The 56126-nt window shown below is 60.5% G+C and carries 56 protein-coding genes, 1 pseudogene and 1 riboswitch (1 of these 58 running past the window's edge); of the genes and pseudogenes, 46 read left to right on the top strand and 11 right to left on the bottom strand.

All coding sequences use genetic code 11. The annotated features are described in order from the left end of the window. Window positions 1-927: the 3' portion of a hypothetical protein gene (locus I2G40_RS06170; RefSeq protein ID WP_195520881.1), read on the top strand. Its footprint begins 723 nt before the window's first position; only the last 927 of its 1650 coding nucleotides appear in the window; its start codon lies off the left edge, out of view; its stop codon occupies window positions 925-927. A 285-nt stretch (window positions 928-1212) separates the two neighbouring features. On the opposite strand, the gene I2G40_RS06165 is transcribed toward I2G40_RS06170, so the two are convergent. The 3 genes from I2G40_RS06165 to I2G40_RS06155 all read right to left on the bottom strand — a co-directional run bounded on the left by I2G40_RS06165 (window position 1213) and on the right by I2G40_RS06155 (window position 3779). Then, window positions 1213-1635, bottom strand: coding sequence for a hypothetical protein (locus tag I2G40_RS06165; protein ID WP_195544496.1), 423 nt, complete (start codon window positions 1633-1635; stop codon window positions 1213-1215). 8 nt (window positions 1636-1643) lie between these two features. Further along, a riboswitch (SAM riboswitch) is annotated at window positions 1644-1734 on the bottom strand. Between the two features lie 281 nt (window positions 1735-2015). Next, window positions 2016-3002, bottom strand: coding sequence for a hypothetical protein (locus I2G40_RS06160; protein WP_195544495.1), 987 nt, complete (start codon window positions 3000-3002; stop codon window positions 2016-2018). A 123-nt stretch (window positions 3003-3125) separates the two neighbouring features. Then, window positions 3126-3779: a helix-turn-helix transcriptional regulator gene (locus I2G40_RS06155; RefSeq protein WP_055310373.1), complete on the bottom strand. Its 654-nt coding sequence runs from the start codon at window positions 3777-3779 to the stop codon at window positions 3126-3128. Between the two features lie 277 nt (window positions 3780-4056). Here I2G40_RS06155 and dpaL point away from each other — a divergent pair, with 277 nt between their 5' ends. From dpaL to hydA, 5 genes are all read left to right on the top strand, one after another. Next, entirely contained in the window at window positions 4057-5271 is a 1215-nt protein-coding gene (gene dpaL, locus I2G40_RS06150) for a diaminopropionate ammonia-lyase (protein WP_195544494.1), read from the top strand. A 72-nt stretch (window positions 5272-5343) separates the two neighbouring features. Beyond that, window positions 5344-6729, top strand: a complete 1386-nt coding sequence (locus tag I2G40_RS06145; RefSeq protein WP_195544493.1) for a YgeY family selenium metabolism-linked hydrolase — start codon at window positions 5344-5346, stop codon at window positions 6727-6729. Window positions 6730-6930: 201 nt separating this feature from the next. Further along, window positions 6931-8133, top strand: coding sequence for a knotted carbamoyltransferase YgeW (ygeW, locus tag I2G40_RS06140; RefSeq protein WP_195544492.1), 1203 nt, complete (start codon window positions 6931-6933; stop codon window positions 8131-8133). Between the two features lie 151 nt (window positions 8134-8284). Further along, window positions 8285-8899 (top strand): nucleotidyltransferase family protein, encoded by a 615-nt coding sequence (locus tag I2G40_RS06135; RefSeq protein ID WP_195544491.1) that lies wholly within the window; start codon window positions 8285-8287, stop codon window positions 8897-8899. Window positions 8900-8908: 9 nt separating this feature from the next. Beyond that, complete coding sequence (gene hydA / locus I2G40_RS06130; protein ID WP_195544490.1) at window positions 8909-10276, top strand: dihydropyrimidinase; 1368 nt, start codon at window positions 8909-8911, stop codon at window positions 10274-10276. Window positions 10277-10385: 109 nt separating this feature from the next. On the opposite strand, the gene yqeC is transcribed toward hydA, so the two are convergent. Then, window positions 10386-11120 carry a selenium cofactor biosynthesis protein YqeC gene (gene yqeC / locus I2G40_RS06125; RefSeq protein ID WP_195544489.1) on the bottom strand — a complete coding sequence of 245 codons (735 nt, stop codon included), beginning with the start codon at window positions 11118-11120 and terminating at the stop codon, window positions 10386-10388. Between the two features lie 102 nt (window positions 11121-11222). Between yqeC and yqeB the strand changes: the two genes are divergently transcribed. From yqeB to I2G40_RS06000, 26 genes and pseudogenes are all read left to right on the top strand, one after another. Further along, window positions 11223-12017, top strand: a complete 795-nt coding sequence (gene yqeB, locus I2G40_RS06120) for a selenium-dependent molybdenum cofactor biosynthesis protein YqeB (RefSeq protein WP_195544488.1) — start codon at window positions 11223-11225, stop codon at window positions 12015-12017. Between the two features lie 9 nt (window positions 12018-12026). Next, window positions 12027-13070 (top strand): XdhC family protein, encoded by a 1044-nt coding sequence (locus tag I2G40_RS06115; RefSeq protein WP_195544487.1) that lies wholly within the window; start codon window positions 12027-12029, stop codon window positions 13068-13070. 201 nt (window positions 13071-13271) lie between these two features. Continuing rightward, window positions 13272-14585 carry a uracil-xanthine permease family protein gene (locus I2G40_RS06110; RefSeq protein WP_195544486.1) on the top strand — a complete coding sequence of 438 codons (1314 nt, stop codon included), beginning with the start codon at window positions 13272-13274 and terminating at the stop codon, window positions 14583-14585. Window positions 14586-14827: 242 nt separating this feature from the next. Further along, window positions 14828-14890: pseudogene (locus I2G40_RS09840) on the top strand (zinc-ribbon domain-containing protein); the annotation flags it as partial. A gap of 93 nt (window positions 14891-14983) precedes the next feature. Continuing rightward, window positions 14984-16027 (top strand): hypothetical protein, encoded by a 1044-nt coding sequence (locus I2G40_RS06105; RefSeq protein WP_229090681.1) that lies wholly within the window; start codon window positions 14984-14986, stop codon window positions 16025-16027. Between the two features lie 400 nt (window positions 16028-16427). Next, window positions 16428-16985 (top strand): 50S ribosomal protein L5, encoded by a 558-nt coding sequence (rplE, locus tag I2G40_RS06100; protein WP_006235260.1) that lies wholly within the window; start codon window positions 16428-16430, stop codon window positions 16983-16985. A gap of 79 nt (window positions 16986-17064) precedes the next feature. Continuing rightward, window positions 17065-17250, top strand: coding sequence for a type Z 30S ribosomal protein S14 (locus I2G40_RS06095; RefSeq protein WP_022094280.1), 186 nt, complete (start codon window positions 17065-17067; stop codon window positions 17248-17250). A gap of 119 nt (window positions 17251-17369) precedes the next feature. Further along, complete coding sequence (gene rpsH / locus I2G40_RS06090) at window positions 17370-17768, top strand: 30S ribosomal protein S8 (protein WP_006235262.1); 399 nt, start codon at window positions 17370-17372, stop codon at window positions 17766-17768. A 33-nt stretch (window positions 17769-17801) separates the two neighbouring features. Then, a complete protein-coding gene (gene rplF, locus I2G40_RS06085; RefSeq protein WP_006235263.1) occupies window positions 17802-18338 on the top strand; it encodes a 50S ribosomal protein L6 in 537 nt (178 codons plus the stop codon). 75 nt (window positions 18339-18413) lie between these two features. Next, window positions 18414-18782 carry a 50S ribosomal protein L18 gene (gene rplR, locus I2G40_RS06080; RefSeq protein ID WP_006235264.1) on the top strand — a complete coding sequence of 123 codons (369 nt, stop codon included), beginning with the start codon at window positions 18414-18416 and terminating at the stop codon, window positions 18780-18782. A gap of 14 nt (window positions 18783-18796) precedes the next feature. Beyond that, window positions 18797-19321, top strand: a complete 525-nt coding sequence (gene rpsE, locus I2G40_RS06075; protein WP_006235265.1) for a 30S ribosomal protein S5 — start codon at window positions 18797-18799, stop codon at window positions 19319-19321. Window positions 19322-19323: 2 nt separating this feature from the next. Next, window positions 19324-19506 (top strand): 50S ribosomal protein L30, encoded by a 183-nt coding sequence (gene rpmD / locus I2G40_RS06070; RefSeq protein ID WP_006235266.1) that lies wholly within the window; start codon window positions 19324-19326, stop codon window positions 19504-19506. A gap of 3 nt (window positions 19507-19509) precedes the next feature. Continuing rightward, complete coding sequence (gene rplO, locus I2G40_RS06065; protein ID WP_006235267.1) at window positions 19510-19959, top strand: 50S ribosomal protein L15; 450 nt, start codon at window positions 19510-19512, stop codon at window positions 19957-19959. Beyond that, the gene (gene secY, locus I2G40_RS06060) at window positions 19953-21239 is read left to right on the top strand and encodes a preprotein translocase subunit SecY (protein ID WP_195544484.1); all 1287 of its coding nucleotides are present in this window, start codon (window positions 19953-19955) and stop codon (window positions 21237-21239) included. Before rplO ends, secY begins: the two co-directional genes overlap by 7 nt. 18 nt (window positions 21240-21257) lie before the next feature. Beyond that, entirely contained in the window at window positions 21258-21884 is a 627-nt protein-coding gene (locus tag I2G40_RS06055) for an adenylate kinase (RefSeq protein ID WP_006235269.1), read from the top strand. After that, window positions 21881-22669, top strand: a complete 789-nt coding sequence (gene map, locus I2G40_RS06050) for a type I methionyl aminopeptidase (RefSeq protein WP_195544483.1) — start codon at window positions 21881-21883, stop codon at window positions 22667-22669. The genes I2G40_RS06055 and map overlap by 4 nt, the downstream gene beginning before the upstream one ends. 104 nt (window positions 22670-22773) lie before the next feature. After that, a complete protein-coding gene (gene infA / locus I2G40_RS06045) occupies window positions 22774-22992 on the top strand; it encodes a translation initiation factor IF-1 (protein ID WP_035137443.1) in 219 nt (72 codons plus the stop codon). 150 nt (window positions 22993-23142) lie between these two features. Then, window positions 23143-23256: a 50S ribosomal protein L36 gene (rpmJ, locus tag I2G40_RS06040; protein ID WP_195544482.1), complete on the top strand. Its 114-nt coding sequence runs from the start codon at window positions 23143-23145 to the stop codon at window positions 23254-23256. Window positions 23257-23270: 14 nt separating this feature from the next. Beyond that, window positions 23271-23645 (top strand): 30S ribosomal protein S13, encoded by a 375-nt coding sequence (gene rpsM / locus I2G40_RS06035; protein WP_022094275.1) that lies wholly within the window; start codon window positions 23271-23273, stop codon window positions 23643-23645. 14 nt (window positions 23646-23659) lie between these two features. Then, entirely contained in the window at window positions 23660-24064 is a 405-nt protein-coding gene (rpsK, locus tag I2G40_RS06030) for a 30S ribosomal protein S11 (RefSeq protein WP_006235274.1), read from the top strand. 19 nt (window positions 24065-24083) lie between these two features. After that, complete coding sequence (gene rpsD / locus I2G40_RS06025; protein WP_006235275.1) at window positions 24084-24680, top strand: 30S ribosomal protein S4; 597 nt, start codon at window positions 24084-24086, stop codon at window positions 24678-24680. Between the two features lie 32 nt (window positions 24681-24712). Further along, the gene (locus I2G40_RS06020; RefSeq protein ID WP_006235276.1) at window positions 24713-25654 is read left to right on the top strand and encodes a DNA-directed RNA polymerase subunit alpha; all 942 of its coding nucleotides are present in this window, start codon (window positions 24713-24715) and stop codon (window positions 25652-25654) included. Window positions 25655-25684: 30 nt separating this feature from the next. Continuing rightward, window positions 25685-26152: a 50S ribosomal protein L17 gene (rplQ, locus tag I2G40_RS06015; protein WP_055287451.1), complete on the top strand. Its 468-nt coding sequence runs from the start codon at window positions 25685-25687 to the stop codon at window positions 26150-26152. A gap of 92 nt (window positions 26153-26244) precedes the next feature. After that, window positions 26245-27069, top strand: a complete 825-nt coding sequence (truA, locus tag I2G40_RS06010; RefSeq protein ID WP_055287449.1) for a tRNA pseudouridine(38-40) synthase TruA — start codon at window positions 26245-26247, stop codon at window positions 27067-27069. 161 nt (window positions 27070-27230) lie between these two features. Continuing rightward, the gene (locus I2G40_RS06005; protein ID WP_195544481.1) at window positions 27231-28271 is read left to right on the top strand and encodes a glycosyltransferase family 2 protein; all 1041 of its coding nucleotides are present in this window, start codon (window positions 27231-27233) and stop codon (window positions 28269-28271) included. A 132-nt stretch (window positions 28272-28403) separates the two neighbouring features. Continuing rightward, on the top strand, window positions 28404-28841 hold the full coding sequence (locus I2G40_RS06000) for an arginine repressor (RefSeq protein WP_006235280.1): 438 nt from the start codon (window positions 28404-28406) through the stop codon (window positions 28839-28841). 189 nt (window positions 28842-29030) lie between these two features. On the opposite strand, the gene I2G40_RS05995 is transcribed toward I2G40_RS06000, so the two are convergent. Beyond that, the gene (locus I2G40_RS05995) at window positions 29031-31229 is read right to left on the bottom strand and encodes a transglycosylase domain-containing protein (protein ID WP_117746619.1); all 2199 of its coding nucleotides are present in this window, start codon (window positions 31227-31229) and stop codon (window positions 29031-29033) included. 162 nt (window positions 31230-31391) lie between these two features. Here I2G40_RS05995 and I2G40_RS05990 point away from each other — a divergent pair, with 162 nt between their 5' ends. The 4 genes from I2G40_RS05990 to I2G40_RS05975 all read left to right on the top strand — a co-directional run bounded on the left by I2G40_RS05990 (window position 31392) and on the right by I2G40_RS05975 (window position 37746). Next, window positions 31392-33350, top strand: coding sequence for a U32 family peptidase (locus I2G40_RS05990; RefSeq protein WP_195544480.1), 1959 nt, complete (start codon window positions 31392-31394; stop codon window positions 33348-33350). 96 nt (window positions 33351-33446) lie between these two features. Continuing rightward, window positions 33447-34658, top strand: a complete 1212-nt coding sequence (gene tyrS / locus I2G40_RS05985; RefSeq protein WP_195544479.1) for a tyrosine--tRNA ligase — start codon at window positions 33447-33449, stop codon at window positions 34656-34658. A 274-nt stretch (window positions 34659-34932) separates the two neighbouring features. Then, window positions 34933-36753: an adenine deaminase gene (locus I2G40_RS05980; protein WP_195544478.1), complete on the top strand. Its 1821-nt coding sequence runs from the start codon at window positions 34933-34935 to the stop codon at window positions 36751-36753. Window positions 36754-36951: 198 nt separating this feature from the next. Continuing rightward, complete coding sequence (locus tag I2G40_RS05975) at window positions 36952-37746, top strand: Cof-type HAD-IIB family hydrolase (RefSeq protein ID WP_195544477.1); 795 nt, start codon at window positions 36952-36954, stop codon at window positions 37744-37746. A 77-nt stretch (window positions 37747-37823) separates the two neighbouring features. On the opposite strand, the gene I2G40_RS05970 is transcribed toward I2G40_RS05975, so the two are convergent. From I2G40_RS05970 to I2G40_RS05945, 6 genes are all read right to left on the bottom strand, one after another. Continuing rightward, window positions 37824-38666 (bottom strand): Cof-type HAD-IIB family hydrolase, encoded by an 843-nt coding sequence (locus tag I2G40_RS05970; RefSeq protein WP_195544476.1) that lies wholly within the window; start codon window positions 38664-38666, stop codon window positions 37824-37826. A gap of 87 nt (window positions 38667-38753) precedes the next feature. Next, window positions 38754-40172 carry a citrate synthase gene (locus tag I2G40_RS05965; RefSeq protein ID WP_195544475.1) on the bottom strand — a complete coding sequence of 473 codons (1419 nt, stop codon included), beginning with the start codon at window positions 40170-40172 and terminating at the stop codon, window positions 38754-38756. A 77-nt stretch (window positions 40173-40249) separates the two neighbouring features. Next, entirely contained in the window at window positions 40250-40537 is a 288-nt protein-coding gene (locus I2G40_RS05960; RefSeq protein ID WP_006235289.1) for an ACT domain-containing protein, read from the bottom strand. A gap of 396 nt (window positions 40538-40933) precedes the next feature. After that, window positions 40934-41641: a site-specific integrase gene (locus tag I2G40_RS05955; RefSeq protein ID WP_267489501.1), complete on the bottom strand. Its 708-nt coding sequence runs from the start codon at window positions 41639-41641 to the stop codon at window positions 40934-40936. An 18-nt stretch (window positions 41642-41659) separates the two neighbouring features. Further along, window positions 41660-41911 carry a helix-turn-helix domain-containing protein gene (locus I2G40_RS05950; protein WP_006235292.1) on the bottom strand — a complete coding sequence of 84 codons (252 nt, stop codon included), beginning with the start codon at window positions 41909-41911 and terminating at the stop codon, window positions 41660-41662. A gap of 9 nt (window positions 41912-41920) precedes the next feature. Beyond that, complete coding sequence (locus tag I2G40_RS05945; RefSeq protein WP_006235293.1) at window positions 41921-42433, bottom strand: DUF2975 domain-containing protein; 513 nt, start codon at window positions 42431-42433, stop codon at window positions 41921-41923. A gap of 135 nt (window positions 42434-42568) precedes the next feature. On the opposite strand from I2G40_RS05945, the gene I2G40_RS05940 reads away from it, so the two are divergent. The 10 genes from I2G40_RS05940 to I2G40_RS05895 all read left to right on the top strand — a co-directional run bounded on the left by I2G40_RS05940 (window position 42569) and on the right by I2G40_RS05895 (window position 55943). Then, the gene (locus I2G40_RS05940) at window positions 42569-44791 is read left to right on the top strand and encodes a hypothetical protein (protein ID WP_195544473.1); all 2223 of its coding nucleotides are present in this window, start codon (window positions 42569-42571) and stop codon (window positions 44789-44791) included. 5 nt (window positions 44792-44796) lie between these two features. Beyond that, complete coding sequence (locus I2G40_RS05935; RefSeq protein ID WP_117769450.1) at window positions 44797-45537, top strand: ABC transporter ATP-binding protein; 741 nt, start codon at window positions 44797-44799, stop codon at window positions 45535-45537. Between the two features lie 279 nt (window positions 45538-45816). Next, window positions 45817-47505, top strand: coding sequence for an ABC transporter ATP-binding protein (locus tag I2G40_RS05930; RefSeq protein WP_195544472.1), 1689 nt, complete (start codon window positions 45817-45819; stop codon window positions 47503-47505). 1 nt (window position 47506) lies between these two features. Then, complete coding sequence (locus tag I2G40_RS05925) at window positions 47507-47851, top strand: hypothetical protein (protein WP_006235302.1); 345 nt, start codon at window positions 47507-47509, stop codon at window positions 47849-47851. Window positions 47852-48217: 366 nt separating this feature from the next. Next, window positions 48218-48643, top strand: a complete 426-nt coding sequence (rpmE, locus tag I2G40_RS05920) for a 50S ribosomal protein L31 (RefSeq protein ID WP_006235303.1) — start codon at window positions 48218-48220, stop codon at window positions 48641-48643. Between the two features lie 307 nt (window positions 48644-48950). Continuing rightward, window positions 48951-51758 (top strand): preprotein translocase subunit SecA, encoded by a 2808-nt coding sequence (gene secA / locus I2G40_RS05915; protein WP_195544471.1) that lies wholly within the window; start codon window positions 48951-48953, stop codon window positions 51756-51758. Next, the gene (prfB, locus tag I2G40_RS05910) at window positions 51758-52906 is read left to right on the top strand and encodes a peptide chain release factor 2 (RefSeq protein WP_195544470.1); all 1149 of its coding nucleotides are present in this window, start codon (window positions 51758-51760) and stop codon (window positions 52904-52906) included. Before secA ends, prfB begins: the two co-directional genes overlap by 1 nt. A 165-nt stretch (window positions 52907-53071) precedes the next feature. Then, on the top strand, window positions 53072-53962 hold the full coding sequence (locus I2G40_RS05905; RefSeq protein ID WP_006235307.1) for a YitT family protein: 891 nt from the start codon (window positions 53072-53074) through the stop codon (window positions 53960-53962). Window positions 53963-54169: 207 nt separating this feature from the next. Further along, window positions 54170-55000, top strand: a complete 831-nt coding sequence (locus I2G40_RS05900; RefSeq protein WP_117769458.1) for a transketolase — start codon at window positions 54170-54172, stop codon at window positions 54998-55000. Window position 55001: 1 nt separating this feature from the next. Beyond that, on the top strand, window positions 55002-55943 hold the full coding sequence (locus I2G40_RS05895) for a transketolase family protein (RefSeq protein WP_195544469.1): 942 nt from the start codon (window positions 55002-55004) through the stop codon (window positions 55941-55943). Window positions 55944-56126: the final 183 nt, after the last annotated feature.

Raw genomic sequence — 56126 nt, 5'->3', positions numbered from 1 at the left:
GGCAGGGCGATTTACGAATGCACGCCCCGTTCGAGCAATGTAAAGGCGCTTTGGAACTCCATGTATCATCCCACTCAGGAGAATCCATACCTCAACAACGCCAAGTCCGTCTATTCACTTGACGAAGCATGGGCCGAAACGAAACTCTCCCGGCAGACTGGGAACGGCTCGATTCTGCTTGCCGATGTCTTTAGCATTCTGGCAGAGTTGCCCTACACGACGAGAAGACGCGTTGCTCACATTATTCGTTGTTATTTGATTCTCATTGCCGATTCTCGTCAAACGAAGACGCCTTTGGAGCCGATCGGCGTCGATTCCATCAAGGCTTTTGTCAAGCGCGTGGGGATCTCAAACAGTTTAACCAAGGGCGTTCTCGATCAGAGGCTGGTAGATTTCCTTACCCGCTGCATTCATCCGGAAGAGGGCTGGTTCGCAAGGGGTCTCGGCTCTTCCGTGAACGAGACGAACGCTTCGGGGCGCAAATATGGCGATGTTGAATACTTGGACCTTTCAAATCGTGCACATATCGAGGCCTATGAGGCACACGGTGGCGGTCTGCGGGATGAGTACATTCAGGCGCACATTAACTCCCTGCATGAAACTGTGCGCTACCACGAGCACGAGGCGAAGTTGCGCAACGAACCCTACGACATGACCGTTAGAGTCACGTACGTTGCCCATGACGTTTCGAGACTGATTGACTTTCATGATGGATGCACAAAGGAAATCGAGGGAATTCCGTTCGAGTTTCGCTTTATGACGTACGTCGATTTGCTCAACGCTGCTGGCGGCATCGATGTCGTAATCGGAAATCTGGCGGATTTTAATGAGTTGATTCATCAGAGGATCTCTAGGCTTCCCGATGCGTATACGTTGAAGCGGCGCTATCAGGAGATTACTGGATTGGGATTATCCGAAAAGAATTAGTTGCTGGGGCCCGCGTTCCGAGCTGTGGTGGTTCGGAACGCGGGCCTCTCTGTGCTTCCATGTAGCATAAGCGCTCGGGTATCTGTGCTTATTTTGACGTGTTGGATCCATTGGAGATGGGTGCGATTTGTATTCAGCATCTCTTTACTGCTGCGCATCTAGCCGCGGCATCAATGAACTTCGCTAGCGCTTTCGGACTGTCAAAAGGCATACACAAGTGTCAGTCTTTTGACATCGCGTGGCCTGAGCGGCGGCGTGCAACGGCTGCACGCCGCCTGCGTCTGCCTACATCCCCGCAACCCCACGCGCGGCGCTCAACAGCTCGTACTCCCTCTGACTCCACTGGTGCAGCTCGGCCGCGCGTACGGCGTCGCGGCACAGATCCAGGAATACCTCGGCGCCCTCGCAGAAGCACTCGCGGGCAAAGATGCCCGACCCGCCCGCAACGCACGCGCCATCGGCAAACCGCTCCCAGCTAGACGGCTCACGCGAATCGTCTCCGGACAGTTTGATCTGCAACACATGCGGGTCGCCGGCAACGCAGAACTCTTTCTCGAGCTTTTGCACCGTGAAGCGCATCTGGTGGGAGAGGCTGCTCTTGACCATGGCCGAGGCGTAGCCGTTCTGCTTGTCCAGAAGATGCATTCGTTTTGGCTTGGCTGCCAGGTTGTGGAAGTTGCGCTCGCTGCGCACAGAGAAATTGTCCATACGGACTCCTTTCATCGATGTTGGCAGGGCCACCGTGCCTTTTGGCCGGTTGGCGTCGGGATCGTGGAGCCAACTCTCTACCCCGACTCTGGATAAAACGTGCCCGCTCCTTGCGGGCAAGAGGAAGTCTATCAACGTGTACGGACTCAACGTGTACGGACAGAAATCAAGCGCCATCCGCGAAATGACGCGCGGATGGCGTTGGTTTCCCAAGTGATTATTCGGCTTTCATCCGGAAAAGTGTCGAAATCAGCCGTGTAAAAGTACGGAAAAGTGTCGAAATAGGCACCTTAAAACTTCGGAAAAGTGTAGCTGGATGACAAAACAGCACTTAGAAGGCGGTGCTGGATGCGGGATTCCGCGGCCGCCTTCAGCCCTCGCTACTCGTCGTCTCCGTCGTTGGGGTCGCCCTTGAGGGTGTTGATGTCCAGGTACTGGTTATCGTCCTCTTTTTGCTGGGTTTCCGACTCCGCTTGGGTGGGGCCGCGGAACAGCTGGAATCCCTCAAACGCAATGACGCCGAGCAGGGCAATGACAATGGCGATAAAGGCAACCTTGACTGCCTGCGGAAATTCCGAGAAACGCAGCGCCTTTTCCTTGGCGTAATAATCGGCGAAGCGCTCTTCGCCCGTGCTTTTGGTATAAGCCGGTGCGGACGCGGCCTCCGGGTCATATTCCGGTGCGGGCGTGGCAGCGTACGAATCGTTGAGATAATCGCTCGATGCGGTGCCATAATCCTCGGTCTCGATGCGACCGTTGCCAGCATAGCCATCGGAATAATCGGAATATGCCGCACCGCCCTCATAGTCCGCGGCGCTCGTGTTGGCGGCAAAAAGCGGGTTAACTGGAACATCGAGCGCCGGCATGCCGGTAGAGGTCTCGTCCAGATCGGCTGCAGCCCAGGAATCATGGACAACCTGATGGGCAACGGGCTCATCGAGCCGTGTGACCGGAGGCTTGCGTGCCGCAGGAACGGGCAACTGCTGGGCGCTGTACATAACGGTGCTGTCGGCCGATTTGCCCTGCGTCGCTGCAGCGAGAAATGCCGCCGTCTCGGACGGGTCGCTTGCGGGGCGGGGAGCGGGTGTGGGCGCCGAAGTGGGTGCGGGCGTAGGCGCGGGCGTCGAAACGGGCGACTGCGCAGGAGTCAGCGCAGATGCGGGCTTAGGCGCAAGTGCGGGATTGGGGTTTGACGGGCGAGCCCCGCCGCCCATGAGTTCGTCGGCGGTCCACGGGCGATCATCCATCACGTCGTCAAGGCTCAGCGAAAACAGGTCGTCTTCACCCTCATCGAACATGCGGTGCACATGTCCACCAATTGCCGGAATCAATCCGCGACCGGTGCATGATGCCTTGCTCAACGCCATTCTGTTCCATCCTTTCGAAATACTAATGACATCGATTATATGGAACTTCCCAAGCGGCTCGGTCTTGGATTCGTGCTTTCCAGAACTCGCGCCCAAAAGGGGAGGGGCAATCCAGGCGAGCGCTTACTTGTCGCCGGCCGCCGCCTTGGCCTCATTGAGGTAGCTATAGAAGCTGTACTTGGAGATGCCAAAGAACTCGCAGGCGCGCTCGCTCGACTTGGAAATGAGGAAGGCACCGCGACGGTCGAGGTAGCCAATGGCACGAATGCGCTCGTCTTTGGTCATGAGTGCCGCGGGCTTGCCCACAAACTGCTCGCACTCGTGCAGCAGGTCCTCGAGCAGGTCGCCGATGTTCTTGGTAATGGGCTCGGGCTCGGTATAGCCCGTGCCGCCGGTGCCGGTAAAGGCATCGAGCGAACGCTCAAAAGCCTTCATAAGCGTAATGTCAAAGTTGATGCCCAAAATGCCGACGGGCTTGCCCTCGTCGTTGCGGATAAAGATGGTAGAGGACTTGAGCAGCTTGCCATCGGTGGTTTTGGTGAGGTATGGCTCGCGGTCGTGCACGTCGGTGGTGCCCTCGTGCATGGACTCAAACACAATATGGCTGGGGCCGTCACCCAGTTTGCGCCCGCTGACGTGGCCGTTTTCGATCACTACGATGGAGTGGTCCACGTCCTCGGTCTCCAGATCGTGGACGACGACTTCGCAGTTGGGGCCAAATTGGAGCGCCAGACCGTGTGCGAGGCGCTTGTAAAACTCAATCTGTGACGGGGTCATGGGTGCCTTCCTAAAAATTAGTTTGGGCATACTTTGCCATAAACCACACCTGTTCGCAAATAACGAAAGCGTTGCTGCGTTATGTAACCGTTCGTCGGCGAAAAGGTACCGATTACGGCAACAAACAATTTGTTAGGTTTGCCAATCAAAAAGTGTGATAGAACAGTGCTAACAAACTTTTTGTTTGGCATCCACATAAAAGTTCAGTCGCATGAATGGGAATGGGCTGAAACGCGTATGCGGGGGCCGGCAAGAGAGGACTTAAGGAGTTCACCGTATGGCCGATAAGATCCAGTGGGCGGGCAACACGATGCCCAAGAGCGATGACAAGCACTTGGGAATCATGAGCCTCGACCACGTGAAGAAGGCCCGTGCCTTCCACCAGTCGTTCCCCCAGTACACCGTCACTCCGCTTGCCCGCCTGGACGGCCAGGCCGCGCGCCTGGGCCTGTCCAACCTGTGCGTTAAGGACGAGAGCTATCGCTTTGGCCTCAACGCCTTTAAGGTCCTGGGCGGCTCGTTTGCCATGGCCAACTACATTGCCGACGAGACCGGCAAGGACGTTGCCGAGTGCACCTTCGATTACCTGACCTCCGATCAGCTTGCCAAGGACTTTGGCCAGGCCACCTTCTTTACCGCCACCGACGGCAACCATGGCCGCGGCGTGGCATGGGCTGCCAACAAGCTCGGCCAGAAGGCCGTCGTGCACATGCCCAAGGGTTCCACCAAGCCCCGCTTCGATAACATCGCCGCCGAGGGCGCCACGGTGACCATCGAAGAGGTCAACTACGACGAGTGCGTGCGCATGGCCGCCGCCGAGGCCGACGCCTGCGAGCGCGGCGTCATCGTTCAGGACACCGCCTGGGAGGGCTACGAGAAGATCCCGTCTTGGATCATGGAGGGCTACGGCACCATGGCTTCCGAGGCTGCCGAGCAGCTGCGCGAGATGGCCATCAACCGCCCGACCCACGTGTTTGTCCAGGCTGGCGTGGGTTCGCTCGCCGGCGCCGTGGTGGGCTACTTCACCAACCTGTATCCCGATAACCCGCCCACCTTCGTCGTGGCTGAGTGCGCGCCTGCCGCCTGCCTGTACAAGGGCGCTGCCGCCGGCGACGGCGACCCGCGCATCGTGGACGGCGACATGCCCTCCATCATGGCCGGCCTGTGCTGCGGCGAGCCCAACATTCTGGGCTGGGATATCCTGCGCAACCACGCCACCGCCTTCGTGTCCTGCCCCGACTGGGTCACCGCTCGCGGCATGCGCACCCTGGGCGCTCCCGAGAAGGGCGACCCGCGCGTCATCTCCGGCGAGTCCGGCGCTGTGACCACCGGCCTGGTCGAGACTCTCATGCTCGATCCCGAGTACGCCGAGCTCAAGGAGCTCATCGGCCTGGACAAGACGAGCTCCGTGCTCTGCTTCTCCACCGAAGGCGACACCGATCCGGATCAGTACCGTCGCATCGTCTGGGAGGGCGAATACCCCACTTGCTAATACTGGGTGGAGTAAATAGGTATCGCTCCGCCACCCCACAGGTAGATTCCTTCGTTTGAAAGGTTATGAACAATGGCTAAAGAACTCGATTTCGACGCTATCAAGGCTGCTGCTGAGTCTCATCGTGCTGATATGACTCGCTTCCTGCGCGCTATGATCTCGCATCCCTCTGAGTCTTGCGAGGAGGGCGAGGTTGTCGCCTGCATCAAGGCCGAGATGGAGAGCCTCGGCTATGACGAGGTCAAGGTCGACGGCCTGGGCAACGTTATGGGCTTTATGGGCGAGGGCGACAAGATCATCGCCATCGACTCCCACATCGACACCGTCGGCATCGGCAACATCGAGAACTGGGACTCCGATCCCTATGAGGGCTACGAGACCGACGAGATCATCTACGGCCGTGGTGGCTCCGACCAGGAGGGTGGCATGGCTTCTGCTACCTACGCTGCCAAGATGATGAAGGACATGGGCCTCATCCCCGAAGGCTACAAGATCATGGTCGTCGGCACCGTCCAGGAAGAGGACTGCGACGGCATGTGCTGGCAGTACATCTACAACAAGGACGGCATTAAGCCCGAGTTCGTCATTTCCACCGAGCCCACCGACGGTGGCATCTATCGCGGTCACCGCGGCCGCATGGAGATCCGCGTCGACGTTCATGGCACCTCCTGCCACGGCTCCGCTCCCGACCGCGGCGACAACGCCATTTACAAGATGGCCGACATCATCGCCGACGTCCGCGCCCTCAACAACAACGGCTGCGACGAGTCGACCGACATCAAGGGCCTCGTCAAGATGCTCGACCCCAAGTACAACCCCGAGCACTTCGAGGACGCCCGCTTCCTGGGCCGCGGCACCTGCACCGTCAGCCAGATCTTCTACACCAGCCCCAGCCGCTGCGCTGTCGCTGACTCCTGCGCCATCTCCATCGACCGTCGCATGACCGCCGGCGAGACCTGGGAGTCCTGCCTGGACGAGATCCGCAACCTGCCGGCAGCCAAGAAGTACGGCGACGACGTGAAGGTCTCCATGTACATGTACGACCGTCCGTCCTGGACCGGCGAGGTCTACGAGACCGAGGCTTACTTCCCCACGTGGATCAACAAGGAGACCGCTCCGCACGTCAAGGCCCTCGTCGACGCCCACAAGGCCATGTTCGGTGACGAGCGCATCGGCTGCGAGCCCAGCATGGACAAGCGCACCGGTCGTCCGCTGTGCGACAAGTGGACCTTCTCTACGAACTGTGTTTCCATCCAGGGCCGCTACGGCATCCCCTGCGTCGGCTTTGGCCCGGGTGCCGAGTCTCAGGCTCACGCTCCCAACGAGGTCACCTACAAGGACGACCTGGTCACCGCTGCCGCCATGTATGTGGCTGCCCTGAACCTCTACGATCCGAGCCAGGCCGATGGCGATGCCACCGTGTTCCGCGCCGGTCTGACCAACAACAAAATCGACTAGTCCCATTCCTCGATCTTGTTGAGCCGGGGACAGTTTATGCCCCCGGTGCCTCCTGTTGACTTGGGGCCCGCGGTCGTTATCTCCCATGCTTCCTCGACGGTGGCGGGTCCTCGTCATAGCGTTCTGCATGTTCTAGCCACACGCGCATGCCGGAGCGCATCTACTCATTGCGATCGTTTCACCTTTAGAAAGGACATTTCCATGGACGCCAAGTTTACCGAGCTCGTCGAGCAGCTGAACGGCCTCGACTTTAAGGGTATGTACGGCAGCGACTTCCTGCACACCTGGGACAAGACCACCGATGAGCTCAAGGCGCTCTACATCGTCGCCGACGCTCTGCGCGAGCTGCGCGAGAACAACGTTTCGTCCAAGATCTTCGATTCGGGCCTGGCCGTCTCCCTGTTCCGCGACAACTCCACCCGTACGCGCTTCTCCTTCTCTAAGGCCGCCAACCTGCTCGGCCTTGAGCTGCAGGACCTGGACGAGAAGAAGTCCCAGATCGCTCACGGCGAGACCGTCCGCGAGACCGCTACCATGATTTCCTTCATGGCCGACGTCATCGGCATCCGCGACGACATGTACATCGGCAAGGGCGACGCCTACATGGCTGAGGTCTCCGAGTCTGTCCAGCAGGCTTACGAGGACGGCGTTCTGGATCACCGTCCCACGCTCATCTCCCTGCAGTCCGACTCCGATCACCCCACGCAGTCCTCTGCCGACATGCTCTACCTTATCAACGAGTTTGGCGGCCTCGAGAACCTCAAGGGCAAGAAGGTTGCCGTCACCTGGGCCTATTCGCCCTCTTACGGCAAGCCGCTGTCCTGCCCGCAGTCGCTAATCAGCCTGCTGCCCCGCTTTGGCATGGACGTCACCCTGGCTCACCCCGAGGGCTACGACCTCATGCCCGAGGTCGTCGAGCGCGCCAAGACCTATGCCGCCGAGTCCGGCACCACCTTTAAGCAGGTCAACACCATGGCCGAGGCCTTCGAGGGCGCCGACATCGTGATCCCCAAGAGCTGGGCTCCGTTTGCCGCCATGGAGAAGCGTACCAACCTGTACGCCGAGGGCGACGACGCCGGCATCGCAGCGCTCGAGAAGGAGCTGCTCGCCCAGAACGCCACGCACCAGGATTGGTGCTCCACGACCGAGCTCATGGAGAAGACCGCCAACGGCCAGGACACCATCTTTATGCACCCGCTGCCTGCCGACATCTCCGGTGTCTCCTGCGAGCACGGCGAGGTCAACGCCGACGTCTTCGACATGCACCGTGTGGGCATGTACAAGGAGGCCAGCTACAAGCCGTACGCCATCGCAGCCATGATGTTCCTGCAGAAGGTTGCCGATCCCGCCGCTACCCTCAAGGCCCTCGACGAGCGCAACACCGCCCGTTGGTTCCAGGCCTAAAGCTGGGCTGAGGTAAACCATGTAAAGGGGGCGCTCTGCCAACCGGCGGGGTGCCCCCTTTTTGCATCGGGGGCATGCGGGATAAGCGCTTTCGATGTTGATGCCCCGCGGCGCGAGTTATGGGTACGATGGTTTCAGGGGAGGTATCGCCATGAAACTTGGTTGCGTCATTATGGCTTCGGGCGAGGGCAAGCGGTTTGGCTCTAACAAGATGCTTGCCGATATCTATGGCGAGCCGCTGATTGCCCGGACCATCGATTCGGTTCCCCGGGGCTTTGACGCTGTGGTTTCGACGCGTTGGCCCGAGGTCGCCCAGATTTGCGAGGACAAGCATTGCCCGTGCGTGCTGCACGATGGCGAGCTGCGCAGCGAAAGCGTCCGTGCGGGCCTTTCGTGGGGAGTCGAACGCAACTGGAAAGGTTGCCTCTTTTTGCCGGGCGACCAGCCGCTCGTGAGTTCGGATTCTTTTGAGGCTATGGTTCGTGCATTTGACGAGCGTGGCCGCAAGCATCCGGTGCGTCTTGCGTGCAACGGTGAGCCTTCGAGCCCGGTTCTCTTTCCGGTGGAACTGTTCGATGCACTTATGTGTCTCGAGGGCAAGGACGGCGGCGGTTCGATCCTCAAGGGCCGTATCGACGTGGTGCTGGTCGAGGCGCGTGCCTACGAGCTGTGGGACGTCGATACCGCCAAGGGACAGCAACGCATAACGGAGCATATCGCCGCCTGCTCGTATTTTGATCGCGTGGCCAACAGCATCAATCAATAAGGAGCAATTATGATCATCATCAAAAACGGCGCGCTCGTGACGCCCCAGGGGCTTCGCCGCGCCGATCTTGCCATGGATGGCGATAAGATCGTGCGGATTGCCGCGGCGATTGAGCCGGCCGAGGGCGATACCGTCGAGGATGCCACGGGCTGCTGGGTGTTTCCCGGCTTTATCGACGGCCACACGCACATGCAGTGCTGGACCGGCTTGGATTGGACGGCCGATAGCTTTGAGACCGGCACGTGCGCGGCTGCCTGCGGCGGTACGACGACCATCGTGGACTACGCGACGGCCGATCGTGGCGTGACCATGCCCGATGCCTTGGCCGAGTGGCATCGCCGCGCCGACGGAACCTGCACGGCTAACTACGCCTTTCATATGGCACTCGCCGAGTGGAACGAGCGCAACCGCGCCGATCTTTCGGCCATGCGCGAGGCGGGCGTATCGTCGTTTAAGACCTACTTTGCCTATGACCACCTGCGCCTGGACGATGCCGAGACGCTCGAGGTGCTCGAGGAGCTCAAGCATATTGGCGGCATACTGTGCGTGCATTGCGAGAACGGCACGCTGGTGAATGAGCTGCAGAAGCGCGTGTTTGAGCAGGGTATCCACGGGCCCGAGGGCCACGCGCTCAGCCGTCCGGACGTGTGCGAGGCCGAGGCAGTGAGCCGTCTGCTATATCTGGCGCACCTGGCCGGCGACGCACCGGTCAACGTGGTGCACCTTTCGACCAAGCTGGGGCTCGAGGCCATTCGTGCCGCCAAGGCGCGCGGGCAGAAGAATATCTATGTCGAGACCTGCCCTCAGTATCTGATGCTCGACGATACGTGCTATTTGGAGCAGGGCGAGGACGGCTTTGCGGGCGCCAAATATGTGATGAGCCCGCCGCTGCGCCATGCGGGCGACCGTGCGGCACTGCGCGAGGCGCTTGTGGCCGGCGAGATCGATACGATCGCGACCGACCACTGCAGCTTTAACCTGCACGGGCAAAAGGACCGCGGGCGCGACGACTTCCGCGCGATTCCCAACGGCGGACCCGGTGTGGAGCATCGTCCCGTCGCGATCGCTACGAGCTTTGAGGGACAGCTGGGTCCTGAGGATCTGTGCCGCTTGATGAGCGAGAATCCGGCGCGCGTCTTTGGCATGTATCCGCGCAAGGGATGTCTTGCTGAGGGCTCCGATGCCGACGTGTGCGTGTGGGATCCCAAGGCGCGCTGGACGATCAGCGCCGCGACGCAGCATCAGGCCGTGGACTACACGCCGCTCGAGGGCTTTGAGGCGCACGGCCGCGCCAAGGCTGTGTTTGTGAACGGCGTGCTGGCCGCGCGCGACGGCGAGCCCACCGGAGCCCAGCCCGGCCGCTACGTCCCCCGCTAGCAGCAAAGATGCTGTGTCCCCCCCTCAGTTGCGGTGAAATACGGACTGTTTGCGGCCGTCAGGCGGCCAAACAGTCCGTATTTCACCGCAACTGAGGAGATGGGGCCGGCTATTTGAGGCTGGTGGCGATGAGGGGGCGGCCGAGGGCGGCCTCAAAGCGGTCGGCCATCGTGGGGTCGCTGAGCTTATCGACTTGGTTGAGCATGATGCGGGCATTGTTGAGGTTCAGCATTCGCAGCTCGGCATTGAGCGCCATGGCGACGCGCTCTGGGGTGGCAGCGTCGGTGGGCTCGCAGCCGCAACGCTCGCAAAAGAGCTCGGGGCGGTGGACAACCTCGGCGACGGGCTTGCCCAGCCCCGAGGCGCCGACGACCCAGACAACGTCTGCCGTGGCGGCGGGAATTACCGGCTCCCAGGCGGCATGCGCCTTGAGCGGGAGTCGCTTGCTGCCATCTGCCTCGGCCAACACATGGTCATAGCGCTGCGCCAGCTCGTTGAGCGGCTCGGCGGGGGCGGAGAGCTTGCCTGTCTCCGGGTCCAAAACACCTGCCTGGCAGATGCTTCCGCGGGCAAGTCCCGCGCATGCCTCGCAGGTGCAGCCGGGAACATGCAGGGTCCCCGGCTTCCAAGGCGCGGCGTCCAGGCGACGGCTCGACCCGTCCCATGGCACGCCGGCGACGGGAAACATGTGCGTGGTGGTGCAGAGGAGCACCCTGCCGCCGGCGCGCATGAGCTCAAGGCCGAGCGTCTTCAGCAATGTCGACTTGCCGCCACTGCCGATAATTGCGGTAATGCCCGGCTCGATCTTGAGCGCGGAGGCAAGGTTTCCGCTCGTCGTTTCCATCTGTTCACCGCCGTATAATACTGTGATAATAAATAATCATCAGAGTAGCGGTCGAACCGCTTTTGCTCTGCTCAAACCGTAGCACAGGGAGGTGCCCCGGGAATGCTCGTTTATGTTCGCGGCGCCGGCGATATCGCCACGGGTGTCGCTGCTCGTTTGGTGCGCGCCGGCGTGTCGGTCGTTATGGCCGATATCGCGGTCCCCACGTGCATCCGTCGCACAATCAGTTTTTGCGAGGCCATTCGCTTGGGCGAGGTCGAGGTCGAGGGCATTCGCGCCCGCTTGGCACAGACGTCGGCCGAGGCGCTTGAGATTACCGAGGCGGGGGATGTCGCCGTGGTGGTGGACCCCCAGGCCAAGATGCTCGATGAGCTTAAACCCGCGGCTGTGGTCGACGCGATTCTGGCCAAGCGTAACTTGGGCACCACGCGCGACATGGCGCCTGCCGTTATTGCCGTGGGACCGGGCTTCACCGCGCCGGTTGACTGCGACGCCGTGGTCGAGACCATGCGCGGGCATTTCCTGGGCCGTGTCATTACCCAAGGTTCGCCCCAGCCCAACACGGGCGTGCCGGGCATTATCGCTGGCTATGGCAGGGAGCGCGTTATCCACAGCCCCGCCGCCGGCGTGTTTCGGTCCGACCGCGCAATCGGCGACATCGTGAGCGCCGGAGACGTGATTGGCTACGCGGGCGATACGCCCATGTGCACGCAGATCGATGGCTGCCTGCGCGGGCTTTTGGCGAACGGTGTGCAGGTGACTGAGGGCTTTAAATGCGCCGACGTCGACCCGCGCGGCGATGCCAGCTATATCAACTACATTTCGGACAAGGCGACGTCGGTCGGCGGCGGCGTACTCGAGGCGCTCGCCATGCTCATCGGTGTATTCCAGGGATAGGAAATTGCAATGGAAAAGCTCGATGTGGTGAATGCGGCGCTTGGCGCTCTGAAGGCTGATAAGACGTGCGAGCTGGTGGTCGTGGCCGGCACGGCAGGGTCATCGCCGCGCGGCGTGGGCGCCTGGATGGCCGTCTTTGCCGATGACAGCCAAGCGGGTACCATCGGCGGCGGCAAGATCGAGCTCTTTGCGCTGGACGAGGCGCGCGAGCTCCTGAGCGCGGGACAGTCGCGTCTGGTCCGCTACACCATGGGCGGCGAGAACTCCGATACCGGCATGATCTGCGGCGGAGCCATCTGCCTGTGCTACCTGCATCTGGATGCGACTCAGACATCGTTGTTCCAAGAAATTGCCGACGTCTTGGCCTATCGGCGCATCGGCGACTTCGTCATCGACTTTGAGCCGTTTATCGCGAGCGCACTCGAGGGCGATGTGGCCGAGTACCATGGCGAGGAATCGCGCCGCACCATTGCGGGCTGCCCCGGGCTTTCGCTGGTGGAGGAGGGGAGTAAGGTCACCTACACCAACGCCGCCTCCGAGATTCCCCCGGCGCACATCGAGACGCTCTGCCCCGAGGGCCTGACCTATATCTTTGGCTGCGGCCACGTGGGCGCCGCGACGGCGCGGGTGCTCACGGCGGCGGGCTTTGCCGTTGTAGCGTGCGACGATCGCCCCGGCACGTTGACACCCGAATGGGTGCCCGGTGTCTACGACCGTCGTCTGGTCGACTACAAGAAACTGAGCGAGCTGTGCCCCATCGGTCCGCGCGATCTGGTGGTGGTCGCTACAGCAGGTCACAAGTCCGATATCGACGTGGTGATTCAGGCCATGCGCGCCAAGCCTGCCTACCTGGGCTGCCTGGGCTCGCGCCGCAAGACGGCCTTTGTGCGCGCCCGCCTGGAGCAGGAGGGCTTTACACAGGACCAGATCGACGAGCTGCACCTGCCGATCGGTGTCGCCATCGAGGCCGAGGATCCCGAGGAGATCGCCATCTCCATCGCCGCCGAGATGATCCACCTGCGCCGCACCAAACTCGTCCCCCGCAAGCGCTAATCGCATCCCCATCAATAAGTTGCGGTGAAATAGTTCCTAGATAAGCCTGACGGGCGCTCAGTCAGGAACTATTTCACCGCAACTGCTGTTTGACCCCGGGGGATGCAGGATTGCGGGTCAAAATGCTACCTGTGCCATATGCCCTATAATGTCCGCTCGTTGAGCGGCATGGTGCCGCTGCCTAGGGTATGGGAGGCGCAAATGGCAGAGTCGGCAGCAGGGGATGCCCTGTTCGAGCGTACGGGAAAAGTATCGTTTGTGCAGGTATTGCCCCATGCATTGCAACATGTGCTGGCGGCGTTCGCGGGCATCGTCACGCCCGCCATCATCATTGCGTCGGTCTGCGGCTTTACTCCTCAAGAGGAGGCCGCCGTCATCCAGGCATCGCTGGTTCTCTCGGCGCTCGACATTTTCCTTCAACAGTTCCCCATAAAAGGTGTCGTCGGTTCGGGCCTGCCCATCGTGATGGGCGCGAGCTTTACTTTCGTGCCGGCGCTCAAGGCGGTCGGTCTCGAGCTTGGCTTTGAGGCCGTGCTGGGCGCCCAAGTAATCGGCGGCGCGCTCGTCGTGCTTTTCGGCTTGCTGTTTAGGCGCGTGAGTTTTCTGTTCCCGGCCCCGGTGCTCGGCACCGTCATCTTTGTCATTGGCCTGTCGCTGTGCCCGGTGGCAGTTGCCTCCATGGCGGGCGGGGAGGGCGCTGCCGATTTTGGCAGCGTCACCAACTGGGCCGTCGCGCTCGTGACGTTTGTCGTCACCTTTATGGCGGGCAACTATGGCAAGGGCGCCCTTAGGCTGGGCAGCATCCTGGCCGGTATCTGCGCGGGCTTTGTTTTGGCTGCGGTACTGGGCATGGTCGATTTCTCGGCCATCGCGACCGCCAGCTGGTTCGCCCCGCCGGCCCTAGGCACCCATCGCCTGGTGTTCGATCCGGCCGCGTGCGCCGTCGTGGGCGTCGTCGCCATTGTCAACGCCGTGCAGGTCATGGGCGAGTTTGCCGCTGTCTCGTCTGCTGCGCTCGATACCCCTGCGACCGATGGCCAGATCTCGGGTGGTCTGATCGCCAACGGTCTGGTCGGCATGCTCTCGGGCTTTTTGGGCGGCGTCCCCACGGCAACCTTTGGGCAGAATGTAGGCATTATCGCCGAGAACAAGGTCGTCAACCGTATGGTCTTTACGCTCGCCGCCGCCATCTTACTCATCGCGGGACTGCTGCCCAAGTGCGCGGCGGTACTCACGTCTATTCCGCAGCCGGTAATCGGCGGCGCCACGATCGGCGTGTTCGCAACCATCGGCATGAACGGCGTGGTCATGTTTGCCCGCCACGGCCTGTCTCAGCGCGATACCACGCTCATGGGTCTGTCTATCGCCTTTGGCACGGGCATTGAGAGCACGGCCGGCGCACTTGCTGGCGCTGGATTCCCCGCATGGGTCGGCACCGTCTTTGGCGGATCCTCCATTGCCGTCGCCGCGCTTGTCGCCGTCGTCCTCAACCTGGTCCTGCCTCGCCAAAAATAACGTCTCATATATGAGTTGCGGTGAAATACGGACTGTTTAAGCCTGTTAAGCCGTCAAACAGTCCCTATTTCACCGCAACTTATGTGGGGATGGCTGGATGCTGAGGCTTTACCCGGCAATGTTGCGCAACAACGTTTGACAATTCGCTCTTAGCATATGCTTAGAAGAGATTGCGCTCCGCCATGCACGTGGGCGCTCAAGCATGCCCGTCTTGAACGGGTGTCGAACGAGGGGGAGCTTGGATGTTCTGCCGAAACTGTGGGTCGAAAATCGAGGACGGAGCCCAGTTCTGCGCCGTATGCGGCGCATCCGTCGTGCCAGATGATCAAGCGCAAACGGGAGGGGCGAACCCCTCGCCCGTTGATGTCGCAACACCTACCGGGTCGCAGCAAGTCGATATGGCGGCAGAGGCGGTCGCGTCCAGCCCCAAACGTTCCAAGAAGCCGTTCATCATCGCTGCCGTCGTGGTGGCTCTGCTCGCCGTGGGTGGCGGAGCCGGTTATTACTTTGGCGTCTATGCGCCGGAGCAGGCACGCGAAGCTGCCGAGCAAGAGGCCCTCGCCGCAAAGCACGCCGTGCGGTTTACGGTCTCGGCCGAGGGGTGGGACACATCGGCTGGCGCGAGCAGGCTGCCGCTGCACATCACCGGCAAGGAGGCGCGCGGCAAGAAGGTCGACGTCGTTCGCTATGTCGACAGCACGGGAGCGGGCGTCGAGCTCCGTCGCGGCAGCTATAAGGCCGAGGTCGCAGCCTCGCCCATTGCAGCCGATGGCACCATCTATGCCGTGCCGGGCGAAAAGGTCGACGTCAAGGTTAGCAAGAAGGCGGAGGGCAAAAAGAGCATCGATGCCGGCAACGTTTCGCTCGCTCCGGTCGAGGCAACCGAGGTGACCGACGACGAGATTGCCGCCGCCAAGAAATATGCCGAGGAAGACGCGGGCGCCAGGAAGGCTGGCTTTTCCTTTGATGTCGATGCATTGGCCCAAGCGGCAACCAAGCGCCGCGATGACGCCGTAGCCGCCAAGCAAGCCGAGGAAGAAGCCAAGCGCCAGGCGGAAGAAGCAAAGCAAGCAAGAACCATCGAAACCGACGATTATACGATGGTTTTGCCAGACTGGTTCCCGATTGATGAGTTTAAAATCACCACAACTACTGGCTACCTCGACTGCTTGTTCGTAAATGTTTCTCGAGCAGGTGCCAATAATTTAGATTACTCCGCTGATTTCCGCATCATCAGCGGTACAAGTGTTGGAAATGCGATCTGTGATGGCGCTTTCGCCAAAGATCTTGGCAAGACATCAAACGGGCATGTCGTCTGGCTTCATGGCGGGTCGATACATCCGAATAAAAACATCGAAAGCGGAGTGGAAGCAGACGACGCCTTTGGCATGCCGGCGGAAGACTACGCCAACATCCTCGCCTCGTGCATCACGCTCAAGTAAGCGGCACGCTCCAGCCAAAACAATCCTCCAGGAAACGAGGGACTCCATCGAGAGTGGATAATCCACTCTCGTTTGTCGTGCGTCCGATAATCCACTCTCGTTTGTCGTGCGTCCGATAATCTACTCTCATGCGTCCGAAAATCCACTCTCGTTCCTCAACAACTATGCCCTGGCTCCCAACAGATCAATTTGTGCGGGGGAGTTGTGGAGTTGTGCAGGCAGACGAGGTTTTTCTGGAAATACGCACCCAATGCGCGTATAGTACCGATTGTTTTGTCGGCTCCTGCTGTGTCGAGTCCAAACCGCGAAATGCCATGAGCGGCGCGGATGCAGCCAGGAGGCACGAGGACAACCCATCGTGGCCACGCCCCGTGCTTAAAACCCCAAGAAGGAGTGAACAATGGCAGAAGAGAAGTATGTGCCGCGTCTGAAGACCAAGTACAACAACGAGGTCAAGCAGCAGCTTCAGGACAAGTTCCAGTACGAGAACGTCATGATGATCCCCAAGTTTGAGAAGATCGTCGTGAACATGGGTGTCGGCGAGGCCGCTACCGATTCCAAGGCCATTGACGGTGCCGTGCGCGACCTGCGCGCTATCACCGGCCAGCAGCCGATGATCACCCGTGCCCGCAAGTCCATCGCTACCTTCCGCCTGCGCGCTGGTATGCCGATCGGCTGCAAGGTTACCCTGCGCGGCGACCGTATGTGGGAGTTCTTCGATCGTCTGACCTCCGTCGCGATCCCCCGTATCCGCGACTTCCGCGGCATCTCCGCCAAGAGCTTCGACGGCCGTGGTAACTTCTCCATGGGCGTCACCGAGCAGCTCATCTTCCCCGAGATCGACTTCGACTCCGTCGATCACCAGCGTGGTATGGACATCACTTTCGTGACCACCGCCAACACCGATGAGGAGGCCAAGGCCCTTCTGGACGCCTTCGGTTTCCCGTTCAAGAAATAGGTTCACCTGCCCTATAAGCGCCGTTCCCACAAGGGGGCGGCGCTTGGGGCGAACAATACTCTATGTGAGGAGGATATAAGTGGCTAAGACATCGATGATCGTCAAGTGCAATCGCAAGCAGAAGTTCTCTACTCGTGAGTACACGCGCTGCCAGCGCTGCGGCCGTCCGCACTCTGTGTACCGCAAGTTCGGCCTGTGCCGTGTCTGCTTCCGCGAGCTTGCACTCAAGGGCGAGCTTCCCGGCGTTAAGAAGGCCAGCTGGTAAGTCACTACCAGCGTTTCAAGCATCAGTTTGGAACAGGGAAAACGCGCTAAAAAGGCTTTGCCGTTAAGGGCGGCGAAGAACCAAGAGCACGTGTTCATCAAGAACGAAGGAGAATCTGTATGAACCTTACAGACCCGATCGCAGATATGCTTACGCGCATCCGTAACGCTAACTCTGTGAACAAGGCCACGGTCTCCATGCCGAGCAGCAAGAAGCTCGTCGAGATCGCTCGTGTTCTGCACGAGGAGGGCTACATCGAGGGCTACGATGTCGAGGACACCGTTCCCCAGAAGACTCTGCACATCACGCTTAAGTATGGTCCCAAGAAGGCTAAGGTCATCAACGGCATCCGCCGCATTTCCAAGCCGGGCCTGCGTAAGTACACCGGCGTTGCCGACATGCCCCGCGTCCGCGGTGGCCTTGGTACCGCCATTATTTCCACCAGCCATGGCGTCATGACCGACCGCGATGCTCGCAAGCACAACGTCGGCGGCGAGATCATCGCTTACGTCTGGTAATTCGCTCGGTAGGTAGAAGGAAAGGAGATCACCGTGTCTCGTATCGGTAATAAGCCTGTCCAGATTCCCGCCGGAGTCGAAGTGGCAGTCAACGGCAACAACGTTGTCGTCAAGGGCCCCAAGGGCCAGCTCGAGCTCGATGTCTTTGAGAAGCTCGCTATCAACGTCGAGGACAACGTCCTCACCGTTTCCCGTCCCGACGACGAGCGTGAGACCCGTGCCCGCCACGGCCTCACCCGCGCCCTCATCCACAACATGGTTGTTGGCGTTTCCGAGGGCTTCGAGAAGAAGCTCGAGCTCGCCGGCGTCGGTTACCGCGTGCAGCAGAAGGGCAAGAACCTCGAGTTCTCCCTGGGCTTCTCGCACCCCGTGATCGTCGAGGCTCCCGAGGGCATCACCTTCGAGGTTCCCGACAACACCCACGTGAACGTCAAGGGTATCAACAAGCAGCAGGTCGGTCAGATCGCCGCTGAGATCCGCGGCCATCGTCCTCCCGAGCCTTACAAGGGCAAGGGTATCCACTACGTTGGCGAGCACATCCGCCGCAAGCTGGGTAAGGCCGCCAAGTAGTCGTAACCGACTCACTCGCATAAGACCAGCACCCCGTCAGGTGCTGGCAAGATCAACCTTTTTAGGAGTTTACGTATGAACAAGCATAAGGCGAAGCTGGAAGGCCTCAAGCGTCGTCAGCGTCGTGTTCGCGGCAAGGTCTCGGGTACCTCCGAGCGTCCGCGTCTTCGCGTGACCCGTACTAACGCCAACATCTATGCCCAGATCATCGACGACAGCAAGGGCTCCAGCCTGACGCTCGTCTCTGCCTCGACCCTCGAGGCCGAGTTCAAGGGCACCCACACCTCGAACAAGGAGGCTGCGGAGAAGGTCGGTCAGCTCGTTGGCAAGCGCGCCATCGAGGCCGGCATCACCAAGGTCGCCTTCGATCGCGGTGGCCGTATCTACCATGGCCGCGTCAAGGCCCTCGCCGACGGCGCTCGTGCCGCCGGTCTCGAGTTCTAGGAGGTATGTAGCACATGGCTCGTAATCAGAAGCAGCAGCGCGAGGCCTCCGAGTTCGAGGAGCGCGTCGTTTACATCAACCGCGTGTCGAAGACCGTCAAGGGTGGTCGTCGCATGAGCCTCGTCGCTCTCGTCGTCGTTGGCGACGGCAAGGGCAACGTCGGCGTTGGCATGGGCAAGTCCGCTGAGGTGCCCATGGCCATCTCCAAGGCATCTCTCGATGCCAAGAAGAACATGTTCCACGTGCCGGTGACCGAGCAGGGCACCATCCCGCACGAGGTTCTCGGCCACTTTGGTGCCGGCCGCATCATCATCAAGCCCGCTGTCGAGGGTACCGGCGTTATCGCCGGCGGCGCTGTGCGTCCCCTCTTTGAGCTTGCTGGCATCAAGAACGTCCTGTCCAAGTCCCTCGGTACCGACAACGGCCTCAACATCATCAAGGCTGCCGTCGAGGGCCTCAAGGAGCTCTCCAGCCCTGAGGACGTCGCGGCTCGCCGTGGCCTGACGGTCTCTGAGATGTTCGTCGGTAAGGAGAACTAAGCATGGCTGACACCATCAAGATCAAGCAGGTCCGCAGCACCAACGGTTGCAAGCAGGACCAGGTCCGTACTGTCCGTGCCCTCGGTCTCCACAGGATCCGCGAGGTTCGCGAGATTGCTGACAACGAGTCCGTCCGCGGCATGATCTTCAAGGTCAAGCACCTTGTCGAGATTGTAGAGGAGTAGCAAATGCAGCTTCACGATCTTACTCCCGCGCCCGGTTCCACCAAGAACCGCAAGCGCGTCGGCCGTGGCAATTCTTCGGGTCACGGCACCACTTCTGGCCGCGGTCAGAAGGGCCAGGGTTCCCGCTCTGGCGGCACCAAGGGTGCCGGCTTCGAGGGTGGCCAGACTCCGCTGGCCATGCGCCTGCCCAAGCTTCCGGGCTTCCGCAACCCCCGTCGTATCGAGTACACCGCTGTTAACGTTGAGCGTCTCGAGCGCAAGTTCGAGGACGGCGCTGTGATCGACGGTGCCGCTCTTAAGGCCGCTCGCATCACCAAGAGCGAGTTCGAGCCCGTCAAGGTGCTCGGCAATGGTGAGCTCACCAAGAAGTTCACGGTCAAGGTCGACAAGGTCAGCGCTTCTGCGCAGGCCAAGATCGAGGCCGCCGGCGGAAAGGTCGAGCTGCCGTGCTAAATGGTCTTAAGAATGCTTTCCGCATCAAAGAATTGCGCGAAAAGATTCTTTTTACCATAGCTATGCTCGTCGTGTACCGCATTGGTGCGCACGTTCCTGTGCCCGGCATTCCCTTCCAGGGGATGCTGGGCCTTTTCTCGACCGATAACAATTCGGTCGCCGCAGGTGCTATGGCCCTCCTGAATCTTTTCTCTGGCGGCGCGTTGAGCTATGTGTCGGTGTTTTCGCTGGGCATCATGCCTTACATCACCAGCTCGATCATCCTCCAGATGCTCCAGGCCGTCGTGCCTTCCCTGCATGAGCTTGCCCGCGAGGGCGAGGTCGGTCAGACCAAGATTACGCAGTATTCGCGTTACCTCACCCTGGCTCTGGCAATCCTCAACTCCGTGGGTTACCTCTTCCTCTTTAAGAGCTTCGGCATCAGCTTCAATGGCGCCGGCGCTCCCGAGATCATCTTCGACCTCATGATTGTCGGTACGCTCACCGCGGGCGCCATGCTGATCATGTGGATTGGTGAGCTCATCACCCAGCGCGGTATCGGCAATGGCATGTCGCTGATCATCTTCGCGAACATCATGGCCGGTCTGCCGCAGGCTATCTTCTCCAGCACCGAGGGCAATGCCGGTGGCATCATCACCATGGTGATCATCTGCGCCATCATCCTGCTGGTTATCCCGCTGATTGTTTTCCTTGAGCGCGGCCAGCGCCGCATCCCGGTCTCCTACGCTAAGCGCGTCGTGGGCCGTCGCATGATGGGTGGCCAGACCACCTACCTGCCCATCAAGGTCAACACCGCGGGTGTCGTGCCGATCATCTTCGCTTCGGCGCTGCTGTACTTCCCGGCTCAGATTGCCGTGTTCTTCCCCGGCATCGGCTGGATTCAGGCAGTTGCCTCCGCGCTTTCGACCGGTTGGCTCAACTGGGTGCTTAACGTTGTCCTCATCGTGTTCTTCGCGTACTTCTACACCTCCATGGTGTTCAACCCCGATGAAACGGCCGATAACCTTAAGAAGCAGGGCGGCTTTATTCCGGGCGTCCGTCCGGGTAGGGCTACCGCGGCCTACATCAAGAACGCGCTCAACAAGATCACGCTTCCCAGCGCTGTCTTTTTGGCGCTCATCGCCATCGTGCCTTCGATCATCTTCTCCTTCACGGGTAACCATCTGATCCAGGCATTTGGCGGCACGTCCATCCTCATCATGGTCGGCGTCGTGCTCGACACGGTCGATAAGCTCGAAGGCCAGATCAAGATGTATGATTACGATGGATTCTTTAAATAGGCTAGAGGAGGATTGCTCATGAACCTCGTATTGCTCGGAGCTCCGGGTGCCGGTAAGGGCACCGTCGCACAGGAGCTCGTCGCCGAGTTTGGCGTCGCCCACATTTCCACGGGCGACCTGCTGCGTGCTGCCGTCAAGGGTGGCACCGAGCTTGGTATTCAGGCTAAGAAGTACATGGACGCTGGCGAGCTCGTTCCCGACCAGCTCGTGATCGACCTTGTCAAGGAGCGCCTTGCCGCCGATGACGCCCAGCAGGGCTTCATCCTCGACGGCTTCCCGCGCAACACCGCCCAGGCTGTGACGCTCGATTCCGAGCTCTCCGCCATGGGTCGCGAGATCGACTGCGCCCTTCTGGTCGATGTGGCCCCCGAGGTCATTATAGATCGTCTGTCTTCGCGTCGCACCTGCCGCGCATGCGGTTACACCGGCACCGCTGCCGATGCTACCTGCCCCAAGTGTGGCGGCGAGATGTATCAGCGCGACGACGACAAGCCCGAGACCATCAAGAACCGTCTCGACGTCTACGAGAAGTCCACGAGCCCGCTCGTCGACTACTATCGTGGCCAGGGTCTGCTCAAGTCGGTCAACGGTGACCAGGCTCGCGAGACCGTGTACGGGGATGTCAAAGAGGCTCTCGGTCTATGATCAAGATTAAGTCTGCAACGCAAATCGAGCAGATGAAGAAGGCAGGAGCGCTATCTAAGATGGCGCTCCGCCACGTTGGAGCCATGGTGCGCCCCGGCGTTTCCACCTTTGAGCTCGATCAGCTCGCGGAGCAGATTATCCGCATGCATGGCGGCACCCCGGCCTTTAAGGGTTACGGCGGGTTCCCGGGGACCATTTGCGCATCGATCAACGATGCCGTGGTCCACGGTATTCCCAACCCCGACATGATCCTGCGCGATGGCGATATCATCTCCATCGATACGGGAGCCGTTGTCGACGGTTGGGTCGGCGATAACGCTTGGACGTTTTTCGTCGGCACCCCCACGCCCGAAGCCAAGACTTTGTGCGAGGTCACGCGCGATTGCCTTAAGGCAGCCATCGAGCAGGCTGTTCCCGGTAACCATATCGGGGACGTCGGTTATGCCGTTCAGTCCCTCGCCGAGTCTCACGGTTACGGTGTGCTTCGTGATTATGTAGGCCATGGCATTGGCCGCGTGATGCACGAGGACCCCAACGTTCCTAACTATGGAAAGAAGGGGAGGGGCGTTCGCCTCCAGGCCGGCATGGTCATTGCCATCGAGCCGATGGTTACGATGGGTTCCAACCATGTGAGCACGGGCTCCGACGGTTGGATTGTTACGACCAACGATCACCTGCCCGCCGCGCACTACGAGAACACCGTCGCCATTACCAATGACGGTCCGGTGATTCTCACCACGGATGCCCAAGGTGCTTGGTGCTCCCTCCAAGGCGGAGAAATGTAACAAGTTCCATTTAGTTGTGGAGCCATTACGAAGTTATTACGATGCGTGCATACGTGTTGTAGAATACTCAATCGCTGTCGTTTTCTAGAGAAAGATGATTGCTTGTGAAGAAGGAAGACGCAATTGAGCTCGAGGGTACGGTAAAGGAACCGTTGCCCAACGCCATGTTTAAGGTCGAGCTCGAGAACGGTCATTCGGTTCTGTGCAACATTTCTGGCAAGATCCGAATGAATTACATCCGTATTCTCCCCGGTGACAGGGTTGTCGTGGAGCTTTCCCCGTACGACCTGACCCGCGGCCGCATCACCTATCGCTACAAATAGCGGCACGCATACACGCACTCCATTTCCGACTGCAGGCTTAGCTCAACCTACGGTCGGATTGTGTGTGAAGACCAGCCATAGTTTTAAACGCCTGCGGCTGGGCGAGTAGATAGTAGGGAAGTAGTTTGAGCGCTACCGAAAGGAAGAACGATGAAGGTACGTCCTTCGGTCAAGAAGATGTGCGATAAGTGCAAAATCATTAGGCGCCATGGCAAGGTCTTCGTCATTTGCGAGAACCTCCGTCATAAGCAGCGTCAGGGTTAAGAGAGGAGACTACGTTGGCCCGTATTAATGGTGTCGACCTCCCGCGTGAGAAGCGCGTTGAGATCGGTCTGACCTACATTTACGGCATCGGCCGCACCACTGCGACGAAGATTTGCGTCGAGTGCAACGTTAACGTGGATACGCGCGTTAAGGACCTCACCGAGGATGAGGTTAACGCCATCCGCGATTATATCGATAAGAACCAGATCATGGTTGAGGGCGACCTCCGCCGTGAGCGCAACCAGAACGTCAAGCGCCTTATGGACATCGGCTGCAACCGCGGCCTTCGTCACCGCAAGGGCCTCCCGGTCCGCGGCCAGCGCACCCACACTAACGCTCGTACCCGCAAGGGCCCGAAGCGTCAGATCGGTGCTAAGAAGAAGAAATAAGGAGCGCTAGATAGATGGCTACTGCTAAGAAGAACGTTCGCGCTGCCCGTCTGAAGCGCGCGGACCGTAAGAACATTTCCGTGGGCCAGGCTCACATTCGTTCTACGTTCAACAACACGATCGTTTCGATCACCGATCCCCAGGGCAACGTCATTTCCTGGAAGTCGGCTGGCCAGGTGGGCTTCAAGGGCTCCCGTAAGTCCACGCCGTTCGCTGCCCAGATGGCTGCCGAGGCTGCTGCCAAGCAGGCCATGGAGCACGGTATGAAGAAGGTTTCCGTCTTCGTCAAGGGCCCCGGCTCCGGTCGTGAGACCGCCATCCGCTCCCTCCAGGCTGCTGGCCTCGAGGTCTCGAGCATCCAGGACAAGACCCCCATTCCGCACAACGGCTGCCGCCCCAAGAAGCGTCGCCGCGTGTAACTGAAAGGATCGTATCAATATGGCAATCGACAGGACTCCTGTTCTTAAGCGCTGCCGTCAGCTCGGGATCGATCCCGCTGAGCTCGGTTACAGCAGCAAGAAGGAATCTATCCGTCAGCCCAAGCGCCGTCGCAAGGAATCTGAGTACGGCATGCAGCTGCGCGAGAAGCAGAAGGTCAAGTTCATCTATGGCGTTCTGGAGAAGCAGTTCCACGGCTACTTCAACAAGGCCCGTAAGATGAACGGCGTCACCGGTGAGAACCTCATGATCATTCTTGAGTCTCGCCTCGACAACGTCGTCTTCCGTCTTGGCTTCGCCCGCACCCGCAAAGAGGCTCGTCAGTCCGTCCGTCACGGTCACTTCACTGTGAACGGCAAGCGCGTGGACATCCCGTCCTACCGCGTCAAGGCCGGCGACGTCGTCGCTGTCGGCGAGAAGTTCCGTGACCTCCTCCCCATCAAGGAGGCTCTGATTTCCTCCGAGCGCTTTGAGGTCCCTGGCTGGCTCGAGGTCGATATCGAGAAGCTGTCTGGTAACGTGCTCGCTCTGCCGACGCGTGAGCAGATCAGCGGTGATATCAACGAGCAGCTCATCGTCGAGCTCTACTCTAAGTAGTCCATCCGGGCTGCTGAGGCTGGAGGTAATACATGTCAGAATTCATTAGGCCTCAGGTTCAGGTCGAAGAGATCAACGAGACGTCTGCTCGTGTCTCCGTCGAGCCGCTCGAGCGTGGTTACGGCGATACGCTGGGTAACTCCCTTCGTCGCGTTCTTCTGTCCTCGCTCGAGGGTGCCGCCGTCGAGGCTATTCAGATCGATGGTGCGCAGCACGAGTTCATGACCATCCCTAACATGGTCGAGGATGTCACCGACATCGTCCTGAATGTCAAGGGTCTTGTCTTCAGGGCTCTCGGCACGACCGACGAGGCGACCGCCACCATCTCGGTTGACGGCCCCTGCGAGGTCACCGGTGCGGACTTCTTTATTCCGTCCGAGTTTGAGCTGGTCAACCCCGAGCAGCACATTGCTACGCTCACCGAGGGTGGCCATCTCACCATGAGCATGCGCATCGGCTATGGCCGCGGCTATGTTTCTGGCGAGGCCAACAAGCGCGACAACGATCCCATCGGTGTGATCCACGTCGACTCGCTGTACTCGCCGGTTTCCCGTTGCGCCAAGCTCGTTGAGGCTTGCCGTGTCGGTCAGCACACCGACTACGACCGCCTTGTCCTCGAGATCGAGACCAACGGCTCCATCGCCCCGCGCGACGCCGTGGTCCAGGCTGCCAATATCATCAACCAGCATATGGCCGCCTTTATGAACCTTGCCGAGACCCCCGAGGTCGAGGAGGAGGCTTCGATCTTCGCTCCCGAGGTCACCAACGACAACGCCGAGCTGGACAAGCAGATCGAGGATCTGGACCTTTCCGTCCGTTCCTACAACTGCCTTAAGCGCGCCAGCATTCACTCGGTCCGTCAGCTCGTTGAGTTCTCGGAGAACGATCTGCTCAACATCCGTAACTTCGGTGTTAAGTCGATCGAGGAAGTGAAGGACAAGCTTGAGTCCATGGGCCTGAGCCTGAAGGCTTAATGCTTCGCATATTTGAGGAGAAACTAGACCATGCGTCACAACGTTAAGAAGGGCCTGAAGCTCGGCACCGATGCGAGCCACACCAAGGCCATGAAGAAGAGCCTTGCTAAGGCCCTCTTCGAGAACGACCGCATCAAGACCACCGAGACCCGCGCTAAGGCGCTGCGTTCGGTCGTCGATCCGATCATCACTTGGGCCAAGAAGGGCGACCTGCACTCTCGTCGTCTGGCTATCGCCAAGCTCGGCGATAAGCAGCTCGTTGCCGAGATCTTCGACAAGGCTGCCCAGGGTATGTGGCAGGATCGCAACGGCGGTTATACCCGCATCATGAAGCTCGGTAACCGCAAGGGCGACAACGCTCCCATCGTTATCATGGAGCTCGTCACCGAGCCTTGCACGCCTAAGGCCAAGAAGGCTGCTCCGGCCCCCAAGAAGGCCGCTGCTCCCAAGAAGGTCGAGGCTGCCGAGGAGGCTCCTGCTGAGGAGACCGCTGAGTAGACAATCCGTCTGCATAGGCTATATTCGAGGGGTACGTTCGCGTACCCCTCTTTTTTTGTCGAAATGCCATTGCCTGTTTGTTGGGAGCGCCCATGACCGCGCCGTCTGATTTCAATTCGATTCCAGAGCTCGATGCCACGCTCGTTTTCCGCGTGGCATACGATGGCTCGTCCTATAGCGGCTTTGCCGAGCAGCCGGGACAGACGACGGTTGCGGGTGAGCTGCGTCGAGCCATCGAGACGCTGCTTCGCCGTCCGATCGATCTGACGTGCGCGGGTCGCACCGATGCCGGCGTGCATGCCGTGGCTCAGTACATCAGCGTGCCCGTAACGGACGCTGAGCTCGCCCTAACGCGCCGTAGGTGGCTGCGGGCTATGGATGCCCTGCTGCCCAAAGATATCGCCATCAACGAGGTCTACAAGGCCCGTAAAGGCTTTTCTGCACGTTTTGACGCGCGTTCCCGTACGTATACGTACCGTATTGCCGATCGAGATGCGCGCCCCGTGCTGTCCCGCGGTGCGGTGTGGTGGCATCGCTATCCCTTGGATGTTGAGGCTATGTCTGCTGCCTGCCCCGCGCTGCTGGGCGAGCAGGACTTTAAAAGCTTTTGCAAGGTTGCTTCTGCCGTGGGCAAACCTACGCACCGCTGCGTAATGCGCGCCGAGTTTGGCCATGAGGTTGCGTTTGGCGAGGACATCCTGACGTTTACCATCGAGGGCAATGCGTTTCTGCATTCGATGGTCCGTACGATCGTTGGCACGCTTGTCGCGATTGGCATGCATCGCCGTGAACCCGAGTGGATGCGCGAGGTCATCGATGCTTGCGACCGTACCGCTGCGGGCCCCACGGCTCCTGCCTGCGGCCTTACGTTTATGGGCGTGGATTACGATCCCGCCGAGCTCGTCGTGCTCGACTAGGGGAGGGCTCGACGCGTCGTGCGTCGACACCCATTATCTGTGGGCTGCGCGTGTGCAACATCTGTTCTTGGCGTGCAATACAACCGGTGTCTCATTGCTTTTATTGCCGGGGTGTACCATGAACCACGGTTTGATTCATTGCTGTCGAGAGGACGGATAACTTGGTTCGACGTGGCTCGCATCCGCGACTTTCGGTGATCCTTGTGGTAGAAGGTTCGCCCAGCTATGCGATGCGTGCGCTCGAGAGTATCCAGAACCAAGACCTCTACGATTTGCAGATTGTCGTTGTTTGCCGCGATGCTGCGCCCGGTGTGCGCCATTCGCTTCAAGTTGCTGCCGACAGGGACATCCATATTGATTTGATTGACGTCGAGGACGCGAAGCGCGGCGCTTGCCTTCGTGCCGGTTTTGCTGTCTCGCGCGGCTCTCAAATCATCGCTATGAACGCCGATGAGTGGTTTGTTCCGCAGTCCCTTTCCAAGATGGTCGATATCGCGTGCGATACTGCGGCAGACATAGTGTTCCCCACGGTGTCGCTCGACCGCTATGATGCACATCGAGAACGCCATTCGCGCGTCTTGGATGCTGCCTCTATTGCCATAGAAGACGAGTCTTCTATGGTGACTGGGCTGGCCCAGTTGATTTTGGGCGGCCTAGTCGCTCAGACCTCTGGCGTGATGTATAGCCGTCCGCTGTTTGAGGCATGCCTGTCGCGCGGCAAGGCGTACCGTACGGTTGAGTTTATGGCTTATGCGCTCTCGCAGGCACGATTCGTGTCCGGCTGCGGCGACGCTTGTTTCCACGCGGTGGCACCTAAGCTTACAGATGCCTTTGATCCCACCATGTATGCCAGGATATCCGATGACACTCGAGCGCTCGACGAGCTTGCGGACTCACTCTCGGAAGCAGATAGCGGTGGTCGGCTCAAGCTGGCAAGCCAAAAGTTCTACTTTGCCGGACTGGTCGCCTGCATCGAGAATTTGTGTCTTAGCCCGCATGGAGTGTCGTCAATCGAGCGTTCCGCCCGCATGCGTGATATGCTCGAGGCGCCTCGAACCCGTCAGATGGTCGCCGCGCTCAAGGATAACCATCGGGGACTCGGTTTGTTGTTTGGGCCGATCGCCAGCGCCAAGCCCGCGCGCTGCGTGATGTGTACGCATCTGGCAGCTTTTCTTAACCGAACGGGCGCAAAAACCGCCTAAACGGCTCATTTCGAAACAAATTTGCATAGAATTGTTTCGAAATGCGTTCTTATACACAAAAGCCTTCAAATAGCGTTAAACTATTCAGTCACTGATTGATTGTCTCCGCCATCTTTTGGAGAGAGGGTTTGTATGGCTAAAAAACGCAATGGGCGCCAGGATGCCATTAGAGATATTGTGCGCAATAAGGACGTCCGCACGCAGCGCGTGCTGGTCGATGAGCTCCGCGCTATGGGCTTTGATTGCACGCAGGCGACTGTCTCTCGCGATATTGCCGATATGGGGCTGCGTAAGCTCCCCGAGGGTATCTATGTTCTGGCAGAGGACCTGCACCTGCAGCGTATGGTTTCCGAGCTCGTAACGGGCGTTCTGCGCACCGATAATCTGGTTATGATCAAGGCTCAGCCTGGTACGGCTTCCGGCATCGCCGCCGCCGTTGATGCGGCAGAGTTGCCCGATGTGCTTGGCTCGCTTGCCGGCAACGATACGATTTTGGTTATTGCCCAGACGGCCGAGGACGGCGAGCGTCTCGAGGCGCTGATCAATAAGCTGAGCAATTCTCGCAAGTAGGCGTGCGGGTCGTGCGCTCGGCACTGTGTGCGTGACATGGTGGCTTGTAAGGGGGTATCGACGTTGGTCGGTACCCCCTATATTGTTTGCCGGTATAAAGGCCGTCCACCAGGTCGCTTTAAACTAAAAGGCCCCCGAGCACTTTAATAAGCTGCTCGGGGGCCTTGTTGCTAATGGCCGGATGAATTTCTAGCCAACCGTATCGTCAGGCGTGGGCGAGGGGTCGGGAGTGGGTGTAGGCGTAGGCGTAGGCGTGCCGCCATCGCCGCCGGTCGAACCACCAGTGGAGCCGCCCGTCGAGCCACCGGTCGTACCGGTGCCGCCGGTGGTGTCGCCGCCCGTGGTCTCGGTGGTCGTGGTCGTCGTGGTAGTCGTTGTGGTGGTTTCCTCTTCGTCCTCGTTCTCGTCCTTGTCGTCGTTCTCCGTCTTCTTGGTGTTGTTAGTGCCGTAGAACTTCCAGACGCTGTTGTTCTTGTAGGTGGGCGCCGTTCCGGTCGCAAACTCCTCGCGCTCGGTACCGGTCAGAACGGTGTTCATAAACCGCTTAAAGACAGGCAGGTTGGTGCTGTCGCCCAGCAGGTCTGTGCCGTATTTTTGGATGGGAATCTCGCCCGCGGAATAGCCGGTCCACAGGGCGCACGCCAGCTGCGGGGTATAGCCGCAGAACCACAGGTTGGTGGTGTTGTCGGTGGTGCCCGTCTTGCCGGCATAGGGCTGGTTGACGCTCAGGGCGCCGGCAGCACCCGTACCGCCGCCCTTCATGACGCCGGACAGAACATCGGTGACCGCGGCGGCCTCGCCCTCGGTAAGTACCTGTGAGGGATTGTCGGTGTGCTGGTACAGCACCGAACCGGTACGAGAGTCAATCTCGGTGATGGCGATCGGCTGGCGATAGTAGCCGCCGTTGGCAAACGTCGCGTAGGCGGCGGCCATCTCGAGCGGCGAGATCGAGCCGGTGCCGAGGGTCATGACGGGAACGTCCTCGATGTTGTCCTTGGCGGGATCGATGCCGAGCTTTTTGACGAGCGAGATGATCTTGCTGTTGCCGACGGCTTCCGCCACCTGGATGTAGCCGGTGTTGGAGGAGTATGCCGTCGCCTGCTTAAGCGTGATGTTGCCATAGCTATGGTTGGCGTAGTTTTGGACCTCGGTCGTGGTGCCCTTGGCCTTGAGCGGCGAGTTGCAGTTGAGGGTGACGTTGGGGTTCATGCCGTTTTGGATGGCAGTTGCCAGCGTAAAGGCCTTAAAGGTGGAGCCGACGGGACGCTTGGCCGTGGCATGGTTTACGTGGTTCTCGTCGGCGTTGTAATCGTAGCCGCCCACCATGCACTTGATGTAGCCGGTCTTGGGGTCGACGACGACCATGCCCATGTCCAGGCCGTCGAGCGAGAGCGTGTCGAGCTGCTCGCGAACGGCATTCTCTGCCACCTGCTGCATCGTGGGGTCGATGGTGGTCTTGACGGTCAGGCCGCCCTTAAAGAGCACGTCGGTCGAGAACTCCTGCTCCAGCAGCTGCTTAACATAGGCGACAAAGTAGGGCTGCGAGTATACGTCAACGCCGCTGCCCGAGATTTCGGTCACGTTGAGGGTGATGGGCTCGGCCTGTGCGGCATCGTGCTCCTCCTGCGTAATGTGGCCCAGGCGCAGCATGTTGTCGAGGACCTTGTTGCGACGGGACAGCGCCAGGTCGGGGTTGACCGTGGGGTCGTACTGCGAGGGCGAGTTGGGAAGGCCGATCAACAGCGCGGCCTCGCTCAGGGTGAGGTCTGCGGCGCTCTTGGACAGGTAGGTCTCGGCGGCGGCCTCAATACCGTAGGCGCCGTGACCGTAATAGATGGTGTTGAGGTACATCATGAGGATCTCGTCTTTGGAGTACATGTCCTCCATCTTTACGGCGATGTAGGCCTCGCGCACCTTACGCTCGATGGTCGAGTCGAACTGCTCCTCCTGCAGGATGGTGTTGCGCACCAGCTGCTGGGTGATAGTCGAGGCGCCTTCGTGCCCGCCGCCGAGGGTTGCCACCGCAGCACGCGCGATACCCCACAGGTCGATACCGCCGTGCTCGTAGAAGCGCTCGTCCTCGACGTCAACGGTGCCCTGTAGCACGTAGGGGGAGACCTTGTCCTTGGTGATGGACTTGCGGTTTTGCGTGTAGAAGCTCGCGATCTTGTTGCCGTTGCAGTCGACGATCTCGGTGGGCTCGCTCACCAGATACGCGTTGGCGTCGGTGTAGTCGGGCAGATCGGACAGCCAGCGGTTGACGTTGCCGACCATGCCGATGCCAAATGCCACGCCCGCAATCAGCAAAAAGCCCAAAAACGAGAGCAGGATTATGGGCAGGGCATGCGTCTTTGAACGGCTGCGTCCCTGTCGTTGGCGAGGACCCATATATTGACCTCCAGGTATGTCGTGCCGGACGGCGGATGTGCCGTCGGGGCAGGATGGACATAAGTTATTACACGATAAACCAAACGGGGCGCGCGAGGCCTCGTGTATGCTGGAAGACGGCATTTTTCAGAGTGAATGCATACCTTGGTAAGGAGTTTGCCGATGGCGATTCGGGCGATGGGGCCGAGCGGACAACACAAGACTGGATTGGATGCTGCCGGTGCGGCGCTGCCCGAGCTGCTGGCGCCGGCGGGCGGGCTCGACCAGATGTTTGCGGCCATCGCCGCGGGCGCCGATGCCATCTATGCGGGGTTGGGCGGCTTTAACGCCCGTGTGAGTGCGCACGGTTTTACCGACGACGAGTTTGCGCGCGGCTGCGCCGTGGCGCATGCCCATGGCGTGCGTGTGTACGTGACGCTCAACGTGTTCGTGTTTGACGATGAGTTGTCCGACGCGGTGGCGTTGGGAGCTCATGCACTGGAGCTGGGCGCCGATGCTCTGATTGTCGCCGATGCCGGGCTGGCCTGCGCGCTGCGCGCGGCGATTCCCGGGGTCGAGATTCACCTGTCCACGCAGGCGGGCGTTCATAGCGAAGGCGCCGTGCGACTTGCCGCCGATGAGCTGGGGGTCGAGCGCGTGACGACGGCACGCGAGCTGACGGTCGACGAGATTGCGGCGCTATGTGCCACGGGCGTGCCCATCGAGGTATTCTGCCACGGTGCGATTTGCATCGGCTATTCGGGGGCGTGCGAGTTCTCGGCCCTGCGGCGTGGGCGCTCGGCGATGCGCGGCGACTGCACGCAGCTGTGCCGTCTGGCGTACGACCTGGTGGACGAGGCGGGGCAGAGCGTTGTCGCCGTCGAGGGAGATCGCCTGCTGTGCCCGCGCGACTATCTGGGTATTGCACATCTGCCCGAGCTTGTAGATGCCGGCGTGGCGTCGCTCAAGATCGAGGGGCGCATGAAGAACCCCGATTACGTATTCAACGTGGTGCGGGTGTGGCGCCGGGCACTCGATATGCTGTACGACGGCGCGTGGGACCCCGGTGCCGTGGAAGAGCTTGAGCGCGAGCTGGGAAGGTCGTTTAACCGTGGGTTTACCGATGCGTACCTGCGAGGGCGTTCGGGTGCCGAGCTGATGAGCTTTGAGCGTGCGATTAACCAGGGCGTGCGCGTGGGGCGCTTGGTCGCTGTGGGCCACGAAGAGGTGACCGTTGAGCTCGACGCCGCCGTGGCGGCGGGTGACACGCTCGAGATCCGGTTTTATCCGGGTGCCGACGCGCGTCCCGATGTGCCCAAGCGCTGGCCGCAGGTGCCCTGTCCGGTGGATGCCGCAGCGGGGGAGCGCGTCGTCGTGCATTGCAAGCGTAAGGTTGACACGGGCTGCGAGGTGTACCTGATTCGCAGCGCCGGCGTGTTGGATCAGACGGCGGCGGTGTTGGAGCGCATGCGGGCCGAGGCGGATGCGATTGCGCCCGTTGAGCGTGCCGTTGAAGTGCTGCCCTTTGAGGGCGTTGCGGTGGATGGCGGTGCATCGACGGAGTTGGTGGAGTGCGCGGTTCCCACTCGCATGGTTTTTGCTTGGCAGCTGATGGATGCCGACCCGCGCGGAGAACTCGATTTGTCCGACGCCGTTGTGGTGCTTGACGAGGTGTGCCGCGCGAGTGACGCTGACTGGACCCGCTCACTGATGCAGCGTGCCGGGCGCATCGTCTGCCGCAACCTGGGGCAGGTGGCGATCGCTCGCGAGCTGGGCGTGACGTTTGACGTGGCGGCGCCGGTGTTCTGCGCGAATCGGGCCACGCTTACCTGGCTGCGCGGATTCGGTGCGGGGCGGGTGTACTTGCCGGCCGAGTTGCTCGGCAATGATGCGGAGCGTATTGCCGAGCTGGCTGCTGAACCCGGCGTCTTGGGTCCGGTCGACGCCGACCGTCCCGAGCTTATGGTGTGCGAGCACTGCCTGCTGACCGCCGAGGGCGTCTGCGCCACCGATGCGACGGGACAGGTTCGTTGCCGCGACTGCTTGCGTCGTCGGCAGGTACGCTATCTGGTCGAGCGTGACGGTACACGTCTGCCAGTTGCCATTGACGCATGCGGCAGGACGAGGATTTTCCTGTCGTAGGTGCCGCGTCGCGTCAGTTTGTTATCATAAGAGAGTTTATGGACTTCCAGCACCGCCGTTTTCGGCGAGGGTGCTATAGAAAAAGGAGGATACCCAATGCTGTCTGTTGACGAGCAAATGCGTATCATCACCTCGGGCGCCGCGCAGATCGTTCCCGAGGCCGACCTTCGCAAGAAGCTTGAGAAGGGCGAGCCCCTCAACATCAAGCTCGGCGTCGATCCCACCAGCCCCGACCTGCACCTGGGCCACGCCGTGCCCCTGCGCAAGATGCGTCAGTTCCAGGACCTGGGCCACAACGTCACCCTCATCATCGGCAACGGCACCGCGCTGATCGGCGACCCTTCGGGCAAGAATTCCACCCGTCCGCAGCTTTCGCAGGAGCAGATTGAGGCCAATGCCGAGACCTACGTGAGCCAGGCCATGAAGATCCTGGATCCCGAGAAGACCACCATCGTGCACAACGGCGACTGGATCCTTTCGATGGACCTGGCCGGCCTGCTGCAGGTGTGCTCCAAGTTCACCGTCGCCCGCATTCTTGAGCGCGACGACTTTACCAAGCGCTACCAGTCTCAGACGCCGATCGCCCTGCATGAGTTCCTGTATCCCGTGATGCAGGCTTTCGACTCCGTGCAGATCAAGGCCGACGTGGAGATGGGCGGCACCGATCAGCTCTTCAACCTGCTCGCTGGCCGTGAGCTCATGGAGAAGATGGGCATGGAGCCGCAGATCGCGCTCACCATGCCGCTGCTCGAGGGTACCGACGGCGTGCGCAAGATGTCCAAGTCATACGGCAACTACATCGGCCTGACCGACGCTCCCAAGGATATGTTCGGCAAGACCATGTCCATCCCCGATGAGATGATCGGCAAGTACTACCGCCTGGCGAGCTCGCTCACCCCGGCCGAGGTCGACAAGATCGACGCTGCCCTGGCCGATGGTTCTGCCGACCCCTACGAGCTCAAGCGCGCTCTGGGTCGCGACCTGTGCGACACCTACCACGGCGTCGGTGCCGGCGACGAGGCTCAGGCCGAGTTCGACCGCGTGTTCAAGGAGGGCCAGCTTGCCGACTTCCCCGAGAAGCACGTTGAGCTGACCGTCAACGACGAGGGCCAGATCTACCTCGCCGGCCTGCTTAAGGACCTGGGCCTTTCGGCGAGCGCCGGCCAGGCCCGTCGCGACATTGACGGTGGCGGCGTCAAGATCAACGGCAAGGCGGTGGCTCCCAAGAGCTATAACATCGATCCCAGCGCCCTCAAGCTGGGCGACACCCTCTCCGTGGGCAAGCGCAAGGGCTTCAAGTTGGTCTAACGAGCGAGTTGACCTCACAAGTGCAATAAGGCCGCAGCCGGGAATCCCGACTGCGGCCTTTTTTGGCACTTGGGGACGTTCCTTTTGTGCCGGCACTTTGGGACACTCCTTGTCATTGGTGCAAAGCAACCTCTCCTCATTGCACCAAGTGGCGTGTGCCGTTAAGCGGAGAGGCGTATTGTTGACCCATCGTTTGGGCATACAATGGCTATTGGTCTGCTGCGGTGAAGGTCTGTCCGCTCCGCAGCTTTTTTCTACGGTTAAAGGAGTATGTATGTCCGTTGAGGTCATGAGGTCTGTGATCGAGGCCGCCGAGGGCCGCGTGCCCGTCGACACGCTGTTTATCAATGCGCAGATTGTCGACGTGTATGGCCAGCGTGTGGCGCCCGGCAGCGTTGCCGTCAAGGACGGTGTGATCGTCGGCGTGCTCTACGATGGTCGCGACGATGCCGCCGGCACCTACGAGGCTGCCGAGGTCATTGACTGCCAGGGCCGCTATCTCGCCCCCGGCTTTATCGACGGACATCTGCACATTGAGTCCTCGAACATCCGTCCCGCCGAGTATGCGCGCATGGCGGCGACGCGCGGTACCACCACCGCCATTGCCGACAGCCACGAGATCGCCAACGTGGCGGGGCTCGACGGCCTGCGCTTTATGATCGAGGACGGTCGCCGCGCGCCCATTTCCATCAAGTACATGATGCCCTCATGCGTGCCCGCGCTGCCCGATGAGCAAGCGGGCGCTGTGATTACCGCTGCTGACATGCAGGCGTTTTTTGCCGAGCATCCGGGCGACGTTTTTGGCCTGGGCGAGATGATGAACCTGCCGGGCGTCTTTATGGCCGATCCCGAGACCTGCGCTCGCATCGATGCTGCCAACCAGACGCCGTCCAAGCAGGTCGACGGCCATGCGCCGCTCGTTGCCGGCAAGGACCTCAATGCCTATGCCGCGGCGGGTATTATTGCCGACCACGAGTCGACGATTCCCGAGGAGGCGCTCGACAAGCTGTCTCGCGGCATGTACGTGATGCTGCGCGAGGGTACGTGCAGCCATGATCTGGCCAACCTGTCGCCGATGCTGCTGGAGAATCCCGCGCGCGCCCGCCGCTGCTGCTTTGCGACTGACGACCGCGCTCCTTCCGATGCGCTTGCAACCGGCATGATCGACAATGCCTGCCGCGTGGCGATTGAGGCCGGTATCGACCCCGTGGTCGCTATCTCTATGGCGTCCCTCTCCACGGCCGAGGCGTTTGGCCTGGATCACGGCTGCCGCGACCCGCACGAGCTCCGCGGTGCGATTGCCCCGGGCAAGCGTGCCGACCTGCTGGTGCTCAATGACCTGACGTTTGCCACGGCTCCGCATCGTGTATATGCCGCCGGTGCCCTGGTGGCGCAGGACGGCACCTTTGTGGGCGAGATCGCACCCGAGATGGCCGAGGTTGCGGCCCTTGCCGATGAGCTGCGCGCCTCCGTTAAGCTGCCGAAGCTTTCGCTCGACGTATTCGACTATGCCTTTAAGCCGGGCGAGGCCGTGATTGACGTGGTGCCGGGCAAGGCCATCACGGGCATGGTTCGTCCCGAGAGCGCCGAGGGCCTGCGCCGTATTATGCTGATCGAGCGCCACGGCCGCGGCGTGTCGCTGCAGGCCGAGGGCGCCGACGGTGACGGCCCCGCTGGCCTGGGACTCGTTGGCAAGCATATCGGCCGCGGCTGGGTGCGCGGCTTTACCATCACGGGTGGTGCCATCGCCTCGACGATCGGACACGACTCGCACAACGTGTGCGTCGTGGGCGACAACGCCGCCGATATGATGGCCGCCGTTGATGCCGTGGGCCAGGGCGGTCACGTGCTGGTGCGCAACGGCGAGGTCGTGGCGCGCATTCCGCTGGCGCTCGGTGGCCTGATGAGCGAGGGCACGGCCGAGGATGTCGCCGCGCAGCACGACGACTTTATGGTCAAGGCGCGTGCCATGGGCATCGAGCCGCCGCTCGACCCCATCATGGGCATCATTTTCCTGCCCCTGCCGGTGATCCCGACGCTCCGCATCCGCCCCGAGGGCATGTTCGACGTCACGACCTTCACCTACGCCGACTAGTCATCGGGGACGTTCTTAAACGACTAGTCGTCGGGGTGGCGTGTCGCCTGACGCCGCGACCGTGAGACCTCTGGCATGTGTGAGCTATTTGCTAGGTCCTTGTAACGTTTACGCCCGCAGAGTCTTATTTGAGCTCCCTTTGGGTACGTTGGAATTGGATATACGTCCGATTCCATCAAGCCCGAAGGGAGCTTTTCTATGTTTAAACTGATTGCATCCGATATGGACGGCACGTTGCTTGACGAAAACGGCCAGGTGCCTCCCGAGACCTACGAACTGATTCTGGCGCTACACGAGCATGGCGTGCATTTCGCCGCATCGTCAGGCCGTCGTTACGACCGCCTGTGCGAGTTCTTTGCACCTGTTCGCGACAAGATGGACTTTGTCGCCGCTAACGGCGCCCAGGTCTACGCCGACGGTAAGATGGTAGACCGCGAGGTGTATTCGCACCTGGCGATTCGAAGGCTCGCCCAGGCCGTCGCGACGTTTCCCAATCTGCATCTTGTACTTTTTGACCGAACCAAGTCCTTCTTGCTCGATGACGAGTGCAAGTTCGTGCGTGAGGTCGATAAGGACCTTCCCAATGCCGAGCGCATTTGGGAGCTGCCCGATCCCAGCGTAAATATCATCAAGGCGAGTATCTTTTGCGATGACGGTGCCGTTATGGACAGCGCTTACGTACTACAGCGCGAACTCGGTCAGCTCTTTACTTTTGCGCCTTCGGGCAACGCGTGGATCGATGCCATGCAACCCGGTGTGTCGAAGGCCTCGGGCATCGCACAGCTCATGGAGCACTATGGCGTCGAACGCGACGAGGTCATGGCGTTTGGCGACTCGATGAACGACTACGAGATCATTCGCTTTGTCGGCACGGGCTGCGCGATGGAAAACGCGCGCCCCGCGCTCAAGGCAGTCGCCGATCGCGTGGTGGGGTGCAACCGCGACCACGCCGTCCAGCAGGAGCTCCGTCGCGTGCTGGAGAGTCTCGCCTAATTCGGCGGATGGGGACAGTCCTTGCGGCGCCCCGCGAAGAGTGTCCCCAAATTAGCTACCCTGCCGGGTTGCTGCTGCTAGGCGAGGGCGGCCATGATGGTGCGGGCGACGCCGTCGTGGTCGTTGTCGTATTCGGTGATGGCGTCGGCGGCCTCGCGGTCTTCGGTCTCGGCGTTGATCATGGCCATGCCATGGCCCGCTGCCTGCAGCATGGGGATGTCGTTGATGTTGTCGCCGAACGCCCAGGCGTCGGCGAGACGCTCGCCCAAGTGCTCGCATAGCCACGTGAGGGCCGTTCCCTTGGTGGCGCCCCCGCCCATGACCTCGATATTCATGGCGTACGAACGTGTGACCTCAATGCCTCCGAGCGTGTCGAGCTCCGCCGCGATGGCGTCGCGATCGGCCGGGTCGTGCCAGTACATGGCGATGCGTTCGAGCGTCTCGACCTCGTCGATCTTGCTGTCGATATCCATGTCGATCGGTGTTCGTGTGCGCTTGAGCGAAGCCGCGATGTGGGGGTCGCCGCCGCAGAATTCGTCCAGGCGCGTGTAGAGCGAGCGGGGGAGGAAGCACTGCCCATCCGCGAAGATATCGAAGGTCACATCGTGGCCGGCGGCGATGCGATGGATGCGATGGGCAATGCCGCAATCGAGCGGACGGCTCAAGATGCACGTGGCGCGCGAGGCGTCGGTGGGCACATCGTCGTCGAGCTGCCAGACGCTGGCGCCATTGGCGCAAACGGCATAGTGCACGGCGGTATGGGCGAGGATGGGCTCAAAGATGCCCGACAGCGGACGTCCCGTGCAGGGCACAAATTCAATCCCGCGTCGAGCGAGCTCGTCGAGCATCGCCCAGGTGGCATCGCTCATCTGCTTATCGCTCGTCAACAGCGTTCCATCCATATCGAAAAACACAATCATTTGATGTAGCCCTTTCTGCTGGCATAAAAAGCGTGGCCGAGGGCGATGATGCCCTGGCCACGCTCGGGTTCTATAACGGTCCGCGTCCTAGCGATCGGCGAGCGGCTTGTACTCCAGCGGCTCGATAACCGGGCGATACGCGGGGCGAATAATGCGGTGCGCGCAGAAGAGCTCTTCCATGCGGTGTGCCGACCAGCCGGCCATGCGGGCGACGGCGAATAGCGGCGTAAAAAGCGTCTCGGGTACGCCGAGCATCTTGTAGATAAAGCCCGTGTACAGGTCGATGTTGGCACAGATGGGCTTGGTCATGCCGTGGTCGCGCATCACCTGCGGTGCCAGGCGCTCGATGCGCTCGATGAGCGCGAACTCCTCGCCCAGGTCCTTCTTGGCGGCAAGCGTGCGCGCGTAACGGCGGCAGACCTCGGCACGCGGGTCGCTCAGCGTGTAGACGGCGTGGCCCATGCCGTAGATGAGGCCCGTGCCGTCGAAGGCCTGCTTGTCGAGGATCTTGCTCAGGTAGGCTGCGACCTCGTCCTCGTCCTCCCAATTGGAGACATGCGCACGGATGTCCTCGTGCATGGACACGACCTTGGCGTTGGCGCCGCCGTGGCGCGGGCCCTTGAGCGAGCCGATAGCTGCGGCGTAGGCGGAATACGGGTCGGTGGCCGAGGAGGACAGCACGCGGCAGGCGAACGTGGAGTTATTGCCGCCGCCGTGCTCGGCATGCAGCATAAGCATCACGTCGAGCAGCATGGCCTCGTCGCGGGTGAATGCCATGCCGCCGCGCAACACCTGTAGGATGGTCTCAGCGGTGGAGAGGCCGGGTGTGGGGTGCGGCACATGAACCTCGGAGCCGCGGCGCTTGGCGACCGAGGCCATATGCGCGAAGGCGGCGATGCGGGGGAGACGGGCGAGCATGGAGATGGCGACGTCGATTTCGTGTTCGGGTGTAATGGCGTCGGGCTCGGCGTCGAAGGCGTAGAGCAGCAGCACGGCGCGCTGAAGCACATTCATGATGCTCGACGACACCGTGGTCATGGGGAACTCACGGACGTATTCGTCGCTCAGGTGCCTAAAAGCACCCAGGCGTCCGCAAAAACCGTCGAGTTCCTCTTTGGTGGGCAGCGAGCCCGTGATGAGCAGATAGGCGACCTCTTCGTAGCCGTAGCGGTTCTCGGCCTGGGCGTTGTTGACCAGATCCTCGATGCTGTAGCCACGAAGCGTGAGCTTGCCCTGATCGGGCACGACTTTGCCGTCGACCTTGTTGTAGCCGTGCACGTCCGAGATGCGGGTAAGGCCCGCGACCACGCCCGAGCCGTCGGCATTGCGCAGGCCGCGCTTGACGTTGTGCTCTACGAACAGGTCCTCGTCGTACGGGGCGGTCGGCAGGCCGTGGTAGAGGTTTTCGCTTTCGGGCGAAATCTGACGGCTCGCCTCGTAATCCAGAACCAGGCGGCTCAGGTGATCGTCGAAGCGGTAGTAGATTTTCTTGGCGTCGTAGGCCATGCGCGCTCCTCTCCGGTCCGCTTTGGGGCCGCGCGCTTGGACGATATGACGTCAAGCTGCCCCGAGCGGCTTGTTCGCTACAGGCGGTACATAAAGTTGAAGACGTCCTCGCGCTGGATGGACACGTTGACGCCCGAAAGCTCACCGGCCTCGGCCAGGGCCTTCTGCAGCTCGGCGAAGTCGAGCTTGGACTCGGCGGTGTCGGCCAGCATGGTCATGGTGAAGATGTCCTCGATAATGGACTGCGTGATGTCGCGGATGTCGACGTTGGCCTCGCCCAGGACACGGGTGACGCCGGCGACGATGCCGGGGCGGTTCTTGCCAAGGACGGTGATGACGATACGGGAGGACGAGATCTCGGCCATGGGAAACCCTTTCGCGTGGTTGCGGCGCGCGCGGGGCGCTCCGCTACGGTACAGTGTTTATCATTGTACCTGTCTGGCGCAAAAAAGGCGCGCTCGCTGCGGCGTTACATGCCTGCAACATGAGCGTAAGGGGGAAGGCCGTACGGGGAAGAGCCGTCTGGCGCATGTCCGGCTCGTGTTGGGTTGATTTCCGATCTCAGCCGAACACATTGAGCGGACAGGCCGTTCCCGCAGTCAGCCGAACGCCTCCGACGGCTGATTCCGAACTGGAAGCGGAGGGCATCCCCGCCCTTCGGTAGGGGATACCGCTCCGCGGCGCATGCCGCGGGCGGCGCCCCTATCGGACCACCGTGACCTCAGTTGGGATGGGCCCAGCACTGCCGCGTACTCGGTGAGCTAGAGCCAACTGTTCGTCTTCACGTCGCGTATGGCGATATTTCGGTCGTCCGGCTCGGTGATGCCGTAGCCGAACGCCTGGAGCGTCTCGATGGACTCCTGGATCCTCTGTTGGAACATGGGACCCGGATCGACCCTCGGCCCGAGGTGCCCGCGCCAAAGGCACGGCGTGGCGCGCAGCATGTTATGGATTTTGGAGATGGGCTCGATGTCGGCGTAGACGTTGAGCGTCGCGATGGCGTCCTTGTGGCCGAGGATCGATTGGAGCGCCTTGATATCGCCGCCTTGGCGGATCCACTGCGTTGCGAACGTGTGGCGAAGGCCGTGGAACGTGATCAGCTCGTCGTTGGTGCCCATGAGGCCGTTGGTCTCCGAGAACGTCTTGAACGCCCTGCGGATATAGCTTGTCGTCGCGAAGGTCGCGCCCGGCTCCGACAGGATGTAGCAGTCCCCGATCTCGACCGCCCCGGTAAGGCCGCGCAAGCGCAGCTTTCCGCAGTCGATCTCGTGGGTCTCCTTCAGGAAGGGGAGTAGGCCGACCGGGTCGATGGGGATACCCCTGGCGTCATGGGTCTTGGTGTCCTTGATGAACGAACCCATTCCCTTCGCGTACGCCACCGAGTGTCTGATCGAGATCAGGCCCGTCTCGAAATCCACATCGCACCACCGAAGGCCGCAGACCTCGCCGATTCGCATCCCCGTGTGCAGGGCGAGTACGACCGCCCTCTAATCCTCGGCGGACCAATCGAGTCCGAACTCCTTTCGGGCATCCTCTTCGCTCATGACTTCGAGAAGGTCTCCGGGTTGGCAACGAAGGGCGAGGCATAGCTGCTCGAGTGTGTTGAAGCGAATGCCGCGAATATGCCCTTTTTTAATACGGGACAGGTTCACGGGCGTGGTTCCAATCCTTTCGGCAAGTTCGTTCGAGGAAATCTTTCGCTCGGCCATGATCTTGTCGAGGCGAACAATTACGGGCATGGCGTTTCCTTACGCAATCTCGTCGGAGTCGAGGTACAGCTCTCGGGCGTACAAGAAGAGCTGGGAAAGCATGAACAGGACGATGCCGAGAACCAGAGAGGTCCAATCGAATGATGAAGCGATCTCTTGGGCGCCGACGGCCCCCTCGCCGCCAAACATCGAAACGGAGGTTTTGAGTGAGCCGGCGTAGAGGCTGGTGGCAGCTTGAACAACGAAGAGAATGCCGAGCACCTTCAAGCATGTCGCAGACCCTTTCTTGAAGGGGTCTCCGCTCTTGATCGTCCACACGAGAACGGCGCTGAGGATGGTCGTAGCGATACCGATGACGGCAGGGACCAATGTCGAGATCGCAAGGGCTGGATACGCGGGGGAGTCTGCAATTACAGGGTTGTCGAGCACTTCGATTGCTGGCTTTAAGGAGAACGCCACTTGTGCGATGGCGGTGGCGCAAAGGGTCGCAGAGGCTATCGCACATGCGATGCGGAAGGAATGAAGCCGGGGAGTGCGATTGTCGGAACTCATAATAACCTCCGAAGAATTTAAAAAACTCAGGTTACTTTTTAACAGTTTATGTTAAATTGACTTTGCCGGCAAGTAATAAGGGCCGAGCATTTTGTTCGGCCCCTCTGTTCCGACTGGATGAGGTTAAGGTTGGCGATGAATATGCTCAAAATCTCGAAGGCGATCTTTAGGTCGCTTCTCTCCTCCAGGTCGCTCTGTGTTGTCGTTGTTGCGTTGATGGTTCTTTGTGCTCTGCCCGTCTTCAGGAGCGCGGCTGGCATCGACGGACGGGTCGAATACCTCGAGTCGGGAATAACCCGTGTTGAGCAGGAATTGTCAGCATCCTATGCGGATGCGCTTGTGAATGCGGGGGAGGACGGTGTCTATACCTCTTCATCAAGCATGCCCGCGCTTCTGTACCCTCTTGCCGCGGGACGTCTTATCTTGGCACCGCTCTCTCCCCTACTTCCGTTTCTGCAGATATCGGATGGAGAGTACACCTATTATGACGGATCGAAGGAGTACTTGCTATGGGTCGCAACGGCCGTTGCCGTCTCGTTCCTTGCCGCGCGTCTTAACAAACGTGAAAAGCTCATCATCCAGGCACCGATGGGCGAGCTGGGTAGACTTGTTGCATCGAGCGTATGGGCGAGTGTTTTTGCAATGCTTGCCGTACTCGCCATCAATCTTCCAGGGATAATCGCCGCGCTTGTGAAGAATGGCCCGGGCTCGCCGTTCTATCCGATAGGCTACATTCAATATGCGACTCCGGTTATCAAACCGGCTTGGCTGGTGTTCGCGCAGACGGCCATCTTGCAATTCTTGGTGGCAGCGTTCATCTCGCTTGTCGTTCACCTTGCCGTGAAGATTGCCAATAACCCTACGCTTGGAATCGTGTTCGTATGTGCCCTGATGGGGGTGACGATGGTTCCCGGGTATTACGGAAGATCCATCGCTTTACGTGAGTTCGCCCTGTTGAATCCCCTTACGCATGCGAACACTGAGTTGACCGTCGGCGCCTATAGCCCGTACCCGACAACGCAGATAGTGAATCTGCCTGGACTTTGCTTCGAGCGTGGCGCGATTGCCCTCGTATGCGCAATCGGGATCGAGGTGCTGGCAATTAGCCTGCTTTGCGTTGCTGGAAAGAGCGGCTGCGCGTGCCCGATATCCCCGATTTGTCTTGAGAGAGGTTCCTTCACTGCATCGAGAACGGCAACTCGTTCGAGCGCTTGTGCCTCCGCCGTTGCATACGTAAGAACGATGGGGAAACTGCTCCTGCGTTCTCCTACCCTCGCCGTATGCGCGATTGCAATGTCGACGACGATGCTGGCCCCGGCTCTGGTCGAGATGTTTCCTGACGCTGATAACGTTTCCGCTGTTCGGTATAGGGATGGGGAGCTCCGTTCAATAGATCGGTATCTAGAGCAGAACGCTGCGAATATGGACGTCGAGGGCAAAGCGGCCCTGGAAGACATGCGGGATGCTCTTTCGGGTTTCGTGTACGCGCCTATGCCTGCGGAGGGGTTTCGAAGCCTTGCGACGTACGAGCGCGCTCGAGGTGAGCTGGGCGCGGCAGATGCGACTCTCCTGCAATCGATCGGAATCGAGCCGGAGACTCCTTCTCGTGCGGAGGCGCGCGCCCTTCTGCTTGAGTCGATCGCGAGCTTGCCGGACCCCAAGGTTTACGAGTTAAGTACGAAGATGCCCCCATTAATCCTCCTTTCGTATCTCCAGGCAGCGCTTCCCTCCTTATTTTTGCTGTTGCCCGTGGTTGTCACATCGCTCGCGTGCACCCACCTGCAGTGTCGTTCCCTTCTGGTTCTCCAGATCCCCGCAACAGCGCATGTGCGTTTTCTGACGGCTGTTGCGCTGGCTCTCCTGCTTGGCTTGGTGCTGCTTTTGGTGTCGATGGTTCCCGCTGTCGTTGTGTCCGTGATTAAGAACGGTGCGGGTGGATCGGAGTATCCCGTCGCTCTCATTCGGGCGGGAGCTTCGACAACGTCCATGGTGGGGGAGGCGGTGTTGTGCAGTATTCCGTTGCTGGTCATGGCATACGGCGTGATTTCCGTCGTCGCTGCGTTGACAGCAGCGATTAGCCGCAACCCCGTTGTCACCGGAATGGTTTGCGCGGTTCTCTTGGTGTTGGGTTCGTTGAGCGCTCATGTTGAAAGCGTGGGCATGGGCGTCGCGCTGCTGGCTCCATTCGCCTCGTTTGATCCCGCTTCCCAGGTGGGGACGATTGGGTTCCTTGGGCGAGGGACGAACGCGATGCCTTTTGGAGAGGTCGTCGGCGCATCGGGCGCTCTGCTGGTGGTCTTGGGCGCCGTATCTCCGTTGATGGTGCGCCTGAGTGTTCCAAAGATCGAAAGGGGATGATCTCGATGATTGACCTTCAAACGCTGACGATCTCTTATGGAAAGAAGGTGCTCGTAGATTCGGTGAACGCTGAGTTTGCCCCGGGTACGGTCTACGGTCTCGTCGCTCCGAACGGGCATGGAAAGACGACGTTGCTGCGTGCGATGGCAGGTTTGCCGGGTCCTCGCGTGGACGGGAGCATCGTTCTGGATGAGGTGCAGGGTACGGGTGCGAGAGAGGTCCGTTCTATGATCTTCTATGCACCTGGTGAGGGGACGCTGCTGTATCCCGGATTGCGTGCGGAAGATCACCTCAAGATGGTTTGCGATATGTGGCCGCATGCTCGCGATATCGAAGAGATAGTGGAACAAACGCAGATAGGCGAGTTCGCGAAGATGAGGATCCGCACTCTGAGCCAGGGCATGAAGCAGCAGCTTACCCTGGCGATTGCGTATGCGACGGGCGCGCGGTACCTTCTATTAGATGAGCCCATGAACGCGCTCGACCCCAGCAGGGTGGACTTGCATTCCGAGATTCTCAGGAAGCTGGCCGATTCTGGTACGTGCATCATCATGTCATCCCACATCTTGGATTCGGTCGATAGGCTGTGCGATGAGATTCTGTTTTTGAAGGATGGGAGGCTCATTAGAAGCATTCCGCAAGATGATGCTGCGCCGAAGTCTCCTGGATCCCATTTCGCAAAGCCTGCCGGACGCGCCGAGGGTGCGCTAAGCACGTATCGGCGACTCTACGAAAAGGGCGGGTAGAAATGCAAGTTAAAAATCTATGTGGTCAATATAATACCGTTGAACCCGCGTATCGATACCGTTCAGCCATTCGCCTCGCCCCCGTCGCACGCATCTTCATCCGGTCTGTTACTTTTAATCTAACAATTCTTTGAGGAACGTAGGTGCTTCCAAATGTACTGTCGACTTCTTCTCAAACTAATCCTAAGAGACAGGGCCGTATGGATCTCTACGCTCGTTCTCGCTGCAGCCTTCTCCATCCCCATTGCGTTCAATTCACCCATCTACGGGCCCTTCTTTATGAAGCAGGGCATGCAGAGCTTTGTCGACGCATTCAATACGCGCGCGCCCCAGGCCGACGGCATGGACCTATCGCCAGAGCAGCAAGCTGACGCGGAGCTCGCAAGGTACGCGAACGCCGCCCTCGCCGCTCAAACCGACGCCGCCTTTCTCGATTCTGCCGAGAGCTACTACGCGCTCATGGACGAGGGCTTCCAATCCGGGTCCATCGTGGGGGACCAGGAGACCAATGACGCAGACCTCGCGTATTGCCGCGCTCTGAGCAGCTCCGGCATCGCGGATATCCCGGCCTCCGCAAGCGACCTGCCATTCCTTTCCTTCCTGCCTTACGCCATTGCCACGGCGCCGTCTTTCCTTCCCTTCATCCCCTTCCTTCTCTCGTCGATACTCGTGCTCGGCGCCACAAGGCCCGGGACCCTGGCGGCAAAGGCGCCCGCGCCCAAATTCCGGCGCCTTATCCAGATCGTGTTTTCGATAATCGCCGCGGGGACCGCGATGCTCCTCGCCGGCCTCGCACCCGGGGGCATTTACGCCTTGGCCCTAAACGGCTTCGGGCAAATTGGGTACCCGATCGCCTTCTTCCATGACGGCGCGCTTGCCACCACGACCGCGGGAGACGTCTTCACGACCCTGCTTCTCGCGCTGCTTGCGGGCGGAACCTTGATATCCGTTTGCTCCGTCGTCCTATCGACCGCAACGAGGCGCGTCCTCGCGGGCCCCCTTGCCTCCGCGCTGCTTGTCGCGGCCCCGGCATTCCCGTTACTGTCCGATTCGGCACTGGGGCATAACGCCGCGCTCAATCTCCTGCCGCTGGCCGTGTTCTCGCCTATCGAGGCAACGGGTTACGTGGGATGCTTCCCGACGGAATTCATTGGCTCCGGTTCAGGCAGAGCATCGATGCTTGCCGTGGCCCTGGCATACGTCGCGGTCCTTTTTGCGGTCGGCGCCGTTGCGGCACGTTCGCCCAAACAGGCTGGACCCGCTAAAAAGCACCATGGGCTCGAGCTTCTGGACGCGAGCGTGGGATACGGGAGTACGACGGTACTTTCAATCGGATCGCTTTTCCTGAGCCCGGGAACGGCGGCGGGCCTCGTTGCTCCCAACGGCTCGGGGAAAACCACCCTTCTTGAAGCGCTGTCGGGCCAATTTCCCACCCGTATCCACTCGGGAAGCCTGGTGGCAGACGGAATCAGCCAACGTCAATCAGCCGAATTTGCAGAACTCGTCTACCTGAGCTCTTCAGGCGGCACGGATCTTTACCCCACGCTATCAGCCCTCGAGCACCTTGCTTTCGTTAGGGAGGCGTGGAAATCGGCCACCGACATCGACTCGCTCTGCAGCTCCCTCGGAATCTCCTCATATCTCGACAAGCCGACCCGTAAACTCTCGACAGGAATGAAGCAGCAGGTAAAGCTTGCCATGGCGATATCGACCGGTTGCCCGTACCTTATCCTCGATGAACCGCTGAACGGCCTCGATCCGGGAAAACGGAAAACCTCCTGCGACGCGATGCGCAGCGAAGTGGCGCGGGGACGCAGCGTGCTCATTTCAAGCCATCTACTCGACGACCTGGCAGACCTTACCAACTCGTTCTACTTCATCGAAGCCGGCACGCTCGTGGAAAAGATCAAGTCGTCCTCGCAGACGCTCAAGCAGGAATACCTCGATACATACGAGGGAGGTGAATGACATGAAACTATTTGAACAGCTGAAGTCCAATGCGTCGCGCATGGCTGTCTACGCCATCCTCGTGGCAACGGCTTTATGCGGAATCGCGGCACCCGTCTATGCGCTCAACGGAGAGAAAGGCGATGTCGAACCCGCGTACATGGCTTCGACGGTTAAGGACCGGTACAAAGCCTTCTCTGGAGACACGTTTTACGTAGCAGAGTACGACACGACCTACCGTCAGCTTCGCTACAACAAGGGCTACGACTATCTAGGCGCAGAGGCAATCAGCTATACGTCGGGTTGGTACCGCTCCAACTATGGACACATAACCCAGTTCAAGTGTAACTACCGTGTGTACAACTAAAGCAACCGGCTGTGACGAGGGGCGACGCAAAAGCGTCGCCCCCGTTTTTAACCATGTCAACTGAACCTAGTTCAGTTTGGTTGATTTCCGATCTCAGCCGAACACATTGAGCGGAAAGGCCGTTCCCGCAGTCAGTCGAACGTCCCCGGGGCCCTTCTCAGGCCCCGGGGACGGCATTTTCCCAGTTGAAGGAACGGTGGAGATGTGTTTCGATGGGTCAGATTCGTGTCGTTCCGAAAAGACCGTGAACCTTTTGTGGGACACGCGGCGCCGTGGTACCATAGCTGAGTTTGTTGTCTTGGTCGGAAACCAAGACGCCTTATGCGCTGATCGGTAACCAGCGCCTGACCAATAAGGAGTCCTACCATGAAGCAGGGTATCCATCCCCAGTATGTCGAGTGCACGGTGACGTGCTCCTGCGGCAACACCTTCAAGACGCACGCTACCGTGTCCGAGATGAAGGTCGAGCTTTGCAACGAGTGCCACCCGTTCTACACCGGCCAGCAGAAGTTCGTCGACACCGGTGGACGCGTCCAGCGCTTCGCCGACAAGTTCGGTGGCGCCGCTGCCGCCCAGCTCAAGAAGGCCGAGGAGGCCAAGGCCGCCAAGGCCGCCAAGGCTGCTGAGGCCGAGGCCGCTCGCAAGGCCGCCGCTGAGGCTAAGGCTGCCGAGAAGGCTAAGCGTGCCGCTAAGTTCGCCGAGGAGGCTGCCAAGCAGGCTGCTGAGGCTCCCGCAGAGGCTCCCGTCGAGGAGGCCGCTGCCGAGGCCGAGACCACCGAGGCTGCTGAGTAAATAGCTCGCCGCGGAATCACTCGCATTCAGGGCATGAGGGCCGTGCATCCATTTGGGTGCACGGCCCTTTTCTTTTTGATTAGTGCAAACTAACCTGTCCCCATGGCATCAAATGGCGGAGAGGCGGCGTTTGCCCAGATAAACCCTCCAAAATTAACCTGTCCCATTGTGGCAGGTTGGTCGTAGTTATTACGTGGCGGTCGAGCTCGACCGTATAGGCCGCGCCTTGTTTGGCTAAAGTACAATCATCTGTGTTTAACTCGCCCGCAGCTGCACGGCGTGGGCGATGGCCAAAAAGGAAAACCACATGGGATTCATGTCAAAGCTGCTGTCCTTTGGATCCGATAAGGACCTTAAGCGCTACTACAAGATCGTCGACCAGATCAACGGTCTTGAGCCCCAGTTTGAGAAGATGACCGAGGAGGAACTCCGCGCCCAGACCGATAAGTTCCGCGAGCGTTACGCCAACGGCGAGTCGCTCGACGACATGCTTCCCGAGGCCTTTGCCACCGTGCGCGAGGCTTCCAAGCGCACCATGGGTATGCGCCACTTTGACGTGCAGCTCATTGGCGCCATGGCGCTGCACGAGGGCCACATCGCCGAGATGAAGACCGGCGAGGGCAAGACGCTCGTCTCCACCTTGGCCGGCTACCTCAACGCTATCGCCGGCAAGGGCGTGCATGTCGTTACCGTCAACGATTACCTGGCAAAGCGCGATTCCGAGTGGATGGGCCGCATCTACAAGTACCTGGGCATGACCGTCGGTCTGCTCCAGAACAACATGCCGCTCGAGCTCAAGCGTCCGGCCTACCAGGCCGACGTCACGTACGGCACCAACTCCGAGTTCGGTTTCGATTACCTGCGCGATAACATGGTTACCCGCCCCGAGCAGCGTGTGCAGCGCGGCCACAACTACGCCATCGTCGACGAGGTTGACTCCATCCTGATCGACGAGGCGCGTACCCCGCTCATCATCTCGGGCGCCGGCACCAAGTCCGCCAGCACCTACAAGGACTTCGCGCGTGCCGTGCGTGGCCTTGAGCGCGGCGAGGACGTGTCGCACGACATGCTCACCGCCACCGAGGACGTCGAGCCCACGGGCGACTACGTCATGGACGAGGCCAAGCACACTATCGCCGCCACCGAGCGCGGTCTTAAGAAGATCGAGCGCCGTCTGGGCATCGAGGACATCTACGCCGACCTTTCGGGCCAGCTGGTCAACCACCTGCAGCAGGCGCTGAAGGCCCAGTACATGTTCCACCGCGATAAGCAGTACGTGGTCACCAACGGCGAGGTCAAGATCGTCGACGAGTTCACCGGCCGCATCATGGAGGGCCGCCGCTATTCTGAGGGCCTGCACCAGGCCATCGAGGCCAAAGAGGGTGTGCTCGTACGCGAGGAGAACCAGACACTCGCCACCATCACCCTGCAGAACTACTTCCGTCTGTATGACAAGCTTTCCGGCATGACCGGCACGGCACTTACCGAGGATGCCGAGTTCCGCGAGATCTACAAGCTGCCTGTCGAGGTCATCCCCTCCAACAAGCCCGTGCAGCGCGTGGACCACGAGGACCTGGTGTACCGCACCATTCAGGCTAAGTACAACGCCGTCGCCGACGACGTTGAGCGTCGTCACGCCAAGGGCCAGCCGGTCCTGGTGGGCACCGTCTCCATCGAAAGCTCCGAGAAGCTGTCCGCCGCCCTTACCAAGCGCGGCATCGCACACGAGGTCCTCAACGCCAAGCACCATGAACGCGAGGCCCACATCGTGGCCCAGGCCGGACGCTACGGCGCCGTGACCATCGCCACCAACATGGCCGGTCGTGGTACCGACATCCTGCTGGGCGGCAACCCCGACGAACTGGTGCGCGAGCGCCTGGAGTACGAGGGCCTGACCATGGAGGACGTGACGCCCGAGCAGCTCGAGCAGTTTAACGCCGAGGCCAAGGAGACTTGCAAGGCCGAGCGCGAGCGCGTGCTTGCCGCCGGCGGCCTGACCGTTATCGGCACCGAGCGCCATGAGTCCCGCCGTATCGACAACCAGCTGCGCGGCCGCTCCGGTCGTCAGGGCGATCCGGGCGAGACCCAGTTCTACCTGTCGCTCGAGGACGACCTCATGCGCCTGTTCGGCGGCGACAAGATGGACCGCGTCTCCAAGATGATGGTCACGGCCGACATGGGTGACGACATGCCCATCCAGCATAAGATCATCTCCAAGGCCGTCGAGAGCGCCCAGCACAAGGTCGAGAGCATCAACTTCTCCATGCGTAAGAGCGTCCTTGAGTACGACGACGTTATGAACAAGCAGCGCCAGGTCATCTACGCCGAGCGCAATAAGATTCTGGACGGCAAGGACCTGACCGACCACATCACCGAGGTCATGCACGATACCGTCTACCGTTGCGTGCAGGAGTTCTGCACCAAGGACAGCCACGATGGTGAGCGCGACCTGGAGGGCCTGCGCAAGTGGGTTGTGGAGCTCACCGGTCACATCGATACGCCGAAGTTCCCCGACGAGGATTTTGAGGCCCTGGCTGCCGATGTCCTGGCTTACGTAGAGAAGTGCTACAACATGAAGGCCGAGCGCTTGGGCGAGGACCTGATGCGCGAGCTCAACACCCAGGTCATGCTGCGCGTCATCGATACCCGCTGGATGAACTACCTGCAGGAGATGGACTACCTCAAGACCGGCATCGGCCTGCGCGGCTTTGGCCAGCGCGACCCGCTGGTTGAGTACAAGACCGAGGCCTACGGCGCGTTCCAGATACTCGTCGATACCATGTATGAGGATTACCTGCGCACGGTTCTGCGCATCGAGATCAAGGCTGCCCCGCGTGCCGTGGAGCACAAGGAGGAGCCCGCGCTCGAGGGTGCGCGCTTCTCCGGTCCTGCCGAGGTCGATGGTGACAACGGCGACTCGGTGCTGCGCAAGCAGGCGCAGGTGCAGGCCCGCACGGCTGTCCAGGGTGGTCCGGCTGCCGTCAACAACGGTGGCAAGGTGACCACCTATCGCAAGTCCGAGAGCGACGATCCGTACGTTAACGTGGGCCGCAACGACCCGTGCCCCTGCGGTAGCGGCAAGAAGTTTAAGTACTGCCACGGCAGGAATCGTTAATGGCTGAGGCTTTAGAGGTAACGCCCGCCGAGCTGGACGCGTTCGCGGACCGGCTCGGCGAGGTCGAGTCGTATCTCCACCTGGACGAAAAGCGCACGCGCGTGACCGAGCTCGAGGCCAAAAGTGTTGCCCCTGGCTTTTGGGATGACGCCGACGCCGCCCGTGCCACCATGGAGGAGATCGCGCGTACCAAGGAAGATATCGCTGCCGTGGACACCGCGCGCGGCGAGCTTTCCGATGCCCGCGCCGCGCTGGAGCTTGCCGAGGAGATGGGGGATGACCCCGACGCCGTCGCCCTTCGCGAGGAGGCTACAGCCACGGCTGAGCGCCTGGCCCGGGCCATCGATGAGCTTGAGCTTTCGAGCTGGTTTACCGGTGAGTTCGATCGCGGCGATGCCATTGTGACCATCAAGCCCGGACAGGGTGGTCTGGAGGCCCAGGACTGGACCTTCATGCTCTTTAAGATGTACATGAAGTACTGCCAGCGTCGCGGCTGGAAGGTCACCATCAACGACTGTCCCGCAGCCGAGGTCATCGGCATCGACCGCGCGACCTTTACCGTCGAGGGCAAGGACGCATTTGGCATGCTGCGCGCCGAGGCCGGCGTCCACCGCTTGGTTCGCATTAGCCCCACCGACGACAAGAAACGCCGCCAGACCACGTTTGCCGGCGTCGAGGTCATCCCCGTGCTACCCGATGATATCGACATCGAGATCAGTCCTGATGACATCCGCGTGGACGTGTACCACGCGAGCGGCCCGGGCGGTCAGGGCGTCAACACCACCGACTCCGCCGTGCGCGTGACGCATTTCCCCAGCGGCATTGTGGTCACCTGCCAAAACGAGCGCAGCCAGATCCAGAACAAGGCCGCGTGCATGCAGATCCTCAAGGCTCGCCTGTACGAGATTGAGCTCGAGAAGCGCGCCGAGGCCCTGGATGAGATTCGTGGACCCAAGACCACGATCGGCTTTGGCAACCAGATTCGCAGCTACGTGCTCTACCCGTATCAGATGGTTAAGGACCTACGCACGGGCGTGGAGACCAGCAATGTCGAGGCAGTTCTTGACGATGGCGACCTGGACCCGTTTGTTATTGGCTACCATCGCTGGGCGACCGGCAACGCCGATGCAGAAGGCTCGGAGGTCTAAAACATCGGGCGGCTTCAAGCCGATGCCAAGCCTAACGGTTGGACGGGTTTGTATCCAGAACAAACCCTGCGCAGGGGTGGTTTTTGTTCGGCGAATCGGTAGAATCGAATACAGCAAGAAGTTCAAAGCGCATCCGTTTGGGTGCGCTTTTTTGAGGGAGGCAGCATGGCATATCGTCTGGACATCAAGCGCATTCTTTCGATGAACTTCTTTCACGACCTGCCCCAGATCATGTTGGGGTGTGCCTTGGCCGCCATCGCGACCGACTTGTTTTTGATTCCCAACGGTCTTGCCGCCGGTGGCGTTACGGGCCTTGCGACTATTATCCAGGCTGTCGGCGCGGCGCGAGGCGTGTCGCTTCCCGTCGGTATCCAGACCATCGTGATGAACGCCTTGCTGTTGTTGGTCGTTATGCGCGAGGGTGGCATGTTCTACGTGGTGCAGACCGCGACGGGCTTTGTGCTGCTGGGCTTCTTTACCGATCTGTTCGCCCCGTTTGTAGCACCTCTGGCGGATGCGGACCTGATGCTCCCTGCCATGTGGGGCGGCATTATTACGGGCATCGGTTACGGCATGGTGTTGCGCGCCGGCGCCAACACCGGCGGCTCGGACACGATTGGCCAAATCATCTCGCGTAACACCTCGCTGCCGGTGGGCTCGACCGTCATGGCGATCGATGTTGCCGTATGCGCGCTGTCGGCTCCGGTCTTTTCAATCGAAAACGCACTATATGCAGGCCTTTCGATGGTCATTAGCGGCTACGTGATCGATGCCGTGGTCGATGGTGGCAACAAACGCCGTATGGTACTCATCATCTCGGACAAGTTCCCTGATATCGCTGCCGATATCATGTATGGCCTGGGTCGTGGTTGTACCAAGTTTAAGGCGACTGGCATGTATTCGGGTGCCGAGAAGCCGGTGATTATGGTCATCGTGAGCCGTCGAGAGCTCAATACCCTCAAGACGATCGTGCGCGAGCGCGATCCTCACGCCATTGTGACGGTCGCTGACGTTACGGAAGCCTTCGGCGAGGGATTCAAGGACATTAGCGCGTAGGGTCGACTGCGTTCCATCCAAAAGACGTTCACATTGATAAACCGTTTCATCAGCGGTTCTGCCTGCTCAATTGTTCAAATAATGATAAATACTCTGGTAAAGCTTCCAGTTTCCAGCATAATGAATGACGTACGTGCATTGCGGCTGTGTTGGGATTACCTTCGGTGCCGTGCGCATCTTGTCTTAAGAGGATGAAAGGAAGGCACAATGAGCGACGAAGAGCTCAAAAAGGTTGCCAACGAGGTAAGGAAGGGCATCGTCACCGGCGTGCACGCTGCCAAGTCCGGCCATCCGGGCGGTTCGCTCGGCGCCGCCGACATCATGACCTATCTGTACTTTGAGGAAATGAACGTCGACCCAGCTAATCCCCGCAAGGCCGATCGCGACCGCTTTGTGCTCTCCAAGGGCCATTGCGCTCCGGGCCTGTACGCCGTGCTCGCCGAGCGTGGGTTCTTCCCCAAGGAGGACCTCGAGACGCTGCGCCATATCGGCAGCCACCTGCAGGGTCACCCCAACATGAACGACACCCCGGGCGTCGACATGTCCACCGGCTCGCTCGGCCAGGGCATCTCCACCGCTGTGGGCATGGCCGTTGCCGCCAAGCACTGGGGCGATACTTACCGCACGTACGCCCTGCTGGGCGATGGCGAGAGCGAGGAGGGCCAGGTCTGGGAGGCCGCCATGTTTGCCGGCAACCAGCAGCTCGACAACCTCTGCGTGATCGTCGACCACAACGGCCTGCAGATCGACGGCCCCGTCGAGGAGGTCAACGACCCCATGCCGCTGGCAGACAAGTTCCGCGCCTTCAAGTTCCATGTGGTGGAGCTCGCCGACGGCAACGACTTTGACCAGATCCGCGCCGCCTTTGCCGAGGCCCGCGCCACCAAGGGTCAGCCTACCGCCATTATCGCCGAGACCACAAAGGGCAAGGGCGTCTCCTTTATGGAGAACCAGGTGGGTTGGCACGGTAAGGCCCCCAACGATGAACAGTTTGAGCAGGCCATGGCAGAGCTCACGGCCGCCGGAGAGGAGCTCTAGGATGGCAGATGTCAAGAAAATCGCCACGCGCGTAAGCTACGGCGAGGCCCTCGTCGAGCTCGCCAACGAGCACGATGACTTTGTGGTCCTCGACGCCGACCTGGCCGCCGCCACGCAGACCGGCAAGTTTAAGGCTGCCTGCCCCGACCGCTTCTTCGATGTGGGCATTGCCGAGAGCAACCTGATGGGTGTTGCCGCCGGTATCGCAACCACCGGTCGCGTTGCCTTCGCGAGCACCTTTGCCATGTTTGCCGCCGGCCGCGCTTTTGAGCAGGTCCGTAATTCCATCGGTTATCCGCACCTCAACGTCAAGATTGGCGCCACGCACGCCGGTATCTCGGTGGGCGAGGACGGTGCCACGCACCAGTGCTGCGAGGATATCGCCCTTATGCGCGTCATTCCCGGCATGACCGTCATCGTTCCCGCCGATGACGTCGAGGCTCGCGCCGTGACGCGCGCCGCCTACGAGTGCGACGGCCCCGTCTACATGCGCTTTGCCCGTCTGGCCTCGCCGGTCATCAACGACCCCGAGACCTACAAGTTCGAGTTGGGCCGCGGCATCGTCATGCGCGAGGGCGCCGACGTTACCATCATTGCCTGCGGTCTGATGGTCGGCGAGGCCCTTGAGGCCGCCGGGCAGCTCGCTGCCGAGGGCATCGACGCCGAGGTCATCAACATGCACACCATCAAGCCCATCGACGCCGATCTGGTCGTCAAGAGCGCTACCAAGACCGGCCACGTCGTGACCGTCGAGGAGCACTCCGTGATCGGTGGCCTGGGCAGTGCCGTTGCCGACGTCCTGTGCGAGCAGTGCCCGACGCCGCTCAAGAAGATCGGCGTCAACGACACGTTCGGCGAGTCCGGCCCGGGCGCCGAGCTCCTGCGCAAGTACGGCCTGGACGCCGCCAATATCGTGGCGACCACCAAGGAGTTCTTGGCATAAGGCAAGGTGGATCTCAAGGACTGCTTCGCCAGAACTATAAAACTGCTTCGCCAGTACTATGGAAACCCGGCAGGGGCGCTCTCTTGGAGGGCGCCCCTGTTTCAGTTTCAAGACTTTAGTCCGCTGGCCGCGCAGCGGCCAGCTTTAAACCACCCGCTACGCGGGTGGAGACAAACGGCTTTA

The organism is Collinsella aerofaciens, from assembly GCF_015558785.1.
Taxonomy (GTDB): domain Bacteria; phylum Actinomycetota; class Coriobacteriia; order Coriobacteriales; family Coriobacteriaceae; genus Collinsella; species Collinsella aerofaciens_P.
This window is presented reverse-complemented; position numbering and strand designations above follow the sequence as displayed.

Coding starts and splice junctions, on each gene's coding strand:
- I2G40_RS06165 (WP_195544496.1), bottom strand. CDS start 1,635: ATGGACAATTTCTCTGTGCGCAGCGAGCGCAACTTCCACAACCTGGCA.
- I2G40_RS06160 (WP_195544495.1), bottom strand. CDS start 3,002: ATGGCGTTGAGCAAGGCATCATGCACCGGTCGCGGATTGATTCCGGCA.
- I2G40_RS06155 (WP_055310373.1), bottom strand. CDS start 3,779: ATGACCCCGTCACAGATTGAGTTTTACAAGCGCCTCGCACACGGTCTG.
- dpaL (WP_195544494.1), top strand. CDS start 4,057: ATGGCCGATAAGATCCAGTGGGCGGGCAACACGATGCCCAAGAGCGAT.
- I2G40_RS06145 (WP_195544493.1), top strand. CDS start 5,344: ATGGCTAAAGAACTCGATTTCGACGCTATCAAGGCTGCTGCTGAGTCT.
- ygeW (WP_195544492.1), top strand. CDS start 6,931: ATGGACGCCAAGTTTACCGAGCTCGTCGAGCAGCTGAACGGCCTCGAC.
- I2G40_RS06135 (WP_195544491.1), top strand. CDS start 8,285: ATGAAACTTGGTTGCGTCATTATGGCTTCGGGCGAGGGCAAGCGGTTT.
- hydA (WP_195544490.1), top strand. CDS start 8,909: ATGATCATCATCAAAAACGGCGCGCTCGTGACGCCCCAGGGGCTTCGC.
- yqeC (WP_195544489.1), bottom strand. CDS start 11,120: ATGGAAACGACGAGCGGAAACCTTGCCTCCGCGCTCAAGATCGAGCCG.
- yqeB (WP_195544488.1), top strand. CDS start 11,223: ATGCTCGTTTATGTTCGCGGCGCCGGCGATATCGCCACGGGTGTCGCT.
- I2G40_RS06115 (WP_195544487.1), top strand. CDS start 12,027: ATGGAAAAGCTCGATGTGGTGAATGCGGCGCTTGGCGCTCTGAAGGCT.
- I2G40_RS06110 (WP_195544486.1), top strand. CDS start 13,272: ATGGCAGAGTCGGCAGCAGGGGATGCCCTGTTCGAGCGTACGGGAAAA.
- I2G40_RS06105 (WP_229090681.1), top strand. CDS start 14,984: ATGGCGGCAGAGGCGGTCGCGTCCAGCCCCAAACGTTCCAAGAAGCCG.
- rplE (WP_006235260.1), top strand. CDS start 16,428: ATGGCAGAAGAGAAGTATGTGCCGCGTCTGAAGACCAAGTACAACAAC.
- rpsH (WP_006235262.1), top strand. CDS start 17,370: ATGAACCTTACAGACCCGATCGCAGATATGCTTACGCGCATCCGTAAC.
- rplR (WP_006235264.1), top strand. CDS start 18,414: ATGAACAAGCATAAGGCGAAGCTGGAAGGCCTCAAGCGTCGTCAGCGT.
- rpsE (WP_006235265.1), top strand. CDS start 18,797: ATGGCTCGTAATCAGAAGCAGCAGCGCGAGGCCTCCGAGTTCGAGGAG.
- rpmD (WP_006235266.1), top strand. CDS start 19,324: ATGGCTGACACCATCAAGATCAAGCAGGTCCGCAGCACCAACGGTTGC.
- rplO (WP_006235267.1), top strand. CDS start 19,510: ATGCAGCTTCACGATCTTACTCCCGCGCCCGGTTCCACCAAGAACCGC.
- I2G40_RS06055 (WP_006235269.1), top strand. CDS start 21,258: ATGAACCTCGTATTGCTCGGAGCTCCGGGTGCCGGTAAGGGCACCGTC.
- map (WP_195544483.1), top strand. CDS start 21,881: ATGATCAAGATTAAGTCTGCAACGCAAATCGAGCAGATGAAGAAGGCA.
- rpmJ (WP_195544482.1), top strand. CDS start 23,143: ATGAAGGTACGTCCTTCGGTCAAGAAGATGTGCGATAAGTGCAAAATC.
- rpsK (WP_006235274.1), top strand. CDS start 23,660: ATGGCTACTGCTAAGAAGAACGTTCGCGCTGCCCGTCTGAAGCGCGCG.
- rpsD (WP_006235275.1), top strand. CDS start 24,084: ATGGCAATCGACAGGACTCCTGTTCTTAAGCGCTGCCGTCAGCTCGGG.
- I2G40_RS06020 (WP_006235276.1), top strand. CDS start 24,713: ATGTCAGAATTCATTAGGCCTCAGGTTCAGGTCGAAGAGATCAACGAG.
- rplQ (WP_055287451.1), top strand. CDS start 25,685: ATGCGTCACAACGTTAAGAAGGGCCTGAAGCTCGGCACCGATGCGAGC.
- truA (WP_055287449.1), top strand. CDS start 26,245: ATGACCGCGCCGTCTGATTTCAATTCGATTCCAGAGCTCGATGCCACG.
- I2G40_RS06000 (WP_006235280.1), top strand. CDS start 28,404: ATGGCTAAAAAACGCAATGGGCGCCAGGATGCCATTAGAGATATTGTG.
- I2G40_RS05995 (WP_117746619.1), bottom strand. CDS start 31,229: ATGGGTCCTCGCCAACGACAGGGACGCAGCCGTTCAAAGACGCATGCC.
- I2G40_RS05990 (WP_195544480.1), top strand. CDS start 31,392: ATGGCGATTCGGGCGATGGGGCCGAGCGGACAACACAAGACTGGATTG.
- tyrS (WP_195544479.1), top strand. CDS start 33,447: ATGCTGTCTGTTGACGAGCAAATGCGTATCATCACCTCGGGCGCCGCG.
- I2G40_RS05980 (WP_195544478.1), top strand. CDS start 34,933: ATGTCCGTTGAGGTCATGAGGTCTGTGATCGAGGCCGCCGAGGGCCGC.
- I2G40_RS05975 (WP_195544477.1), top strand. CDS start 36,952: ATGTTTAAACTGATTGCATCCGATATGGACGGCACGTTGCTTGACGAA.
- I2G40_RS05970 (WP_195544476.1), bottom strand. CDS start 38,666: ATGATTGTGTTTTTCGATATGGATGGAACGCTGTTGACGAGCGATAAG.
- I2G40_RS05965 (WP_195544475.1), bottom strand. CDS start 40,172: ATGGCCTACGACGCCAAGAAAATCTACTACCGCTTCGACGATCACCTG.
- I2G40_RS05960 (WP_006235289.1), bottom strand. CDS start 40,537: ATGGCCGAGATCTCGTCCTCCCGTATCGTCATCACCGTCCTTGGCAAG.
- I2G40_RS05950 (WP_006235292.1), bottom strand. CDS start 41,911: ATGCCCGTAATTGTTCGCCTCGACAAGATCATGGCCGAGCGAAAGATT.
- I2G40_RS05945 (WP_006235293.1), bottom strand. CDS start 42,433: ATGAGTTCCGACAATCGCACTCCCCGGCTTCATTCCTTCCGCATCGCA.
- I2G40_RS05940 (WP_195544473.1), top strand. CDS start 42,569: ATGAATATGCTCAAAATCTCGAAGGCGATCTTTAGGTCGCTTCTCTCC.
- I2G40_RS05935 (WP_117769450.1), top strand. CDS start 44,797: ATGATTGACCTTCAAACGCTGACGATCTCTTATGGAAAGAAGGTGCTC.
- I2G40_RS05930 (WP_195544472.1), top strand. CDS start 45,817: ATGAAGCAGGGCATGCAGAGCTTTGTCGACGCATTCAATACGCGCGCG.
- I2G40_RS05925 (WP_006235302.1), top strand. CDS start 47,507: ATGAAACTATTTGAACAGCTGAAGTCCAATGCGTCGCGCATGGCTGTC.
- rpmE (WP_006235303.1), top strand. CDS start 48,218: ATGAAGCAGGGTATCCATCCCCAGTATGTCGAGTGCACGGTGACGTGC.
- secA (WP_195544471.1), top strand. CDS start 48,951: ATGGGATTCATGTCAAAGCTGCTGTCCTTTGGATCCGATAAGGACCTT.
- prfB (WP_195544470.1), top strand. CDS start 51,758: ATGGCTGAGGCTTTAGAGGTAACGCCCGCCGAGCTGGACGCGTTCGCG.
- I2G40_RS05905 (WP_006235307.1), top strand. CDS start 53,072: ATGGCATATCGTCTGGACATCAAGCGCATTCTTTCGATGAACTTCTTT.
- I2G40_RS05900 (WP_117769458.1), top strand. CDS start 54,170: ATGAGCGACGAAGAGCTCAAAAAGGTTGCCAACGAGGTAAGGAAGGGC.
- I2G40_RS05895 (WP_195544469.1), top strand. CDS start 55,002: ATGGCAGATGTCAAGAAAATCGCCACGCGCGTAAGCTACGGCGAGGCC.